General features: G+C 71.3%; 48 protein-coding genes, 1 tRNA gene and 1 pseudogene (1 of these 50 cut by a window edge). 22 read left to right on the top strand and 28 right to left on the bottom strand.

Annotated elements, in window-relative coordinates:
* Window positions 1–286, top strand: partial view of a glycoside hydrolase family 18 protein gene (locus tag ACWCP6_RS15165; RefSeq protein ID WP_450932877.1) — the 3' portion only. The gene continues 1199 nt to the left of window position 1, outside the view; the window shows 286 of its 1485 coding nt (coding positions 1200–1485); the start codon falls outside the window, past its left edge; it ends in the stop codon at window positions 284–286.
* On the opposite strand, the gene ACWCP6_RS15160 is transcribed toward ACWCP6_RS15165, so the two are convergent.
* Genes ACWCP6_RS15160 through ACWCP6_RS15145 form a run of 4 tightly spaced genes read right to left on the bottom strand, consistent with a single transcriptional unit; the run spans window position 277 to window position 5067 of the window.
* Window positions 277–1689, bottom strand: coding sequence for a GH1 family beta-glucosidase (locus ACWCP6_RS15160; protein WP_450932876.1), 1413 nt, complete (start codon window positions 1687–1689; stop codon window positions 277–279). The genes ACWCP6_RS15165 and ACWCP6_RS15160 overlap by 10 nt on opposite strands.
* Window positions 1690–1723: 34 nt before the next feature.
* Complete coding sequence (locus tag ACWCP6_RS15155) at window positions 1724–2629, bottom strand: carbohydrate ABC transporter permease (RefSeq protein ID WP_450932875.1); 906 nt, start codon at window positions 2627–2629, stop codon at window positions 1724–1726.
* A gap of 12 nt (window positions 2630–2641) precedes the next feature.
* Entirely contained in the window at window positions 2642–3646 is a 1005-nt protein-coding gene (locus ACWCP6_RS15150; protein ID WP_450933054.1) for a carbohydrate ABC transporter permease, read from the bottom strand.
* Between the two features lie 5 nt (window positions 3647–3651).
* Complete coding sequence (locus ACWCP6_RS15145) at window positions 3652–5067, bottom strand: ABC transporter substrate-binding protein (protein ID WP_450932874.1); 1416 nt, start codon at window positions 5065–5067, stop codon at window positions 3652–3654.
* A 256-nt stretch (window positions 5068–5323) separates the two neighbouring features.
* Here ACWCP6_RS15145 and ACWCP6_RS15140 point away from each other — a divergent pair, with 256 nt between their 5' ends.
* Complete coding sequence (locus tag ACWCP6_RS15140) at window positions 5324–6406, top strand: LacI family DNA-binding transcriptional regulator (RefSeq protein ID WP_450932873.1); 1083 nt, start codon at window positions 5324–5326, stop codon at window positions 6404–6406.
* 528 nt (window positions 6407–6934) lie between these two features.
* Here the strand turns inward: ACWCP6_RS15140 and ACWCP6_RS15135 are convergent.
* The gene (locus tag ACWCP6_RS15135) at window positions 6935–7372 is read right to left on the bottom strand and encodes a cytidine deaminase family protein (protein ID WP_450932872.1); all 438 of its coding nucleotides are present in this window, start codon (window positions 7370–7372) and stop codon (window positions 6935–6937) included.
* A gap of 405 nt (window positions 7373–7777) precedes the next feature.
* A pseudogene (locus tag ACWCP6_RS15130) lies at window positions 7778–8104 on the bottom strand (fibronectin type III domain-containing protein); the annotation flags it as partial.
* A gap of 199 nt (window positions 8105–8303) precedes the next feature.
* Here ACWCP6_RS15130 and ACWCP6_RS15125 point away from each other — a divergent pair.
* Window positions 8304–8561: a hypothetical protein gene (locus ACWCP6_RS15125; RefSeq protein ID WP_450932871.1), complete on the top strand. Its 258-nt coding sequence runs from the start codon at window positions 8304–8306 to the stop codon at window positions 8559–8561.
* 14 nt (window positions 8562–8575) lie between these two features.
* Window positions 8576–10393 (top strand): glutamine--fructose-6-phosphate transaminase (isomerizing), encoded by a 1818-nt coding sequence (glmS, locus tag ACWCP6_RS15120; protein ID WP_450932870.1) that lies wholly within the window; start codon window positions 8576–8578, stop codon window positions 10391–10393.
* 155 nt (window positions 10394–10548) lie between these two features.
* On the opposite strand, the gene ACWCP6_RS15115 is transcribed toward glmS, so the two are convergent.
* Window positions 10549–11118, bottom strand: a complete 570-nt coding sequence (locus tag ACWCP6_RS15115; protein ID WP_450932869.1) for a GPR1/FUN34/YaaH family transporter — start codon at window positions 11116–11118, stop codon at window positions 10549–10551.
* 207 nt (window positions 11119–11325) lie between these two features.
* Window positions 11326–11850: a universal stress protein gene (locus ACWCP6_RS15110; RefSeq protein ID WP_450932868.1), complete on the bottom strand. Its 525-nt coding sequence runs from the start codon at window positions 11848–11850 to the stop codon at window positions 11326–11328.
* Between the two features lie 366 nt (window positions 11851–12216).
* On the opposite strand from ACWCP6_RS15110, the gene ACWCP6_RS15105 reads away from it, so the two are divergent.
* From ACWCP6_RS15105 to ACWCP6_RS15085, 5 genes are all read left to right on the top strand, one after another.
* Window positions 12217–12534 (top strand): hypothetical protein, encoded by a 318-nt coding sequence (locus tag ACWCP6_RS15105; protein ID WP_450932867.1) that lies wholly within the window; start codon window positions 12217–12219, stop codon window positions 12532–12534.
* Between the two features lie 382 nt (window positions 12535–12916).
* Window positions 12917–14254: a helix-turn-helix domain-containing protein gene (locus ACWCP6_RS15100; protein ID WP_450932866.1), complete on the top strand. Its 1338-nt coding sequence runs from the start codon at window positions 12917–12919 to the stop codon at window positions 14252–14254.
* A 353-nt stretch (window positions 14255–14607) separates the two neighbouring features.
* A complete protein-coding gene (gene orn, locus ACWCP6_RS15095) occupies window positions 14608–15210 on the top strand; it encodes an oligoribonuclease (protein WP_450932865.1) in 603 nt (200 codons plus the stop codon).
* Between the two features lie 104 nt (window positions 15211–15314).
* Window positions 15315–15387, top strand: a tRNA-His gene (locus ACWCP6_RS15090).
* A 270-nt stretch (window positions 15388–15657) separates the two neighbouring features.
* Window positions 15658–16101, top strand: coding sequence for a hypothetical protein (locus ACWCP6_RS15085; RefSeq protein WP_450932864.1), 444 nt, complete (start codon window positions 15658–15660; stop codon window positions 16099–16101).
* A 128-nt stretch (window positions 16102–16229) separates the two neighbouring features.
* Here the strand turns inward: ACWCP6_RS15085 and ACWCP6_RS15080 are convergent, their stop codons facing one another.
* Window positions 16230–16385, bottom strand: coding sequence for a hypothetical protein (locus tag ACWCP6_RS15080; protein WP_450932863.1), 156 nt, complete (start codon window positions 16383–16385; stop codon window positions 16230–16232).
* 5 nt (window positions 16386–16390) lie between these two features.
* Window positions 16391–16630 (bottom strand): hypothetical protein, encoded by a 240-nt coding sequence (locus ACWCP6_RS15075; protein ID WP_450932862.1) that lies wholly within the window; start codon window positions 16628–16630, stop codon window positions 16391–16393.
* Between the two features lie 72 nt (window positions 16631–16702).
* Between ACWCP6_RS15075 and ACWCP6_RS15070 the strand changes: the two genes are divergently transcribed.
* Window positions 16703–17347, top strand: a complete 645-nt coding sequence (locus ACWCP6_RS15070; protein WP_450932861.1) for a TetR/AcrR family transcriptional regulator — start codon at window positions 16703–16705, stop codon at window positions 17345–17347.
* A 220-nt stretch (window positions 17348–17567) separates the two neighbouring features.
* On the opposite strand, the gene ACWCP6_RS15065 is transcribed toward ACWCP6_RS15070, so the two are convergent.
* Window positions 17568–18437, bottom strand: coding sequence for a DUF4429 domain-containing protein (locus ACWCP6_RS15065; RefSeq protein ID WP_450932860.1), 870 nt, complete (start codon window positions 18435–18437; stop codon window positions 17568–17570).
* A 140-nt stretch (window positions 18438–18577) separates the two neighbouring features.
* Here ACWCP6_RS15065 and ACWCP6_RS15060 point away from each other — a divergent pair, with 140 nt between their 5' ends.
* A complete protein-coding gene (locus tag ACWCP6_RS15060; protein WP_450932859.1) occupies window positions 18578–20194 on the top strand; it encodes a beta-N-acetylhexosaminidase in 1617 nt (538 codons plus the stop codon).
* A 55-nt stretch (window positions 20195–20249) separates the two neighbouring features.
* Here ACWCP6_RS15060 and ACWCP6_RS15055 read toward each other — a convergent pair whose 3' ends face one another.
* From ACWCP6_RS15055 to ACWCP6_RS15010, 10 genes are all read right to left on the bottom strand, one after another.
* Window positions 20250–22055, bottom strand: coding sequence for an IucA/IucC family protein (locus ACWCP6_RS15055; protein WP_450932858.1), 1806 nt, complete (start codon window positions 22053–22055; stop codon window positions 20250–20252).
* Window positions 22052–22597, bottom strand: coding sequence for a GNAT family N-acetyltransferase (locus ACWCP6_RS15050; protein WP_450932857.1), 546 nt, complete (start codon window positions 22595–22597; stop codon window positions 22052–22054). Before ACWCP6_RS15050 ends, ACWCP6_RS15055 begins: the two co-directional genes overlap by 4 nt.
* Complete coding sequence (locus ACWCP6_RS15045; protein ID WP_450932856.1) at window positions 22594–23859, bottom strand: lysine N(6)-hydroxylase/L-ornithine N(5)-oxygenase family protein; 1266 nt, start codon at window positions 23857–23859, stop codon at window positions 22594–22596. The genes ACWCP6_RS15050 and ACWCP6_RS15045 overlap by 4 nt, the downstream gene beginning before the upstream one ends.
* Entirely contained in the window at window positions 23843–25285 is a 1443-nt protein-coding gene (locus ACWCP6_RS15040; RefSeq protein ID WP_450932855.1) for a pyridoxal phosphate-dependent decarboxylase family protein, read from the bottom strand. The genes ACWCP6_RS15045 and ACWCP6_RS15040 overlap by 17 nt, the downstream gene beginning before the upstream one ends.
* A gap of 231 nt (window positions 25286–25516) precedes the next feature.
* Window positions 25517–26371 carry a siderophore-interacting protein gene (locus tag ACWCP6_RS15035; RefSeq protein ID WP_450932854.1) on the bottom strand — a complete coding sequence of 285 codons (855 nt, stop codon included), beginning with the start codon at window positions 26369–26371 and terminating at the stop codon, window positions 25517–25519.
* An 83-nt stretch (window positions 26372–26454) separates the two neighbouring features.
* Window positions 26455–27501, bottom strand: coding sequence for an ABC transporter substrate-binding protein (locus tag ACWCP6_RS15030; RefSeq protein ID WP_450932853.1), 1047 nt, complete (start codon window positions 27499–27501; stop codon window positions 26455–26457).
* A 235-nt stretch (window positions 27502–27736) separates the two neighbouring features.
* Window positions 27737–28897, bottom strand: a complete 1161-nt coding sequence (locus ACWCP6_RS15025; RefSeq protein ID WP_450933053.1) for an acyl-CoA dehydrogenase family protein — start codon at window positions 28895–28897, stop codon at window positions 27737–27739.
* Window positions 28898–28899: 2 nt separating this feature from the next.
* Complete coding sequence (locus tag ACWCP6_RS15020; RefSeq protein WP_450932852.1) at window positions 28900–29871, bottom strand: hydroxymethylglutaryl-CoA lyase; 972 nt, start codon at window positions 29869–29871, stop codon at window positions 28900–28902.
* A complete protein-coding gene (locus ACWCP6_RS15015) occupies window positions 29868–31817 on the bottom strand; it encodes an acetyl/propionyl/methylcrotonyl-CoA carboxylase subunit alpha (RefSeq protein ID WP_450932851.1) in 1950 nt (649 codons plus the stop codon). The genes ACWCP6_RS15020 and ACWCP6_RS15015 overlap by 4 nt, the downstream gene beginning before the upstream one ends.
* Window positions 31818–31834: 17 nt before the next feature.
* Complete coding sequence (locus ACWCP6_RS15010) at window positions 31835–33451, bottom strand: carboxyl transferase domain-containing protein (protein WP_450932850.1); 1617 nt, start codon at window positions 33449–33451, stop codon at window positions 31835–31837.
* Window positions 33452–33551: 100 nt separating this feature from the next.
* On the opposite strand from ACWCP6_RS15010, the gene ACWCP6_RS15005 reads away from it, so the two are divergent.
* From ACWCP6_RS15005 to ACWCP6_RS14990, 4 genes are all read left to right on the top strand, one after another.
* Window positions 33552–34190 (top strand): SACE_7040 family transcriptional regulator, encoded by a 639-nt coding sequence (locus ACWCP6_RS15005; RefSeq protein ID WP_450932849.1) that lies wholly within the window; start codon window positions 33552–33554, stop codon window positions 34188–34190.
* A 63-nt stretch (window positions 34191–34253) separates the two neighbouring features.
* On the top strand, window positions 34254–35411 hold the full coding sequence (locus ACWCP6_RS15000; protein ID WP_450932848.1) for an acyl-CoA dehydrogenase family protein: 1158 nt from the start codon (window positions 34254–34256) through the stop codon (window positions 35409–35411).
* A 53-nt stretch (window positions 35412–35464) separates the two neighbouring features.
* Entirely contained in the window at window positions 35465–36340 is an 876-nt protein-coding gene (gene tesB / locus ACWCP6_RS14995; RefSeq protein ID WP_450932847.1) for an acyl-CoA thioesterase II, read from the top strand.
* A gap of 19 nt (window positions 36341–36359) precedes the next feature.
* On the top strand, window positions 36360–37340 hold the full coding sequence (locus tag ACWCP6_RS14990) for a cation diffusion facilitator family transporter (protein ID WP_450932846.1): 981 nt from the start codon (window positions 36360–36362) through the stop codon (window positions 37338–37340).
* A 75-nt stretch (window positions 37341–37415) separates the two neighbouring features.
* Here ACWCP6_RS14990 and ACWCP6_RS14985 read toward each other — a convergent pair whose 3' ends face one another.
* The 4 genes from ACWCP6_RS14985 to ACWCP6_RS14970 all read right to left on the bottom strand — a co-directional run bounded on the left by ACWCP6_RS14985 (window position 37416) and on the right by ACWCP6_RS14970 (window position 42578).
* On the bottom strand, window positions 37416–38210 hold the full coding sequence (locus tag ACWCP6_RS14985) for a phosphatase (protein WP_450932845.1): 795 nt from the start codon (window positions 38208–38210) through the stop codon (window positions 37416–37418).
* Between the two features lie 159 nt (window positions 38211–38369).
* Window positions 38370–40052 (bottom strand): thiamine pyrophosphate-binding protein, encoded by a 1683-nt coding sequence (locus ACWCP6_RS14980; protein WP_450932844.1) that lies wholly within the window; start codon window positions 40050–40052, stop codon window positions 38370–38372.
* Between the two features lie 5 nt (window positions 40053–40057).
* Window positions 40058–41029, bottom strand: a complete 972-nt coding sequence (speB, locus tag ACWCP6_RS14975; RefSeq protein WP_450932843.1) for an agmatinase — start codon at window positions 41027–41029, stop codon at window positions 40058–40060.
* A gap of 55 nt (window positions 41030–41084) precedes the next feature.
* Window positions 41085–42578 (bottom strand): sodium:solute symporter, encoded by a 1494-nt coding sequence (locus ACWCP6_RS14970; RefSeq protein WP_450932842.1) that lies wholly within the window; start codon window positions 42576–42578, stop codon window positions 41085–41087.
* 178 nt (window positions 42579–42756) lie between these two features.
* Here ACWCP6_RS14970 and ACWCP6_RS14965 point away from each other — a divergent pair, with 178 nt between their 5' ends.
* Window positions 42757–44358, top strand: a complete 1602-nt coding sequence (locus ACWCP6_RS14965) for a PucR family transcriptional regulator ligand-binding domain-containing protein (RefSeq protein ID WP_450932841.1) — start codon at window positions 42757–42759, stop codon at window positions 44356–44358.
* A 32-nt stretch (window positions 44359–44390) separates the two neighbouring features.
* Here ACWCP6_RS14965 and ACWCP6_RS14960 read toward each other — a convergent pair whose 3' ends face one another.
* Both ACWCP6_RS14960 and ACWCP6_RS14955 read right to left on the bottom strand, forming a co-directional pair.
* Window positions 44391–44621, bottom strand: a complete 231-nt coding sequence (locus tag ACWCP6_RS14960) for a DUF397 domain-containing protein (RefSeq protein WP_450932840.1) — start codon at window positions 44619–44621, stop codon at window positions 44391–44393.
* Window positions 44614–45408 carry a helix-turn-helix domain-containing protein gene (locus tag ACWCP6_RS14955; RefSeq protein WP_450932839.1) on the bottom strand — a complete coding sequence of 265 codons (795 nt, stop codon included), beginning with the start codon at window positions 45406–45408 and terminating at the stop codon, window positions 44614–44616. The genes ACWCP6_RS14960 and ACWCP6_RS14955 overlap by 8 nt, the downstream gene beginning before the upstream one ends.
* Before the next feature lie 474 nt (window positions 45409–45882).
* On the opposite strand from ACWCP6_RS14955, the gene ACWCP6_RS14950 reads away from it, so the two are divergent.
* From ACWCP6_RS14950 to ACWCP6_RS14935, 4 genes are all read left to right on the top strand, one after another.
* Window positions 45883–46182 (top strand): hypothetical protein, encoded by a 300-nt coding sequence (locus ACWCP6_RS14950; protein ID WP_450932838.1) that lies wholly within the window; start codon window positions 45883–45885, stop codon window positions 46180–46182.
* 381 nt (window positions 46183–46563) lie between these two features.
* The gene (locus ACWCP6_RS14945; RefSeq protein WP_450932837.1) at window positions 46564–49032 is read left to right on the top strand and encodes an AAA family ATPase; all 2469 of its coding nucleotides are present in this window, start codon (window positions 46564–46566) and stop codon (window positions 49030–49032) included.
* Between the two features lie 273 nt (window positions 49033–49305).
* Entirely contained in the window at window positions 49306–50235 is a 930-nt protein-coding gene (locus ACWCP6_RS14940; protein ID WP_450932836.1) for a serine hydrolase, read from the top strand.
* 99 nt (window positions 50236–50334) lie between these two features.
* On the top strand, window positions 50335–54057 hold the full coding sequence (locus ACWCP6_RS14935) for an ABC transporter ATP-binding protein (RefSeq protein ID WP_450932835.1): 3723 nt from the start codon (window positions 50335–50337) through the stop codon (window positions 54055–54057).
* A 28-nt stretch (window positions 54058–54085) separates the two neighbouring features.
* On the opposite strand, the gene ACWCP6_RS14930 is transcribed toward ACWCP6_RS14935, so the two are convergent.
* Window positions 54086–54583 carry a hypothetical protein gene (locus ACWCP6_RS14930; RefSeq protein WP_450932834.1) on the bottom strand — a complete coding sequence of 166 codons (498 nt, stop codon included), beginning with the start codon at window positions 54581–54583 and terminating at the stop codon, window positions 54086–54088.
* Window positions 54584–54811: 228 nt separating this feature from the next.
* On the opposite strand from ACWCP6_RS14930, the gene ACWCP6_RS14925 reads away from it, so the two are divergent.
* Together ACWCP6_RS14925 and ACWCP6_RS14920 are read left to right on the top strand one after the other, a co-directional pair.
* A complete protein-coding gene (locus tag ACWCP6_RS14925) occupies window positions 54812–55174 on the top strand; it encodes a hypothetical protein (protein ID WP_450933052.1) in 363 nt (120 codons plus the stop codon).
* An 82-nt stretch (window positions 55175–55256) separates the two neighbouring features.
* Entirely contained in the window at window positions 55257–56648 is a 1392-nt protein-coding gene (locus ACWCP6_RS14920) for a S28 family serine protease (RefSeq protein WP_450932833.1), read from the top strand.
* Window positions 56649–56704: the final 56 nt, after the last annotated feature.

Below are 56704 nucleotides of genomic sequence, written 5' to 3'. Positions count from 1 at the left end.
GCAGATCAAGAGCGTCCTCGGACTCTCCGACAGCGAGGCCTGGAAGACGGTCGCCGTCACGCCGATGATCGGCGTGAACGACGTCAACGTCGAGGTCTTCAAGGTCGACGACGCCGGCCAGCTGGTGGACTTCGCCCGGCAGAAGGGCCTCGGCGGGCTGTCCATGTGGTCCGCCGCCCGCGACAAGGCCTGCGACGGCGGCCCCTCCAACTCCGCCCAGCCGACCTGCTCCTCGATCTCCCAGGACCCGCTGGCCTTCACCAAGGCCTTCGGCGCCTACAAGTAGTCGTCGACGCCGGGCAGCGATCCGGACCGCGCCGCCCGCCCGTACCACCGAGCACTCGACTTGGGGGTACGGGACTGGGTGGCGTAGTCCACGTACACGGCGCCGAAGCGCTTGCCGTAGCCGTACGCCCACTCGAAGTTGTCCAGCAGGGACCACAGGAAGTAGCCCCGTACGTCCGCGCCGTCCCGGACGGCGCGGTGCACCGCGGAGAGATGGCCGTGCACATAGGCGATCCGCTGCGGGTCGTGCACCCGGCCCTCCGCGTCCGGCTTGTCGTCGTAGGCGGCGCCGTTCTCGGTGACGTACAGCGGCAGGCCCGGCGCCTCGCGGCTGTAGCGCAGCAGCAGGTCGTGAAGACCCGACGGATCGACGGGCCAGCCCATCGCCGTCGGCTCGCCGGGCGACCGGTGGAAGGCGATGTCGTCGGTGCCGGGCCAGGGCGAGTGCGCGCTCGCGCCGTGCCCGTCCGCCCGCGGCCCGGCCGCGGTGTCGGCGGCCGCCGACACCAGCAACGGCGCGTAGTAGTTGAGGCCGAGCGCGTCCAGCGGCTGGTTGACGGCCCGCAGGTCGCCGTCGCGCACGAAGGACCAGTCGGTGAGCCGGGCCGTGTCGGCGAACAGATGCTCGGGATAGGCGCCGTGCAGCATCGGGCCGTGGAAGATCCCGTTCGCCAGGTCGTCGATCCGGCGCCCGGCCGACCGGTCCTCGGGGGAGTCCGAAACCGCCCGGACCGCCGCCGAGTTGAGGCTCACCGCGACGGCGTTGCGGGACGGCATCGCACCGCGCAGCGCCGTCGTGCCCAGACCGTGCGCGAGGTTGAGGTGGTGCGCGGCACGCAACGCGGCCACCGGATCGGTGCGCCCCGGTGCGTGCACCCCCGAGGCGTAGCCGAGGAAGGCGCTGCACCAGGGCTCGTTGAGGGTGATCCAGAGCTCGACGCGGTCCCCCAGTGCCTCGCCGACCAGTGCCGCGTACTCGGCGAACCGGTACGCCGTATCCCGCTCCGGCCAGCCGCCCGCGTCCTCCAGCTCCTGGGGCAGATCCCAGTGGTAGAGGGTCGCGGCCGGGCGGATGCCGTGCGCGAGCAGCTCGTCGACGAGCCGGCGGTAGAAGTCGAGCCCGCGCTGCACGGCCGGGCCGCGTCCGGTCGGCTGCACCCGCGGCCAGGCCACCGAGAAGCGGTACGCGCTCAGCCCGAGCTCCGCCATCAGCGCGACGTCCTCGCGGTAGCGGTGGTAGTGGTCGACGGCGACGTCGCCCGTCTCACCGCGGGCCACCTTCCCCGGCGTACGGCTGAAGGTGTCCCAGATGGAGGGGGTGCGGCCGTCCTCCCCCACCGCCCCCTCGATCTGGTACGCGGACGTCGCGGCACCCCACAGAAAACCGGGCGGGAACGTGGACATGGAGCTCCCAACGTGAGAGAAGGTGGAAGGGCGGTCAGCCCTTGACGGCACCCTGCATGATGCCGCCGACGATCTGCCTGCCGAAGAGCGCGAAGACGAGCAGCAGCGGCAGTGTGCCGAGCAGCGCGCCCGCCATGATCAGGGCCTGGTCGGGGGTGTAGCCCCGGCCGAGGCCCGCGACCGCGACCTGCACGGTCGGGTTGCCGGTCTGGGTCAGCACCAGGAACGGCCACAGGAAGTCGTTCCAGGTCTGCACGAACATCAGCATGCCCAGCACCGCCATGGCGGGACGGGCGGCCGGGAAGACCACGTGCCACATCACGCGCCAGCTGCTCGCGCCGTCCATCCGGGCCGCCTCGATCAGCTCGTCGGGCAGCGCCTGGACCAGGTACTGGCGCATGAAGAACACCCCGAACGCGCTCACCAGCGACGGCAGGATCACCGCCTGGAGCCGGTCCGTCCAGTCCAGCCGGGCGACCATCATGTACAGCGGGATCACGCTGAGCTGCGGCGGCACCATCATCGTGCCGATGACGATCAGCATCAGCGCGCCCCGGCCCCGGAACCGCAGCTTGGCGAAGGCGAACCCGGCGATCGTGGACAGGAACACGATCGTGGCCGCCGAGACACCGGCCACGAAGGTCGTGTTGAAGAACGCCTCACCGAGATTGGCGTCCGTCCAGGCGACCTTCAGGTTGTGGACGAGGTTCGAGCCGAACCAGAACGGCGGCGGGGTCTGCGCCAGCCGGTTGGTGTCGCGCGAGGCGGCGATCGCCGTCCACACCAGCGGGAACAGCGAGCCGATGGTGAACAGCGCGAGGACGCCGTAGGCGAGCGGGCCCGCGTGCAGCTGCCCGCCGGCCTGCGCCGCCTTGGGCCGCCGTACCCGCCGCGGCTCGCGCACCGCCGTCCCGGCGGGCTCGGTCAGGGTCGTCGTCACGGCCGCTTCTCCTTAACCACTCGCGCGCAGCCGGCGCGAGATGACGTAGTTGACGACGCCGATCGCGATCAGGATCAGGAACATCGTCCAGGCGATCGCGGAGGCTCTGCCCAGGTGCTGGTTGACCCAGCCCTGTTCGTACAGGTAGAGCCCGAGGGTCTGGAACTGGTGCTCGGCGCCCCCGGACGCCCCCTTGTTCTGGTCGAAAAGCAGCGGCTCACCGAAGACCTGGCTCGCACCGATCGTGGACACGACGCAGGTGAAGAGGATCGTCGGGCGCAGCGACGGCAGCGTCACATGGAAGAACTGCTGCCAGCGCGAGGCGCCGTCCAGCGCCGCCGATTCGTACAGGTCCTGCGGGATGGCCTGCATCGCGGCCAGGTAGATCAGCGCGTTGTAGCCCGTCCAGCGCCAGATGATGATCGTGGACACGGCGATCTGCGAGGGCCACTTGTCGTTCTGCCAGTCGATGTGCCCGGCCCCGACGGAGTGCAGCGCCCAGTTGATCATGCCGTAGTCGCGGCCGAAGAGCAGGACGAAGACCAGGGAGGCCGCGGCGATCGACGTCGCGTACGGTGCGAGCATCACGACCCGGTAGAAGGTCGAGGCGCGCAGCCGGTAGTTGAGGATGTGCGCCAGGCCCATCGCCATCAGCAGCTGCGGAACCGTCGAGATGATCCCGATGGTCAGGGTGTTGCGCGCCGCGTTCCAGAAGAAGTCGTCGTCGAAGATACGGGTGTAGTTGCGCAGCCCCACCCAGCTCATGTCGGTGGGCGCGGTCAGCTCCACCGTGTGCAGAGAGGCCCAGCCGGTGTAGAGCAGCGGGAAGAGGCCGAACGCGACGAACAGCAGGAAGAACGGGGAGACGAACGCGTACGGGCTCCAGCGCACGTCCCGCTGCCAGCGCCGCGAGAGCCGGGCCCGGCGGCCGTGCTCCGCCGCGTCGGGCGGGCCGGCGGCCGGGGCCGCGCCCCCCTCCTGGGCGGGGAGCGCGGCGGTGCCGTGCCGGGCGGTCATACCGGTCACTTCTCGAGGTTGTTGTCGATGGTCTTCGTCGCGGTCCTCCAGGCATCGGCGGGCGAGGTGCCCTTCGTCGCGAGGAAGACGCCGTTGTCCGTCAGGCCCTGCTGGATGATCTGGTCCTTCGGGCCGATCACCTGCACCGGGCTGTCCTTGGCCGCCTCGGCGAAGATCGTGCCGATCGGGGCGTCACCGAAGAAGTCGTTCTTGGCGCCGGTCACTTCGGGCAGCCCGTACGCGGCCTGGGCGCTCGGGAAGCTGCCCCGCTTGGCGAACAGCGTTGCCTGCTGCGCGGGCGCGGTCAGCCAGGCGGCGAGCTTCGCGGCCTCGGAGACGTGCTTGCCGGCCCTGGGCACCGCGAGGAACGAACCGCCCCAGTTGCCGCCCTTCGGCGCCTTGGCGACGTCCCACTGGCCCTTGGTGTCCTTGTTCGCCTTGGACGCGATGTAGCCGAGCATCCAGGGCGGGCAGGACACCGCCGCGAACCGGCCGTTGGCGAAGGCCTGGTCCCAGGTCGGCTGGAACTGGGTGAGCTTGCCGGTCAGACCGTCCTGGGCGGCCTTCGCGGTGAGGTCGAAGGCGGACTTCACGGCCGGGTTGTCCTTGTAGACGACCTTGCCGTCGGCGTCGTAGAACTTCTCGGTCTCACTGCCGAGGACCGCGTTCAGCAGGCCGCCGGGGGAGTCGAGGAAGGTGGTGCCCTTCGGGGCCTTCCTCCGGTACTCCTTGCCGACGTCGACGAACTTGCTCCAGTCGCCGGCCCACTTCTGCGCGAGCTGTTCGCGGTCGGTGGGCAGCCCGGCCTTCCGGAACATGTCCTTGCGGTAGCAGATGGCCATGGGGCCGATGTCGGTGCCGAGCCCGACCGTCTGTCCGTCCCTGGTCGTGGCCTGCTTCCACTTCCAGCCGAGGTAGTCGCCCTCCTTCACGCCCGAAACCTTCGACAGGTCCACGAGCTTGGCCGACTGGGTGTTCACGACCTCGGCGATGTTGCCGACTTCGACGCCCTGGATGTCGGCGAGACCGCTGCCGGTGGTGAGGTGGTTCACGAGGGCCGGGTAGTAGTTCTCGTTCCGCTCGGTGACGTTCTCCTGGATCTTGATGTTCGGGTGCAGCTTCTCGTACGCGGCGTAGAGGCCCGCCTCCTTGAAGCCGAAGGTCCCGAACAGTCCGAGGGTGATCGTGGTCGTGCCCTTGCCGCCGCCCGACGACGTGCCCGTGTCGTCCTTGCCGTCGTCGGCGCAACCGGTCAGCAGGCCCGCGCCCAGGGCGGCGACGGCCGCGAGGGCCACTGCCCTGCGGGCGGAGGGGGCAGACCGGCGCAGCCGGGTTCCACCCTGCGCGGGGTTGTCCCCCGCCCGGGCGGATCCGGGAGCTCGGGGGAGAAGCCGAGCGTGGGGGAGGGTACGTGCTCGCATTGCGTCCTCCAGTTGCCCTGACGTGCCGGCCCCCCGGCCAACTGCATTGCTGGGCCCGTTGGTTCTCGCTGCGGCTCGGGCGGGGAACGTGCGGGATGTGTAGGGGAGAGGTACTGTGGGAGCGCTCCCACTCGTGATGAGTTGAAGAGTCGCGGTTCGGCCCCGGGGTGTCAAGGGACCGGACGGGGCCAGTTGGCGCACCGATGGCCGGCCGGCCCCAGCTGTTACATTCCGCCTGAGATCCGGGGAGGCAGTCATGGCAGCTCACGAGGCCCAGCAAGCCGGTGGCGCCGGTGGCCCCCGCGGCAGGGGCGGCGGCCGGCCCACACTGGAGGAGGTCGCCGCGCGGGCGGGCGTGGGCCGCGGCACGGTGTCCCGGGTGATCAACGGCTCGCCCCGGGTCAGTGAGCACACCCGGGCGGCGGTGGAGGCCGCCGTCGCCGAACTGGGCTACGTACCGAACACGGCGGCGCGCGCGCTCGCCGCCAACCGCACCGACGCCATCGCCGTCGTCGTGCCCGAGCCCGAGACGCGCTTCTTCGCCGAGCCGTACTTCTCCGACATCATCCGCGGGGTGGGCGCCGCGCTCTCCGAGACGGAGATGCAACTGCTGCTCACCTTCGCGGGCGGCGACCGCGAGCGGCGCCGTCTCGCCCAGTACCTGGCCGCGCACCGTGTGGACGGTGTCCTGCTGGTCTCCGTCCACGCCGACGACCCGCTGCCCGACCTTCTCGCACAGCTGGAGATCCCCGCGGTGATCAGCGGACGCAGGTCCGCCGACGAGCCGCTGCCCTCCGTCGACTCGGACAACTTCGACGGTGCCCGGCAGGCGGTGACCCATCTGCTGGCCCGGGGCCGCCGCACCATCGCCACCATCACCGGGCGCCTGGACGTGTACGGCGCGGAGCGTCGCCTCGACGGCTACCGCGACGCGCTCGCCGAGGCGGGTCTCCCGGCCGCCGGCGACCTGATCGCCCCCGGCGACTTCACCGAGGAGAGCGGCCGCACGGCCATGTCCGGCCTGCTGTCCCGCCGCCCCGACCTCGACGCCGTCTTCGTCGGCTCCGACCTGATGGCCGCGGGCGCCCGACAGGTGCTGCGCGACGCCGGGCGGCGCATCCCCGACGACGTCGCCCTGGTCGGCTTCGACGACTCCGCGATCGCCCGCCACATGGACCCGCCGCTCACGAGCGTGCGGCAGCCGATAGCCGAGATGGGGCGGGCGATGACGGAACTGCTCCTCGCGGAGATCGCGGACGCCCGCCCGGCGGCATCACGACGGCTGGACCGGGCGCAGGTGGTACTGCCCACGGAACTGGTGGTGCGGGAGTCGTCGTGAACTCCCGGCGGTGTGCCGTGCCGACCGGGCGTCGAACCCGGCGGGGCCGGGGGAGTCGGGGGAGTCGGGGCGGGTGCCCGGGTGCGGAGCGGGTGCGTACGGGGCGCGGGTCAAGCGGGGCACGACAGTTGGGCTGGGGCTGGGGCTGGGGCTGGGGCTGGGGCTGGGGCTGGGGCTGGGGCTGGGGCTGCGGCGGGCGCGGGAGTCGGGCCGGGCCGGCGGTGGGCTGGGCTGTGTGCGGGGGCGGGCTCCTACGAGGTCCCGTGCCGCCGTGGGGCCGGTTCGGGTGTGGCTGCGTGGAGCCGGTGCGTGCGGGGCGCGGGGCGGGCCGGGGTCGCGCCGGATCGGCAAGCACGGCGGGTGGGCCGGGCCGGGCTGCGGCGGGCCGGGCGGGATCCCTTGTCCGGTCCTGCTCCGTAAGGGAGTTGGGCCGGCCCGGTGCCAGGCCGTGTGGGACCGGGCGCGGGCTTGGTCCGCGGGCGGAACGTGGGAAGCGGGACGCGGGAGGCGGGCCGTGGGGGTGAGCCGTCAGTTCTGGGGGTGCTGCTCGGGAGGTTCCGTGGCGGACTGGTGGTCCGACCAGACGTAGCTCTCGGGCAGCAGGCCGGTGACGGGGACCGAGCGGAGGCCGTCGCCCGGGCCGACGATGACCTCGATCGCGGGGAAGTAGTCCAGCAGGACCTGGCGGCAGCGCCCGCACGGAGGGATCACCCCGCGGCCCCGGTCACCCACGGCGACGATCGCCTCGAGGTCGTAGGCGCCCTGGCCGGCCGCCGCGCCGATGACGACGAGCTCGGCGCAGGGGCCTCCGGTGAAGTGGTAGGCGTTCACCCCGGTGATGATCCGGCCGTCCCCGGCGCGGGCCGCGGCGGCCACGGTGTGACTGTCGCCCCGGCAGTGGGTCCGGGCGACCTCGGTCGCGGCCTGGACGAGTTCATGGTCGACGGGGGTGGCCGGTGCGCTCATCTTCACTGCCTTCACGGGTCAGGGGTCACGGATCACGGGCGTCGGAGGGCGCCGTCCGTGCGGTTGCACGCCCCTCCATCCTCCGTCACCCCCGCCGCCCGCGAACGCCGGTCGCCGCCGGATCCCGTACCGGTGCGGACCCGTGCCGTACAGGTGATCCCCCGTGGCCGGGGACCCCGCACCGGGCGGTGCAGGGTCCCCGGGGCGAGCGGCGCGGGGTCCCCGGTCCGTGCCGGACGGTCTCCGTGCCGGACGGTCTCCGTGCCGGACGGTGTCCGAGCACCGGCCGGACCGGGGATCAGCGCTTGCGCGTCCTGCGTGCCAGCGTGAAGCGGTCGATCTCCTCGCCCGTCTCCGCGAGGCCCCGCACCTCCAGGGTCGCGGTGCGGCCGGGGGCGGCCGGGGTGACGCCGACGCGGATGACCGGTTTGCGCACGGCGACCGGCACCTGCCAGGAGACCGTCATCTCGGTGCGCGGGTCGGCGCCGAAGGCGAGGTGCCGGCCGAAGGGGGAGACGAGCGCACCGTCGACTTCTCGGTGGCGGGAGCGGCCTGCGGGGCCGCGGCCGGGGCGGCGGCGCTCGCCTGCCCCGGTACGAAGACGCCGCCCGCGACCGTGCCTAGGGTGACGGCGCCGCCGCGCATCAGGGTGCGGCGGGAGAATCTGCTCCGCAGATACTCGTGCTGCTCGGCCAGACTCATCCGCCCGGCCAGCTTCTCGGGTACGCCCATGCGTGGAATGTCCATGACCGATCAAGCTGATCGGATCAGGCGCCCCTGTGTCATCCGCCACATGAACGAACGCCGAACAGGCGCTCACGGGACCTTCACCCGGGCTTCCTGGGCCAGTTCGGATGTGGTTGCGCTGCGCACCTGCCCGATATCGGGCAGGATTCTTGCGAATCGCCGAGGCGTACTCCAGGATCAACGGGTGCACGACGAACTTGTTGATCATCTGACGCGCAGTACACCGCTGAACCGCGGCGAGGCGCTGCGGGTGATCCAGGACGTGCTCGCCTACTTCGACGAGACGACGGAGGACTACGTCCGTCGCCGCCACCGCGAGCTCCAGGGCCAGGGCCTGGTGAACTCGGCGATCTTCGAACGGATCGAGGCGGATCTGAAATACCGCGCGGTCGCGCCGCCGGAGCTCACGCTCAGGCAGCTGCGCCGCATGATCTACGGCTAGGGGAACCAGACTTTATGTGTGGAATTGTCGGATACATCGGTAAGCGGGATGTGGCTCCCCTCCTTCTGGAGGGCCTGCAGCGTCTGGAGTACCGGGGCTACGACTCGGCCGGCGTCGTCATCACCGGCCCCAAGGCCACCGGCCTGCGCATGGTCAAGGCCAAGGGCCGCGTCCGGGACCTGGAGGCCAAGGTTCCGGCCCGCTTCAAGGGCACCACGGGCATCGCCCACACCCGCTGGGCCACCCACGGCGCCCCGTCCGACGAGAACGCGCACCCGCACATGGACGCCGAGGGCAAGGTCGCCGTCGTCCACAACGGCATCATCGACAACGCGGCCGACCTGCGCGCCAAACTGACCGCCGACGGCGTCGAGTTCCTCTCGGAGACCGACACCGAGGTCCTCACGCACCTCATCGCCCGCGCCGGGGCCGACAAGCTGGAGGACAAGGTCCGCGAGGCCCTGCGCGTGGTCGAGGGCACGTACGGAATCGCCGTGCTGCACGCCGACTTCGCCGACCGCATCGTCGTCGCCCGCAACGGCTCCCCGGTCGTCCTCGGCATCGGCGAGAAGGAGATGTTCGTAGCGTCGGACGTCGCCGCGCTGGTCACCCACACCCGCCAGATCGTCACCCTGGACGACGGCGAGATGGCCACGCTCAAGGCCGACGACTTCCGTACGTACACCACCGAGGGCACCCGCACCACCGCCTCGCCGACCACCGTGGAGTGGGAGGCCGAGTCGTACGACATGGGCGGCCACGACACGTACATGCACAAGGAGATCCACGAGCAGGTCGACGCCGTGGACCGGGTGCTGCGCGGTCGTATCGACGACCGGTTCTCCACGGTGCACCTGGGCGGTCTCAACCTGGACGCCCGTGAGGCGCGTGCCGTCCGGCGCGTGAAGATCCTCGGCTGCGGCACCTCGTACCACGCGGGCATGATCGGCGCCCAGATGATCGAGGAGCTGGCCCGCATCCCCGCCGACGCCGAGCCGGCCTCCGAGTTCCGCTACCGCAACCCGGTCGTCGACCCCGACACCCTCTACATCGCGGTGTCGCAGTCCGGTGAGACCTATGACGTGCTCGCCGCCGTGCAGGAGCTGAAGCGCAAGGGCGCGCGCGTGCTGGGCGTCGTGAACGTGGTGGGCTCCGCCATCGCCCGTGAGGCCGACGGCGGCGTGTACGTGCACGCGGGCCCCGAGGTCTGCGTGGTCTCCACGAAGTGCTTCACCAACACCACCGTCGCCTTCGCGCTGCTCGCGCTGCACCTGGGCCGCACCCGCGACCTGTCCGTGGCGGACGGCAAGCGGATCATCGAGGGCCTGCGCAAGCTGCCCGGCCAGATCGCCGAGATCCTCAAGCAGGAGGACGAGATCAAGCAGCTGGCCAAGGAGTACGCCGAGGCCCGCTCGATGATGTTCATCGGCCGGGTGCGCGGCTACCCCGTCGCCCGCGAGGCCTCGCTGAAGCTGAAGGAGGTCTCGTACATCCACGCCGAGGCCTACCCCGCGTCCGAGCTGAAGCACGGCCCGCTCGCGCTCATCGAGCCCGCGCTGCCGACCGTGGCGATCGTCCCCGACGACGACCTGCTGGAGAAGAACCGCGCCGCGCTGGAGGAGATCAAGGCCCGCAGCGGCCGTATCCTCGCCGTCGCGCACCAGGAGCAGGAGAAGGCCGACCGCACGGTCGTCGTGCCGAAGAACGAGGACGAGCTCGACCCGATCCTCATGGGCATCCCGCTCCAACTCCTCGCCTACCACACCGCGCTGGCCCTGGGCCGGGACATCGACAAGCCGCGGAACCTGGCCAAGTCGGTGACGGTGGAGTAGTCGTCCCCGTACCTCCACCCACGGGCTGTACGTCCGTGCGGACATGAGCGATCCCTGTGCGAGCCACCGGCGCACAGGGATCACTCTTTTCACGCGTCGGGGTCACCCTCCCCCGCGGGCGGGGGACCCCCGTCCCCGACTGCGTGCGTGCTGCCTCAGCCGGTGGCCGTCACACCCCGGCCGGCAGCGCGTCCGGGCAGGGCCGTCGGCCAGCTCGCCAGGGCCGCCGTCGCTCCGTACCAGGCCGCGAGGCCGGCGACCGCCGCCACCCAGCCGGCCACCTTGGCCAGGCCGGACGAGCCGCCGAACTGCGCTATGGCCAGCAGCAGCATGGAGACGAAGAGCAGCGCGTACATCCCTCGGGTGAGCGTCCCGGCTCCGGAGGCGCCGAGCGTCAGGCTGAGCGCGACGAGGGCGAACAGCAGCAGGAAGAGCCCCGATGCGTGGTCGGAGGCCTTCGCACCGGCCGAGACGCCCCAGGTGAACCAGAGCGCGCCCAGGGCGGCGAAGGAGGTACCCGTGAACCCGTCGCCGCCGCGCAGGGCGAGCAGGCCGGCGATGAACAGGGCGATGCCGCCGACGTAGGTGGCGAGCGAGACGGCGTCGGCCGCCGTCACCCCGCTGATCACCTGGGTGTTCCCGAGCCCGAAGGCCAACAGGGTGATTCCCAGGGCGAGATGACCGAGAGTCGAGGTGGTGCTTCCCGCAGAGGCGTCGTTGCTCACGGCGGGCTCCCTTCGTATGCAGTGGTGCCGCGTGGTGCCGGACCGTACCGGGATGATTGCGGTCGGTGACGCTTATGTACCCTTCACAAGGGCACAAACCACCTCTACGGGAAAGTAATTTAGCCGTGGACCACTATGGGGGGTCGCGCGTGGAATCCCCCATCCCACCTGGGAGAACGGTGAGTTGCGGGGCAAGGTCCGGGAAGGTTACGGAATGACGACGACCGGGCGCTGTGCGCGCCGCGCGAGGCGGCCGGCGACCGAGCCGAAGATCCGGCCGACGATCCCGTGCGTGGATCCGACGACGATCGCGTCCGCCTCGTACTCCCTGCCGACCTCTTCGAGTTCATGGCAGATGTCGCCGCCGCGCTCGACCAGGATCCAGGGGACTTCGGACAGATAGTCCGCGCAGGCGAGTTCCAGCCCGAGCACTTCGGTGCGGTGGTCCGGTACGTCGACGAAGACCGGTGGCTCGCAGCCGGCCCACACGGTGGTCGGCAGCCGGTTGGCCACATGGACGATGATCAGGCCCGAGCCGGAGCGGTGGGCCATGCCGATGGCGTACGCGAGGGCTCGCTCACTGGAGTCCGAGCCGTCGAAGCCGACGACGACGCCGTGCTTGAAGGCGGGATCGCAGGGGTGTCGTGTTTCCTCTGCCGCCAGGGGGTCGGCCGTGGGGTCGGCGACCTGCCGCTTGCGGTCCGCGGGTTCGAAGAATTCGTGACCGGCCATCGGTGTCTCGGCGAAGGGAGTCCTCTGAGGGGAACGGGGCGATTCGTGAGATCTGCGGATCTGGAAGACCTGGGGGATCCGTGAGGATCTGAGGATCTGGAGATCTGAAGGATCTGGACGGGTCGGCTGTCTGGGAATCATCTTCCCAACCCCATACCCCCAAGGGTACGGCGACACTCCTTTCCTGCCCAGAGCCAGCACAGGCCGCACGGCGTTCACCGGAGCATGCATGAACCGCGCCGGTATGGCAACGGTTGCTGCCCTGTACAGCCTGTTTGCGACCGGTTTCAACGAACGGCGGTACGCGGGGGTGACCACGCCGCCGGATGCGCGTTGAACCGGGGAAGCCACTCCCAGGGAGCGCATGTGCCCGGACCCTCCGCCGTCCCCTCGTCACCGTCCGTGTCCGGCGACGGCCGTCCGGCCGCGCCGCGCACGGGCCCGGCGGCGGCATCCGGAGTGCGCCCCCGCACCCCGGTGAGCGAGGTCGTGCGCTGGGGCGCCTTCGGCTGCGCCGTCGTCCCCGTGATCCTCATCTGCTCCGGTGCGTCGGCTGCGGGCGTGATCGGCGTGACCCTGGGGCTCGCCGCGGCGACGGCCGTCTGCCGGGTGCTGCTGCGTGAGTCGGAGCGCGCTCTGAATGTGTCGAAGCGGGCGTCGCGGGGCAGGAAGTACGCCGGTTGACTGACCGGTTTTTGCGCATGCACCCGACTCTTTTCAGCCAACTTCACCCAGGGGGGCATCCCTTGGCCGAACAGCCCCCCAACCGCCGTTCCACCTGCGCCGAAAGCCCTTCGGGAGGCGCTTGTACCCTACGTGGACCGGCCACTGAGTGGAGGCGGACTTCCCCCTGGGGTCCGTGAGTGCAACGCTTCGTGATCGAATGCTTCGCGCCAAGTTGCCATGTCGACAATCTGCCGGGTGGTGAAGTGGTCACCCCGGAAACACGGGACACAGTAGATTCGATCATGACTGTCTTATGTCGGGGGACACGTGCAGGACCAAGGGGAAACGTGCAGGAGCGACACAACCGAGGAGCCGCGACCACCGAGGGGGGCTTAGCACCATGAGCCACGACTCCATCGCCGCACCGGAAGCGACCATGCGGAAGCTGTCCGGGCGTCGCCGCAAGGAGATCGTCGCCGTGCTGCTGTTCAGCGGCGGCCCCATATTCGAGAGTTCCATCCCACTGTCCGTGTTCGGCATCGACCGCCAGGACGCCGGGGTCCCCCGCTATCGCCTGCTGGTCTGTGCCGGCGAAGAGGGACCGCTGCGCACCACCGGCGGACTCGAACTGACCGCGCCGCACGGACTGGAAGCGATCTCGCGGGCGGGAACCGTCGTCGTACCGGCCTGGCGCTCGATCACGGCGCCACCACCGGACGACGCGCTGGACGCGCTGCGCCGCGCGCATGAGGAGGGTGCCCGGATCGTGGGGCTGTGCACGGGAGCTTTCGTGCTGGCCGCCGCCGGGCTGCTGGACGGCCGACCGGCCACCACACACTGGATGTACGCACCGACGCTGGCCAAGCGCTATCCGTCCGTGCATGTCGATCCGCGTGAGCTGTTCGTCGACGACGGCGACGTGCTCACCTCGGCCGGCACCGCGGCCGGGATCGATCTGTGTCTGCACATCGTGCGGACCGACCACGGCAACGAAGCGGCGGGCGCCCTGGCGCGCCGGCTCGTCGTGCCACCCAGGCGCACCGGCGGCCAGGAGCGCTATCTCGATCGGTCTTTACCGGAGGAGATCGGCGCCGACCCGCTCGCCGAGGTCGTGTCGTGGGCGCTGGAGCACCTCCACGAGCAGTTCGACGTGGAGACGCTGGCGGCGCGCGCGTACATGAGCAGGCGGACGTTCGACCGCCGCTTCCGCTCCCTGACCGGGAGCGCCCCGTTGCAGTGGCTGATCACCCAGCGGGTGCTCCAGGCGCAGCGCCTGCTGGAGACGTCCGACTACTCGGTCGACGAGGTGGCGGGCCGCTGCGGCTTCCGGTCACCGGTGGCCCTGCGCGGCCACTTCCGGCGCCAGCTCGGCTCCTCGCCCGCCGCCTACCGGGCCGCGTACCGCGCCCGCAGGCCGCAGAGCGAGAAGCAGGCCGACACGGGAGGACCGCAGCCGGTGCAGGGCCCGGGTGTCGGGGTCGTCGCGGGCGTCGCGTCGGCCGCGGTCGGACACCCGGGCGGGCACGGCGCCGGGCACGGGAACGGGCACGCGATCGGCCATGCCGCGCACTCCGGCCACCCCGAGGTCCCGGCCCAGGCCCGGCGCACGGCAGCCGTCGCGGCCGCCGGGCCACTGGGTGCCTCGGCCTCGGTGACCGACCACGGGCGGCACATCGACGACGCGTATGCGTCCGGGGTCCCGGTCCGGGCAGGCCTGCCGGGCCAGCGCATGGGCTGACGAGCCGGTCCGGCCGGTCGTCCGGGGCCTTCCGGCCCGGTCGGCCGGCCGTTCCGTCCGGCTGCCCCGGCTCGGACCGGCCCGTTTCATCGGTCGTCCTGGCCGGTCGGGGCCGGGCGACCGGTCGTCCCGGCGCACGGGCCGGCTCCGCCCGTCGGACTTCTCGGTTCGGTGGGCCGGCTCCGCCCGCCGGTTCTCCCGCGTGGTGGGCCGCCCCACCGTCGGTTCCGGCTCGATTCCGGCCGACCCGTCACGGGTCGGCCGTCCGACATGTCCGGACGACGGGCCCCGCTCTCCCGGCCGTCCGCGCACAGCAGGCCGAAGAACGGCGAGCGCGCCGTAGGGTTAGACGCATGAACGATCGCATGGTGTGGATCGACTGCGAGATGACCGGGCTCTCGCTGGCGAACGACGCGCTCATCGAGGTGGCGGCTCTGGTCACCGACTCGGAGCTGAACGTGCTCGGCGAAGGGGTGGACATCGTGATCCGCCCGCCGGAGCATGCGCTGGAGACGATGCCCGAGGTGGTGCGGCAGATGCACACGTCCTCGGGCCTCCTCGACGAGCTCGCGGGCGGTACGACGCTCGCCGACGCCGAGGCGCAGGTCCTGGCGTATGTGAAGGAGCACGTCAAGGAACCGGGGAAGGCGCCGCTGTGCGGCAACTCCGTCGGCACGGACCGCGGCTTCCTGCTGCGGGACATGCCGGCCGTGGAGGAGTACCTCCACTACCGGATCGTCGACGTCTCCTCCGTGAAGGAGCTCGCCCGGCGCTGGTACCCCCGGGCCTACTTCAACAGTCCGCCGAAGAACGGCAACCACCGGGCCCTCGCCGACATCCGCGAATCCATCGCCGAGCTGCGCTACTACCGCGAGGCGATCTTCGTGCCGCAGCCCGGCCCCGACTCGGAGACCGCGAAGACCATCGCGGGACGGCACACCCTGCCCGCGGAGTAGGCCCGCGCACGCCCTGCCGAAAAGGTGTGCGCGAGCACCCTTCAGAACCCTGTACACTTTTTCTCGGCCGGTCGGGGAATCCACTCGGAGAACCGCCGGTCATGGTGGGTGTAGCTCAGCTGGTAGAGCACCTGGTTGTGGTCCAGGATGCCGCGGGTTCGAGTCCCGTCACTCACCCTGAAGGGATCGCCCCCTGATCTGTGGCAACAGGTCAGGGGGCGATCTTGTTGTTCCCGTGGTCGAACTGTGGTCCACGGCACGGCTCCTCACACGCTCCTGCAGCCCGGTCACGGCGACGACGCCGTTCGCGGGGCCTTCCGGTTCGTCGCGCGGCGGGAACTGCGCAACCTCCGCGGCATTGTGTGCAACCCGAGTATCGCGTTGACGAAACCTTCACAGGCAGGCAAAGATCACCCGACTGATCCAACCGCCCAGGGGAGGCTGACCATGAGGTCGCGAGGCAAGAACCGGCTCATCACGTTCCTGACGACAAGTGCCCTGCTGGCCGGCGCATCCCTCACCTTCGGGGCGAACAACGCGGCGGCGGCCGACTTCACCTTCGAGAAGGGCAAGCTGTGGGACGACGGCTCCTTCACCGTCGTCGCCTACAACAACGGTAAGTACGCGGGCCTCGCGGAGTGGAACGCCGACCCGGGCGTGGACGCTCCCGGCGACGCGTTGCGGGCCGTCGACCCCCTGGCGGACGGCTGGGGTGTGGAGGCCCACCTCCTGGACCCGTCCCGTGTCGCGTCGACCCGTGGGCACGACGCCCGCTACATCAGCCCCTGGAAGTCCGGCGACATCCCCGAGGGCACCAAGGTCTGGGTGAGGCTCTGCATGGTCAAGGGAGACCTCGAGGACTGCACCATCTTCTACTCGGGTCACGCGTAACGGCTGGGGGTGACCCCGGGCCCTCGTGGTTCGGGCTCGGCAATCCCCACACGAAAAGCCCTCGCCGGGCGCTCCGGGCGAGGGCTTTTGCGTTGCCGGGCGTGCCGGGTGGCCCCGAAGCGGGCCGCTCAGCGCCCCCGCTCCCTGGGCGGCCGCGGGCGCCCTGTCCTGCGCCAGATCAGTCGCATCCCGAGTGCCAGGACGACCAGTGCCACCAGGACGACGGCGGCCTTGAGCGCGCGGTCCAGCAGCAGGTGCTGCAGGAGATCGGACGACGCCGCCACGGCGGTCACCGTCCTTCGCCCCGTCGGCGCGCCCGCTGGTACGCCCCGCTCTGCCGGCCCTCCAGTCGGCGGGCCGCGGCGCGCAGCCCGGCCCGCACCGCGGGGTCCGCATACCGCCGCACCTGGTCGAGCCTGCCCCTGCGCCTCAGGGCCAGGGCCACGGTGAAGAGCACCAGGGCCAGTACGACGAGACCGCCCACGACCAGGCCGAACCTGATGAGCATGAGGTTGAGGTACGTCTCCATGAAGAGCCTCCCGTCGGTTGTATCACGCTTGTGATATATCCTGTTGTATCACAGGCGTGATAGAAAGGCTCCATGCCCAAGTACGTGGACCCGGAGGCCCGCCGCCGTGACGTCGTCGACGCACTGTTCCGGGTCGTCGTCCGGGACGGTCTGCAGCGCGCCTCCCTGCGCGCCGTCGCCGACGAGGCGGCGCTCAACATCGGCTCCCTGCGTCACTACTTCGCCGGCCAGCAGGAGTTGATGACCTTCGCCATGCAGTCGATGCTCGACCGGGTCGGCGGTCGGCTGGTCCGGCGCGTCGAGGAGATCGGCGATCTGGGCAGCCATCCCGGGCCGGACCGGCTCCGGCTCGCGGCCGGCCTCCTGGCCGAGCTGCTGCCTCTGGACGACGACCGCCGCGCCGAGGTCACCGTCTTCCTCGACTTCAACACGGCCGCCCGCACCAACCCGGCCCTCCAGGAGCTGTCGCGCCAGGCCGCCGAAGGCGCGCGAGGACTGGTGCGCCGCCTGCTCACCCGTCTCGACGAAAGCGGCACCCTCGGCCCCGGCCGGGACCTCGGCATCGAGACCGAGCGCCTGACCGCACTGCTGGACGGGCTCGGTCTCGGCGCCGTGCTGCACCCGGAGGTCGTGAGCGCGCAGACGTGCCTGTCCGCGCTGCGCGCGCACCTGGCCGATCTGACCTCGCCCGCAGCGGCGTTGGACGCCGCAGGCTGACCCTCGGCGGCCCTGCACGCCCTGCGCCCACGCCGGGGGTCGCCGAGGCTGCATGGCGAATCCCTGCGGCGAACGTCACGCGCCGAGCCCGGCGGTCCCGGACGCCCCACCGGCCCCGGACGCCCCGCGCTGCCCCGCCGGGCCCGTACGCCCCGCGCCGCCAGCGCACGTCGCAGTCGCGCGCCGCACACCGAGCGCCGACCCGCGTCGGCCCCCGGCGTCACATCCGCTTGAGTACCGCCTGCTTCGCCGACGCGAACTCGTCGTCCGTCAGGACGCCCGAGCGGTGGAGCTCCCCGAGATCGCGCAGTCGGCGGAGCAGTGTGTCGTGGTCGTCGGCCGGCGCCGTGGCCCCGGCGGCGGGTGCGGCGGCCGGCTGCGGGGTGCCACCGGACGGATGCGGCAGACGGGCCTGGACGGCGGCGGCGATCAGCGCCATCAGCGGGTCCTTCTTGAAGCCCCAGAGTTCGACCGCGTTCGGGTCGTACTTCGGCGGGGACTTCGTGGGCGAGTTCTTCGCGGTGAAGCGGAGGCAGCCGTTCTCCAGGCCGGCCGCCGGCTGCCACTCCACGGCCAGGATGTCCTCCAGCGGGAGGGAACGCCCGCCCCCGGCCGCCTTCGCCTCCTCCGTCTTCCAGTTCCACTCCAGCCGGACCGTCTCGCCGTCGAAGCTCGCCGTGCCGTCGCCGGCGGAGACCGAGAGCGGGACCGACGGGCCCGGCAGCACATACGAGTCGACCGCGGACGACGGCACCTGCTCCAGCAGGAGGGTGTCCCGTACCTCGTCCACGAAGTACTCGGCGACGCCGTAGCGGTCCGGGTCGACGGTCAGCTGGTAGGGGTCGGCGGCGTCCTTCAGCCTGCCGCCCGTCACCTGGAGCAGCGGGTCCGCCCCGTCCCGCAGACGGATCCTCAGCCGTCCCGACTTGCGGCCCTGTTCGAAGGAGATACCGGCCAATGCCTGCCGCGGGACGGCCAGTTCACCCAGCGTGCTGCGCAGCAGACTCACGGACTTGTCACGGCCGGGCACCAGCCGCAGCGTGTCGCCGTCGAACGTCCACGTACCGTCGCGCTGGATGATTTCCGCCATACGGAGATTCTGTCACCCCCGCCCGCCGGGAAGTGGTCTACACCTTGACCCCCGCTGGGGCGGACGGTACCCATGGTGGGCGACCGGTTGCTCAGCACCACAGATGCGAACCCCTGCGAAGCTCGTGGAAGGGACCGTTTGTGAGACAGCACCAGCACCACAAGGCCACCCGGGCGTTCGGCTCGCTGCTGCTCGTCGCGGCCGCCGGGCTCTTCGGCCTGGGAGCCGCCCCGCCCGGGGCCACCGGCGCATCCGCGAAGGCCACCCCGCTCGGCGGCGTCGTTCCCGCCCCCGCCTCCGTGCACCCCGGGGGACCCGCGTACGAGATCACCGCGAAGACCCGTATCCGCGTCGCCCCCGGATCGGGCGAGGCGTGGCGTATCGGCTCCTATCTCGCCGGGGTGCTGCGGCCCTCCACCGGCTACCGGCTGCCCGTCACCGCAGCCGACGGCCGCGACGGCATCCGTCTCGAACTGAGCGAGCGGGAGGGCGCGCTGGGCGACGAGGGCTACCGGCTCTCCTCCGGCGGGGACGCCGTCACCGTCACCGCCCGCAGACCGGCCGGACTCTTCCACGGAGTGCAGACGCTGCGTCAGCTGCTACCCGCGGCCGTCGAGAAGGACGTGCGGCAGCCGGGCCCCTGGCCGGTCGCGGGCGGCACCGTCCAGGACACCCCGCGCTATGCGTACCGCGGCGCGATGCTCGACGTGTCACGGCACTTCTTCACCGTCGAGCAGGTCGAGCGGTACATCGACGAGCTGGCGATGTACAAGGTCAACACGCTCCATCTGCATCTGAGCGACGACCAGGGCTGGCGCATCGCGATCGACTCCTGGCCGCGGCTCGCGACGTACGGCGGGTCCACCCAGGTCGGCGGGGGGCCGGGCGGCTTCTACACCAAGGAGCAGTACCGGGACATCGTCCGCTACGCCGCCTCGCGTTATCTGGAGGTGGTCCCGGAGATCGACATGCCGGGGCACACGAACGCCGCCCTCGCCTCCTACCCGGAGTTGAACTGCAACGGCACCGCCCCGCCCCTCTACACGGGCACCGACGTCGGCTTCAGCTCGCTGTGCGTGCCCAAGCCGGTGACGTACGACTTCGTGGACGACGTGATCCGCGAGCTGGCCGCGATCACCCCGGGCCGTTATCTGCACATCGGCGGTGACGAGGCGCACTCCACCAGCCACGAGGACTACGTGGCCTTCATGGACAAGGTGCAGCCCGTCGTCGCCAAGTACGGCAGGACGGTCATCGGCTGGCACCAGCTCACCGGTGCGCACCCGGCGCCGGGCGCGGTCGCCCAGTACTGGGGCTACGACGACACCGGCGCGGCCGAGCGCGCACAGGTCGCGGCCGCCGCGCAGCACGGCACCCGGCTCGTCCTGTCCCCGGCGGACCGCGCCTACCTCGACATGAAGTACAACCCGCAGACCGAGCTCGGGCTTGCCTGGGCGGGCTATGTGGAGGTGCAGCGCTCCTACGACTGGGATCCGGGAACGTATCTCGCGGGTGCGCCCGCCGACGCGGTCCTGGGCGTGGAAGCACCGCTGTGGTCCGAGACCCTCACCAAGTCCGCGGACATCGAGTACATGGCGTTCCCGCGGCTGCCCGGCATCGCGGAACTGGGCTGGTCCCCGGCGGGCACCCACGACTGGGACGCGTACAGGGTGCGGCTCGCCGCCCAGGGGCCCCGGTGGGACGCCCTCGGCATCGCCTACTACCGGTCGCCGCAGGTGCCCTGGCCCACGGACTGAGCACAAGGGGGAGGGCGCCCCCGGAGGGACCGTGGTCCGGGGGCGCCCTCCCGTCTCAGGACCCGGCGAGCGGGTTGTCCAGCGTGCCGACCAGCTGGAGGGCCCCCGACGGGTCGGAGAGGTCCACCATCTGCCGGTTGTTGCGCAGCTGGAGCCGGTTCAGGCAGGACAGCGCGAACTCGGGCGCGAACAGGTCGTACTGCGCGAACTTCTCCGCGAGCTGCGGGGCGGACGCCTGGTACTCCCGTACGCAGGACGCGACGGCCCCCCAGAAGGTGTCCTCGTCGAGCAGGCCGTCCGTGACGAGCTGCGCCGCGAGGAAGCGGAAGAAGCAGTCGAAGACGTCGGTGAAGATCGACAGCAGCTTCTGGTCGTCGGGCACCTCGACCCGGATCCGCTCCACCGCGGGCGGCAGCACCGCGTGCGGGTCCATGACGGCGATCTCCTCGGCGATGTCCTTGAAGACCGCCCGCCGGACCGTGCCGTCCTCGCCGAGCACGAGGATGACGTTCTCGCCGTGCGGCATGAACACCAGGTCGTACGCGTAGAAGCTGTGCAGCAGGGGCGTCAGATAGGCCCGCAGATAGCCGCGCAGCCAGTCGGCGGCGTCCAGCCCTGACTCCGTGACGAGCGCGCCCACGAAGGAGCCGCCGTCGCGGTCGGTGTGCAGCAGCGACGCCATCGTGGCGAGCCGCTCGCCCGGCGCGAGCGAGGGCACGGGGCTCTCCCGCCACAGCGCCGCGAGCATCTTGCGGTACGGCGAGTAGCGGTCGGTCGCCGCCTCGTACTCCAGGTGCCGGTAGCCGACCGAGGCCCGCTCGCGGATGACGGACAGGCCCGTCGACTTCAGCACCGGGTCGGAGTCGACGAGGGCGGCCAGCCAGTCGTTGATCGCCGGGGTGGCCTCCATGTATGCCGCCGACAGGCCCCGCATGAACCCCATGTTGAGGACCGACAGGGCGGTCTTCACATAGTGCTTGGCCGGGTCGCTCGTGTTGAAGAACGTACGGATCGACTGCTGGGCCAGATAGTCGTCCTCGCCCTCGCCGAGCACGACGATCCGCCGCGTGGCCACCTCCGCCGCGAAGGTCACCGCGAGCTTGTTCCACCACTGCCAGGGGTGGACGGGCAGCAGGAGGTAGTCGTCGGGTTCGAGCCCGAGGCCGGTCAGCGTGGCGGCGAACCGCGCGAGGGTCTGCTCGCCGAGTTCGGCCCGCATCAGGGACTCGTAGTCCAGGCCGGCGCCGGCCGAGAAGGCGGCACGGTCGCGGTGCGCGGCGAGCCAGACCAGCCGGACCGGGCGCGCGGCCTCGGGGGCGTACGACAGGTATTCGTGGATGCCGAAGCCGAGCCTGCCGTTGTTGGCGACGAAGCAGGGGTGGCCCTCGGTCATGCCGGTCTCGATCGCCTGGAAGCCCGCGTGGGTGAGCTCGCCGGAGGACAGCGCCGGTTCGGCGAGCTTGTAGCAGGTGCCCGAGAGCGTGGAGGAGATCTCCTCCAGGTAGACCGGGAGGATGTCGTCCGCGATGCCCAGCGTCTTCTTCAGCTCGACGAAGAAGTCCAGGGCCTCCAGCGGGAGTTCGGCACCGTCGCGGTGCCGGGTGATCGACTCGGGCAGCACCTGCCAGTGGTCGAGCCGGAAGAGCCGGGCGGCGAAGCGGTAACGGGTCTGGCCGTCGTCGCTGCGGACCTCGTACCGGCCGTCGTCGGTGGCCTCCGGGCGCAGCAGCCGCTCATGGGCGAATTCGGCGAGTGCCTTGCGGATCAGCAGCCGGTTGGCGAGCGCCCAGCGCCCGGGGGAGAGATGGGCGACGGCGTCGGACGCCGGGGCGGTGGCGGACGCGGTGGGCGACAGGGTCATATGGCGGCTCCCAGGGCGGCCTCGAACCGGTCACGGGTGCAGAAGCTGAGCAGTGCCCGCTTCTCCGGCTTCTGGATCTCCCGCTCGGGGACGAAGCCGACGGCCTCGTTCAGCCGGTGCACCGCCGTGTTGCCCACGTCGGGCTCGACGACGACCCGCCGGGTCCCGGGGTCGGCGAACAGATGCGTCATCACCGCGGTGATGACCGCCCGCGTGAAGCCGTGCACGGGTGTGTCGGACGGCGCCACGAGGAAGTGCATGCCGACGTCCCCGGGCTCGGGGTCGTAGAGCCCGACGAGCTCGACGTGCGCGGGGTCGTACCGCTCCATGAGGAAGGCGGGCTCCCCGTCGTGCAGGCCGATGAACGCGTCGTGGTGCTCGGCCGCGGCGATCGCCATGTACTCCCGCTCCACGTCCTGGAGCCGGGCGTCCTGCATCAGCCAGAAGGCGGCCTTGGGGTGCGTGACCCAGCCGTGCACGAGCTCGGAGTCGGCGAGGGGTTCGAGGGGACGGATGCCGAAGGTCCCGATGCCGGTGGTCATACGGAGAACTCCTGGAACGCGATGGTCTTCTCGACGGGGTAGGGCTCGCTGCCGAGCAGCTCGCGGATGATGTACGCGTTGCGGTACGGGCCCATGCCGAGGTCGGGGCTGGTGATGCTGTGGGTGTGGACGGAGGCGTTCTGGACGAAGATGCCGCGGCCCGTGGTGTCGACGGAGTAGTTCCGGGCGACGTCGAAGCGTCCGCGGGAGTCCCAGCGGATGCGGTCGCGCACGGGGTCCAGGAAGGCGGGCGGCGCATAGCTGTAGCCCGTGGCCAGGATCAGGCCCTCGGTGCGCAGGGCGAAGTCCTTGCCCTGCTCCTGCTGGCGCAGGCCGAGGGTGTAGGCGCCGTCGTCGTACGAGGCGCTCTCCAGGGCCGTGTTGGTGAGCAGGCGCGTGGGGACGGGTCCGGCGATGCTCTTCTGGTAGAGCAGGTCGAAGATCGCGTCGATGAGTTCGCCGTCGATGCCCTTGAAGAGACCTTTCTGCTGGGTTTCGAGGCGGTAGCGGGTCTCCTCGGGCAGCGCGTGGAAGTAGTCGATGTACTCGGGTGAGGTCATCTCCAGCGTGAGCTTGGTGTACTCGAGCGGGAAGAAGCGCGGGGAGCGCGTGACCCAGTTCAGCCGATAGCCGTGGACGTCGATCTCGCTCAGCAGGTCGTAGTAGATCTCGGCGGCGGACTGGCCGCTGCCGATCAGCGTGATCGACTCCTTGCGCTGGAGCTCCGCCTTGTGCTGGAGGTAGCGGGAGTTGTGGATGAAGTCGCCGCCGAGGTCCGCGCAGGCCTCGGGGATGTGGGGCGGGGTGCCGGTGCCGAGGACGAGGTGCCGGGCGCGGTAGGTCTCGCCCGCGGTGGTGCGGACGTGGTAGACGCCGTCCTCGTGCGTCACCTCCGTCACCGTCGTGCCGAAGCGGATGCTGGAGAGCTTCCCGGCGGCCCAGCGGCAGTAGTCGTTGTACTCGGTGCGCAGCGGATAGAAGTTCTCGCGGATGTAGAAGGAGTACAGCCGGCCGGACTCCTTCAGGTAGTTGAGGAAGGAGTACGGGGACGTCGGGTCCGCGAGGGTCACCAGGTCCGACATGAACGGGGTCTGGAGGTGGGCGCCCTCCAGGAACATTCCGGAGTGCCAGTCGAAGTCGGGCTTGGTCTCCAGGAAGACGCCGTTCAGCGCGTCGAGGGGTTCGGTCAGGCAGGCCAGGCCGAGGTTGAAGGGGCCCAGCCCGATCCCCACGAAGTCGTACGTTTCAGCTGGCGCGGTCAAGGTTCTCTCCCAGGTACTGCTCGGCGTGGCCGGCGATCAGGTCGAGGACGGCCGCGATGTCCGCGGGCGTCGTCTCGGGGTTGAGCAGGGTGAACTTCAAGTAGTGGCGGCCGCCGACCTTGGTGCCCGCGACGACGGCGTCGCCGGAGGTGAACAGGGCCTTGCGGGCGTACAGGTTGGCGCGGTCGATGTCGGCCGGGTCGGTGATGTCGGCCGGGACGTAGCGGAAGACGATGGTGGACAGCCTGGGTTCGACGACGACGTCGTAGCGGGGGTCGGCGGCGAGCATCCGCCAGCCCTCGCCCGCCAGGTCGCAGACCTCGTCGAACAGCCCGCCGATGCCGTCGGCGCCCATGACGCGCAGGGTCATCCATAGCTTGAGGGCGTCGAAGCGGCGGGTGGTCTGCAGGGACTTGTCCACCTGGTTGGGGATGCGCTCCTGCACGGCGCGCCGCGGGTTGAGGTAGTCCGCGTGGTAGGTGGCGTGCTGCAGCGTGGCGGCGTCACGGACCAGCAGCGCGCTGGAACTCACCGGCTGGAAGAAGGACTTGTGGTAGTCCACGGTGACCGAGTCGGCGCGCTCGATCCCGTCGAGCAGATGCCGCCGGGTGCGGGAGGCGAGCAGGCCGCAGCCGTAGGCGGCGTCGACGTGCATCCAGGTGCTGTGCTCGGCGCACAGGTCGGCGATCTCCGGGAGCGGGTCGATGGAGCCGAAGTCGGTGGTGCCCGCGGTGGCGACGACGGCCATCGGAACGAGGCCCTCGCGCTCGCAGCGGCTCAGCTCGCGGGCGAGCGCGAGGGTCTGCATGCGCTTGTCCTGGTCGCAGGGCAGGGACACGACGGCGTCCGGGCCGAGGCCCAGCAGCTTCGCGGACTTCTTGACGCTGAAGTGGCTCACCTCGGAGGTGAGGATGCGCAGTTTCGACAGGTCGTCGGTCTTGGCCTCCTCGCGGGCGAGGAGCAGTGCCTGGAGGTTGGACTGGCTGCCGCCGCTGGTGAACACGCCGTCCGCGGCCGGTCCGAGGCCGGCCCGCCCGGTGGTCCAGTCGATGAGCCTGCGCTCGATGAGGGTGCCGCCCGCGGACTGGTCCCAGGTGTCCAGCGAGGAGTTCACGGCGGACAGGACGGCCTCGCCGAGCACGGCCGGGATGACGACCGGGCAGTTCAGGTGGGCGAGGTAGCGCGGGTGGTGGAAGTAGACGGCGTCGCGGAGGTAGACCTCCTCGAGCTCGTCGAGGGCGGCGGTGGTGTCGTGGAGGGGCTGGTCCAGGTCGATCGCGTCGATGCGGGGGGTGAGCTCGTCCACGGACACTCCGGTGAACGGCCGCTCGGTGGTGGCGAGTCTGGCCGCCACCCGCTCGATTCCCTCGGTCACACTGCGGCGGTACTGATCCGCGGTCGTGTCATTGAGCAGGTGGGAGCGCATGAAGGGTCCTCCGGGGCGGGGCGCGAAGAGGTGACGGGCCGCTACGGGAAGGGGCGGGGCCGCAAGGTCAAACTTAGGTTAGCCTAACCTAAGTCAACCCGGGACCCCGTCCCAAGGGCGGCTTTGCGTCGACTTGTCGCCACGGCCGACTGATCCAACCGTACGCGTACACCTCTCCGGTCGCACACCAATTCGGCCCCAACGGCCGCGTGTCCACCAGGAGTTGACGTGCTACTCCGCCGCGCGCAGCTGCTCCTCCGTCAGCCCTCGGCGCCAGTAGCCGACGAACGTGACGCTCTTGCGGTCGATCCCGCGCTCCCGTACGAGGTGCCGCCGCAGCTCCTTGACGGACCCCGACTCACCGGCGATCCAGGCGTACGGGGTCCGGGTGTAGGGGAGTCGGGCCGCGCGCACGGCGTCGGCGCCCGAGGGCGCGCCCTCGTCGCGTACGAGCCAGGTGATGTGCGCGTCGGCCGCGGTGCTCAACGGCAGCCGGTCCGCCGTGTGCTGGACCTCCAGGAACACCTGGGTGCGCAGGCCCGGCGGCAGCCACTCCAGGATGGCCGAGGCGGCGGGCAGGGCGGTCTCGTCCGCCCACAGCACGACCAGGTCGGTGTCCGCGGGCGGGCGGAAGCGGATCGCGGTGTTGTCCTCGATCGCGGGCCCGAGCAGCAGGACGCGGTCGCCGGCCGCTGCCCGGGACGCCCAGCGGGACGCGGGGCCCGCCGGGGCGCCGCCTCCCGGTCCGACGCCGTGCAGCGCGAAGTCGATGTCGATCTCGACCGTGCTGCCGAGAGCGTCCCGGCGCAGCGCCCGCAGTGTGTACGAGCGCATCACGGCCCGTACGTCGTCGGGAAGTTCACGCCAGGCCTGCCACCAGGCGTCGCCCTCGTCCAGCGGTACGACGGGCTCGGGCTGGCCCGGGTGCGGCAGGAAGAGCGACAGGCTCTGGTCGCGGCCCGCGGAGGCGAAGGCGTGCAGATCGGGCCCCTGGAAGGTGACACGGACCAGGGACGGACCGAGCCGCCTCGTCCGTGCGACCTGGAGGGAGAAGAAACGGAACGGGGCGGCTACGGCCGTCGTCATGAGTGCTCCTGAAACACGTCAGGGGGCGGGATGCGGGGGTGTCGGCCGGCCCGGGTGCGGTGACCGGCCGGGCGGCGGCTCGGTCAGCCGACCTTCTTGGCCTTCTCGATGGCCTCGGCGAGGTCCTCGAGGATCGGGGCGCACTTGTCGTACGAGAAGATGGGCTCGGTGACGCGCGGGACGACCTGACCGGCCTTGACGGCGGGGAGCTTCTTCCAGGTGCCCTTGGTGATGTCGGCGGGCTGGATCGCCGAGGTGCGGTTGTCCATCATGATGATGTCCGCCGGGTACTTGTCGACGTTCTCCCAGCTGAGGTTCTCGAACCAGCCGCCGCTGGCCTTCAGGGCCTTCGCGGGCGGCTCGACGATGTTCACGCCGAGGGCCTTGAAGTACTCCAGGTCCGCGGAGAGGTTGGAGCCGGAGACGTAGAACAGGTCCTGGCTCGCGGAGCCGACGAGGACCCTGATGTGCGGGTTGGCCTTGGCCGCCTTGCGCAGCCGGGCCGACGCGTCCTCGAAGCGCTTCTTCGCCGCGGTGACCTTCGCGGACTTCACATCGGCGCCGAGCGAGGCGGCGAGGTCGAGGAGGCGCTGCAGGGGCGCGGTCATCTGGCGGTCGTAGACGGAGATGCCGACGGTCGGCGCGCCGACCTGGAGGATCTTGTCCTTGGACTCGTCGGGGACGTACCAGAGGGTGCCCTTGTCGTCGAACATCGTGGAGACCAGGACGTCGGGCGCGAGGCCCGCGTACTTCTCGATGTTGAACTGGCCCCACTCGTTTCCGAGGACCGTGAGCTTGCTGATGTCCATGTCGCCGGCCTGGACGTCCGGCTTGCCGTCCTTGGTCCTCGTCGGGCCGAACACGCCCTTGACCTCGACGCCGTAGTCGTACAGCGCGGCGGCCACGCCGGTGAAGGCGACGATGTTCGCCGGGACCTTGTCGGCCCCCACGGTGGTGCCGCGGTCGTCCTTGAAGCTCCACTTCCCTGACTGTGCGGCGCCGCCCTTGGCCTTGTCCGAAGTCGTGGAGTCGCCGCCTCCGCAGGCGGTCAGCAGGGCGCCGAGTCCGAGGGCGCCGCCCGCGGCGAGAACGCTGCGACGGGCGGGACGGGCAAGTCGGGCATGGGGCATGGCGGGGCTGCTTTCGGACGTGCCGACCGAGCGGCGGGATCACGGAACGGAAGATAGGTTAGCCTAACCTCAGTTCCTGTCCAGGGGGCGGCCCGGGCCCTTCGCCCTCCCCGCGGGGACCCGGCGGCGCACACGGCCGTCGGCGTCCGGGCCGGCCCGTACAGCGGTATGCCCCCCGTGCGTCGACGCACGGGGGGCATACCGCTCTACGGGTGTCACATGACGGGGTGCCGGTTCAGGACGTCAGCCCCAACTCCCGGGCGATCAGCATGCGCTGGACCTCGCTCGTGCCCTCGCCGATCTCCAGGATCTTGGAGTCGCGCCACATACGGGCCACCGGGTACTCGTTCATGAAGCCGTAGCCGCCGTGGATCTGGGTGGCCTCGCGGGCGTTGTCCACGGCGACCGTCGAGGAGTAGAGCTTGGCGAGTGCCGCCTCCTTCTTGAACGGCTCGCCGCTGACCAGCCGGGACGCCGCGTCGCGCCAGGCGAGGCGGGCTGTGTGGGCCTTCATCTCCATGTCGGCGATCTTGAACTGGATGGCCTGGTTCGCGCCGATCGGACGGCCGAACGCATGGCGCTCCTTGGCGTACTTCACCGACTCGTCCACGCAGCCCTGCGCCAGGCCCGTGCCGAGTGCCGCGATCGCGATACGGCCCTCGTCGAGGATGCGGAGGAACTGCGCGTAGCCGCGGCCCTCGGTGCCGAGGAGGTTCTCGGCGGGCACGCGCACATCGGCGAAGGACAGCTCACGCGTGTCGGAGGCGTTCCAGCCGACCTTCGAGTACGGCGCCGCGACGGTGAAACCGGGGGTGCCGGAGGGGACGATGATCGAGGAGATCTGCGGCTTGCCGTCGGGCTTGCGGCCCGTGACCGCCGTCACCGTCACCAGGCCCGTGATGTCCGTGCCCGAGTTGGTGATGAAGCACTTCGAACCGTTGATGACCCATTCGTTCGTCGCCTCGTCGAGGCGGGCCGTCGTGCGCGTGGCGCCCGCGTCGGAGCCGCCGTCCGGCTCGGTCAGCCCGAACGCGCCCAGGATCTCGCCGGAGCACAGCCGCGGCAGCCACTCGCGCTTCTGCTCGTCGGTGCCGAAGAGGTGGATCGGCATGGCGCCGAGCGACACCCCCGCCTCCAGCGTGATGGCCACGGACGAGTCGACGCGGGCGAGCTCCTCCAGGGCCAGGCCCAGCGCCAGGTAGTCGCCGCCCATCCCGCCGTACTCCTCGGGGAACGGCAGCCCGAACAGCCCCATGCGGCCCATCTCGCGCACGATCTCGTACGGGAACTCGTGGCGCTCGTAGAAGTCGCCGATCTTCGGCGCGACGACGTCGTGGGCGAACTCCTCGACGGTGCGGCGCAGTTCCTCGTGCTCCGGGGAGAGCCGGTGGTCGATCGTCATGACGGGGACTCCTTGGGGGACGGGTCCGTGGATGCCCCGGTCAGGGCACGGACGGTGCGGGACGGGCTGGGCCGGCCCAGCTGCTCGGCCATCCACGCGCTCGTGGCGGTCAGACGGCCCAGATCGACCCCGGTCTCGATGCCGAGGCCGTCGAGCATCCACACCAGGTCCTCGGTGGCGAGGTTCCCGGTGGCGCTCTTCGCGTACGGGCAGCCGCCGAGGCCGCCGGCGGAGGCGTCTACCGTGGTGACGCCGTGCTGCAGCGCCGCCAGGGTGTTGGCGAGCGCCTGGCCGTACGTGTCGTGGAAGTGCACGCCGATGGCGCTGGTCGGCACGCCCTCCTCGTTCAGTTCGGCGAGCAGCGTCAGCACATGGCCGGGCGTGGCCACGCCGATGGTGTCGCCGAGGCTCAGCTCGTCGCAGCCGAGGTCCATCAGCTGCTTGGCGACCCGGACCACCTGGTGGATGGGGACCGCACCCTCCCAGGGGTCGCCGAAGCACATCGAGAGATAGCCGCGGACATGCATCCTCGCGTCCTTGGCGCGGGCGACCACCGGCTCGAACATGGCCAGCGACTCGTCGATGGTGCGGTTCAGATTGCGCGACGCGAAGGTCTCGGTCGCCGACCCGAAGACGGCGATACGGCGGACGCCGAGTTCGACGGCCCGGTCGAGCCCGCGCTCGTTCGGCACGAGGACGGGCAGCGCGACCCCCTCGACGTCCCGCACCATCGGGAACAGGGTTGCCGCGTCGGCCAGTTGGGGCACCCACTTCGGATGCACGAAGCTGGTCGCCTCGACGGTCGTCAGTCCGGCCCCGGCGAGACGGCGGATGAACTCCGCCTTGACCTCGGTCGGTACGACCGTCTTCTCGTTCTGGAGCCCGTCCCGCGCTCCGACCTCGTGGATCCTCACCCGGGCGGGCAGGTCCTGGGTCGGCACGGTCATGGGCAGTCCGGCGGCGCTCATTGCGCGGCCCCCTCCCCGTCCTGCTCCACGGGAGCGATCACGGCCAGCACCTGGTCCATGGCGACCGTGGCGCCCGGGGTGACGTCCAGCTCGGTGACCGTGCCGGCGTGCGGGGCGGAGATGACGTGCTCCATCTTCATCGCCTCGACCACCAGCAGGCTCTGGCCCGCGGCCACCTCGTCGCCGACGGCCACCTTCACGACGGTGACCGTGCCCGGCATCGGAGCGGTCAGCGAGTCCCCGCCCGCCCGTGCGGCCCCGGCCAGCGCCTCGGCCACCGGGTCGTGGTCGCGCACCTGCCAGGCGTCGCCGTCGCGCCCCAGCCACTCCCCGGCGCGCCGGAAGGTGTGGCGCACCCCGTCGAGGGTGACCGCGACCTCGTCGGGCGTGACGGTGCCGGCGCCGCGCGGGCGGTGCGTGACGGGTTCGAGTCCCGGCACCCGGAGGGGGAAGCCGACGGGTGCGGGGGTGCCGCCCAGCCGCCAGCCGCTCGGCACGGAGAAGGGATCCGTCCAGCCCTCGCCCCGGGGCCCCAGGGCGTCGAGGCGCACGGCGGCCGCCGCCTCGTACACCTCCTCCGGCACGGCGCCGTCGATCAGCCCCTCGACCTCCCGCTCGACCAGCCCGGTGTCCAGGTCGCCGCTCACCACGGCCGGATGGGCCAGCAGCCGGCGCAGGAACCCGGCGTTGGTGTGCACGCCCAGGGTGACCGTCTCGGCGAGGGCGGCGCGCAGCCGGCGCAGCGCGGTGGGGCGGTCGGGGCCGTAGGCGATGACCTTCGACAGCATCGGGTCGTAGAGGCTGCCGACCTCCGTGCCCTCGCTCAGCCCCGAGTCGGTGCGCACCCCGTCGCCCTGGGGCTCGCGCAGCGCGAGCACCGTGCCGCCGGACGGCAGGAACCCGCGCGCGGGGTCCTCGGCGCAGATCCGGGCCTCGACGGCGTGCCCGGTGAGGGTGATGTCCTTCTGCTCGTACGGCAGGTGCTCGCCCGCGGCGACGCGGATCTGCCACTCGACCAGGTCGAGACCGGTGACGAACTCCGTGACCGGGTGCTCCACCTGCAGCCGGGTGTTCATCTCCATGAAGTAGTACGAGGAGGGGTCGCCGCCCGGGACGATGAACTCGACCGTGCCGGCGCCTCGGTAGCCGCAGGAGCGCGCCGCCTGGACGGCGGCCTCGCCCATCGCGGCACGGGTCCCCTCGTCGAGCAGGACGCTCGGCGCCTCCTCGATGATCTTCTGGTGGCGGCGCTGCAGGGAGCACTCGCGCTCGCCGAGGTGGACGACGTTGCCGTGGCCGTCGGCGAGTACCTGGATCTCGATGTGCCGGGGTCGGTCGACCCAGCGCTCCACGAGCAGGGTGTCGTCGCCGAAGGAGGCGCGGGCCTCGCGCCGGGCCGCGGCGATCTCGTCGGCGAGCAGCGCCTCGTCGCGCACCAGCCGCATGCCCTTGCCGCCGCCGCCCGCGGACGGCTTCAGCAGCACCGGCATGCCGATCTCGCCTGCCGCATCGGCCAGTTCGGCGTCGGTCAGGCCGCTGCCGCTCGAGCCCGGCACCACCGGCACCCCGGCCGTCCGCACCGTCTCCTTGGCGCGGATCTTGTCGCCCATGAGGGAGATCGCCTCGGCGGGCGGTCCGATGAAGACCAGCCCGGCGTCGGCGCAGGCGCGTGCGAAGTCCGCGTTCTCGGCGAGGAAGCCGTACCCGGGGTGCACCGCCTGGGCGCGGGTGCGGCGGGCCGCCTCCAGCAGCCGCTCGACCGACAGATAGCTCTCGGCGGCCGGTGCCGGTCCGATCCGTACGGCCGTGTCGGCCTCACGCACGTGCCGGGCGTCCGCGTCGGCGTCGCTGAACACGGCGACCGAACGGATGCCGAGCGCCCGCAGCGTACGGATGACGCGGACCGCGATCTCGCCGCGGTTGGCCACAAGGACTGTGTCGAACATGGTGGTCATCCGTCCCCTCACATCCGGAAGACGCCGAAGCCGGGGTCACCCAGCGGGGCGTTGGCGCAGGCCGTCAGTGCCAGGCCCAGCACCTGCCGGGTCTCCAGCGGGTCGATCACGCCGTCGTCCCAGAGGCGGGCGGTCGCGTAGTAGGCGTTGCCCTGCTCCTCGTACTGGGCGCGGACCGGAGCCTTGAAGGCCTCCTCGTCCTCGGCGGGCCACTGCTCGCCGCGTGCCTCCATCTGGTCCCGCTTGACGGTCGCGAGGACCGATGCGGCCTGCTCGCCGCCCATCACGGAGATCTTGGCGTTGGGCCACATCCACAGGAAGCGCGGGGAGTACGCCCGGCCGCACATCGAGTAGTTGCCGGCGCCGTACGAACCGCCGATCACCACGGTCAGCTTCGGCACGCGTGTGCACGCCACGGCGGTGACCATCTTGGCGCCGTGCTTGGCGATGCCGCCCGCCTCGTAGTCCCGGCCGACCATGAAGCCGGAGATGTTCTGCAGGAAGACGAGCGGGATGCCGCGCTGGTCGCACAGCTCGATGAAGTGGGCGCCCTTCTGGGCCGACTCGGAGAACAGGATGCCGTTGTTGGCGACGATCCCGACCGGGTGGCCCTGGATGCGGGCGAAGCCGGTGACGAGCGTCTGGCCGAACTCCGCCTTGAACTCGGCGAAGCGGGAGCCGTCGACCACGCGCGCGATGACCTCGCGGACGTCGTACGGGGTGCGCGAGTCCACCGGCACCGCGCCGTACAGCCCGTACGGGTCGACCTTCGGCTCCTCGGCCGTCTCGACCTGCCACGGCAGCGGACCGCGCCGCGGGAGGGTCGCGGCGATGTTCCGCACGATGCGCAGCGCGTGCGCGTCGTCCTCGGCGAGGTGGTCCGTCACACCGGAGACCCGGGAGTGGACCTCGCCGCCGCCGAGCTCCTCGGCGGTCACGACCTCGCCGGTCGCGGCCTTCACCAAGGGCGGCCCGCCCAGGAAGATCGTGCCCTGGCCGCGCACGATGACGGCCTCGTCGCTCATCGCCGGGACGTACGCCCCGCCGGCCGTGCAGGAGCCGAGGACGGCCGCGATCTGGGGGATACCGGCCCCCGACATCCGGGCCTGGTTGTAGAAGATCCGCCCGAAGTGCTCCCGGTCGGGGAACACCTCGTCCTGCATCGGCAGGAAGGCGCCGCCGGAGTCCACGAGGTAGACGCAGGGGAGACGGTTCTCCAGCGCCACCTCCTGGGCGCGCAGGTGCTTCTTCACCGTCATCGGGTAGTACGTGCCGCCCTTGACCGTGGCGTCGTTGGCGACGACCACGCACTCGCGGCCCGCGACCCGGCCGATCCCGGCGATCACACCCGCGGCGGGTGCGTCCCCGCCGTACATGCCCTCGGCGGCCAGCGGCGCCAGCTCCAGGAAGGGCGAGCCCGGGTCGAGGAGCGTGTCCACCCGGTCCCTCGGGAGCAGCTTGCCGCGCGCGGTGTGCCGCGAGCGGGCCCGCTCACCACCGCCGAGCGCCACCCGCCCGAGGCGGGCGCGCAGATCGTCGACGAGGGCGCGGTGCGCATCCTCGTTGGCCCGCCAGGCCTCGGAGGCGGGATCAGCCGCCGTCCCCAGCACCGGTGCCTCTTGCATCGTGTCGAGCCCCCTTATCAGAGCCGCGCACTTGTTAATGACCGTTAACGCGTTTCCTTCAGGTTAACGACCGCTAACCTCCCTGTCTAGAATTGATTTCATGGCGACCAGAACCGACGCACCCACCCGCCGTGAGCAGATCCTCAAGGAGGCCGCGCGGCTCTTCGCCGAGCGGGGCTTCCACGGGGTCGGCGTGGACGAGATAGGAGCCGCGGTCGGCATCAGCGGCCCGGGCCTCTACCGCCACTTCGCCGGCAAGGACGCGATGCTCGCCGAGCTGCTCGTCGGCATCAGCGAGCAGCTGCTGACCGGTGGCAAGCGGCGGGTCGCCGAGACCGACGGCGATCCTGAGGCGGTCCTCGACTCGCTCATCGAGGGGCACATCGACTTCGCGCTCGACGACCGCCCGCTGATCACCCTGCACGACCGGGAGCTGGACCGCCTGCGGGACAGCGACCGCAAGCTGGTGCGCCAGCTCCAGCGGCAGTACGTCGAGCTGTGGGTCGAGGCCGTCGGCAAGGTCTATCCCGGGTTCGTCGAAACGGGTGCCCGGGCGGCCGTGCACGCCGTCTTCGGGCTGCTCAACTCCACGCCGCATCTGAGTCGCCCGGCCTCCCTGCCGGGTCGTACGACGACGGCGGAGCTGCTGCACCGGATGGCGCGTGGGGCGTTCGAGTCGGCCGCCTCGGGCGACCTCCCGGCAAGTGGAGGAGTGACCTCCGTCTCTGGACAGGCGTAGTGACCGGCCGGTAGCTTGCGCATGAGCAAGCGCTTAGACAGGTACCGGTGGAGGAGCGAGACAGTGCGCCGTACGGTTTTCAACGAGGATCACGAGGCGTTCCGGGAGACTCTGCGCGCCTTCATCGAGGCCGAGGTCGTCCCGGTCCACGACGAGTGGTTCGCCGCGGGCCAGGTCCCGCGCGAGTTCTACTACAAGCTCGCCGAGCTGGGCATCTTCGGCATCAACGTCCCCGAGGAGTTCGGCGGCGCCGGCCTGGAGACGCATAAGTTCGAGGCCGTCCAGTACGAGGAGACCGCCCGCGCGGGCGTCACCTTCGGTGGCTCCGGCGTGCACGTGCTGCTCGCCCTGCCGTACATCAAGATGCTCGCCTCCGACGAGCAGAAGAAGCGCTACCTGCCGAAGTTCGTCAGCGCCGAGGAGATGTGGGCCCTCGCGATGACCGAGCCGGGCACCGGCTCCGACCTCGCGGGCATGAAGACCACCGCGAAGCTGTCCGAGGACGGCACGCACTACGTCCTCAACGGCTCCAAGACCTTCATCACCGGCGGCGTGCACGCCGACCGCGTGATCGTGTGCGCCCGCACCTCCGCCCCGCGCGAGGACGACCGCCGCTTCGGCATATCCCTGTTCGCCGTGGACACCAAGTCCGAGGGCTACTCCATCGGCCGCAAGCTCGACAAGCTCGGCCTGAAGACCTCCGACACCGCCGAGCTGGCCTTCGTCGACGTGAAGGTGCCGGTCGAGGACCTCCTCGGAGAGGAGAACAAGGGGTTCCACTACCTCGGCGCCAACCTGCCCTCCGAGCGCTGGGGCATCGCCTACGGCGCGTACGCGCAGGCCAAGGCCGCCGTGCGGTTCGCCCAGCAGTACGTGCAGGAGCGCACCGTCTTCGGCAAGACCGTCGCCTCCTTCCAGAACACCAAGTTCGAACTCGCCGCCTGCCAGGCCGAGGTGGACGCGGCCGAGGCCGTCGCCGACCGCGCACTCGAGGCCCTCGACGCCGGTGAGCTGAGCGCGGCCGAGGCCGCCAGCGCCAAGCTGTTCAACACCGAGGTCGCGCACCGGGTCATCGACCGCTGCCTCCAGCTGCACGGCGGCTACGGCTTCATGAACGAGTACCCGATCGCCCGCCTGTACGCCGACAACCGCGTCAACCGCATCTACGGCGGCACCAGCGAGGTCATGAAGATGATCATCGCCAAGAACATGGGCCTGTAGGGGCTCCGGGACGACAGGGAAACCCGAGAAGGCTGCACGGTACAACTGACACCATGAGTCAGGCACTCCAGTCCCTGCTCGATCTGCTCGACCTGGAGCGGATCGAGCAGGACATCTTCCGCGGACAGTCACGCTCCGCCGTCGTCCCCCGCGTCTTCGGCGGCCAGGTCGCCGCACAGGCCCTGGTCGCCGCCGGACGCACGGTCCCCGAGGACCGCCTCGCCCACTCGCTGCACGCGTACTTCCTGCGCCCGGGCGATCCGGGCGCGCCGATCGTGTACACGGTGGACCGCATCCGCGACGGGCGCTCCTTCACCACGCGGCGGGTCGTCGCGGTCCAGCACGGCCACCCGATCTTCCACCTCTCCGCGTCCTTCCAGACGCACGAGGAGGGGATGGAGCACCAGGCGGACATGCCGTACGCGCCGGACCCCGAGACGCTGCCGACGGCCGCCGAGATGCTGCCGCAGTACGCCGACGTCTTCCACGACCCGGACATGGTCCAGCGGCTCATCGAGGCGCGCGAGGCGGTGGACCTCCGCTACGCCGACGCGCCCCCGTTCGGCAGCGTGGGCGAGCCGCGGGAGCCGCGCTCCCAGGTCTGGTTCCGCACCAACGGCAAACTCGCGGACGACCCGTTGCTCCATGTCTGTCTGGCGACCTACGTCTCCGACATGACCCTGCTCGACTCGGTGCTCCTCGCCCACGGGCGGGGCGGCTGGGCGATCGGGGACGTGGTCGGGGCGTCGCTGGACCACGCGATGTGGTTCCACCGGCCGTTCCGCGCGGACGAATGGCTCCTGTACGACCAGGAGTCCCCTTCGGCGTCCGGTGGGCGCGGACTCGGACAGGCCCGCATCTACACGCAGGACGGGCGGCTGGCGATCTCCGTGATCCAGGAGGGCGTGGTCCGCGTGCCCCGCCCGTAGCCGGGCATACGTCCCCGGTATGGGCGCAGAAGGTGAGTTCGTCGAGACCGAGGCCGGCAGCGAGAGCGCATTCACCGTGGTGGTCGCGGCTTTGGCCAATCTCGGAGTGGCGCTGGCCAAGGCCGTCGCGGGGGTGATCAGCGGGTCCAGCGCGATGCTGTCGGAGGCGGCGCACTCGTGTGCCGACACCGTCACGGAGGTGCTGCTGCTCGCCTCGGTCAAGCGCGGGGGGCGACCGGCCGACGAGGACCACCCGCTGGGCTACGGCCCCGAGCGGTACATCTGGGCGCTCCTCGCCGCCGTCGCCACCTTCGTCGGCGGCGCCGTCTTCTCGGTCTACGACGGGGTGCACGCGCTGACGGCGGGCGAGGAGCTCGGCGACCCCGTCGCCTCCTACATCGTGCTCGGGGTCGCCTTCGTGCTGGAGGGCATCTCCCTGCGCACCGGCATCCGCCAGGCACGGGGGCAGGCGAACCGTTTCGACGCGTCCGTGGGCCGCTACCTCCGGCACACGCCCGACACCGCCGTGAAGGCGGTCGTCATGGAGGACACCGCGGCGCTCGTCGGCCTGGTGCTGGCCGCGGGCGGGCTGCTGGGCGGCCAGCTGACCGGCTCGTCGGTCTGGGACGGCGTCGCCTCGCTCTGCATCGGCGTGCTGCTGCTGTACGTCGCCTGGGTGCTGGGCAGGTCCAACGCGCAACTGCTGATCGGGCAGCCGCTGCCCCGTGAGATGCGCCGCGAGGTGCGCGACCGCATCCTGGAGGACCCGCATGTCGTCGACGTCCTGGAACTGGTCACCCTGGTGCAGGGTCCCCAGGAGGTGATGATCGCGGCGAAGGTCGGCTTCCGGGACGTGTCCACCGCCGCGGAGATCGAGTGGGCCTGCGAGAACACCGAGAAGCGGCTGCGGGAGCGCTTCCCGGCGATCCGCCGGGTGTATCTCGACCCCACACCGGGGCCCGGCGAGCGCGACCGGGTGCGTTCCGCCGGCGTCGAATGATCCGGCGGCCCTGACGGCCCCTACACCTCCGACGGCCCCGGCGGGACCGGGGCCCGGACGGTACGGGTGCTCCGGTCAGGCGGCGTCCAGTCCGGCCGCCGCCAGCAGGTACGCCGTCATCGGGTCGTAGTACCGCGGGCTCGTGACGTGGTCGTCGAGCGGGACCGTCACCTGGAGGGTGCCCTCGGCCTCGCCGATGAACAGGGCCGGGTCGTTGCAGTCGGCGTACCCGACGGAGTCGATGCCCCGCTGTCCCGCGCAGCCCGCCCAGCCGTGGTCCGCGACGACCAGGTCCGGCTGGGGGCGGCCCTCGCGCTCGAGGCCGTCGAGGATCGCGGCCATCGGCTCCGGCGCGTGGGTGTGCCACAGGGTCGCGCCCCGCTCCAGCACGGCGACGTCCGCGAACTGGAAGACCATGGCCTCGTCGGTGTGCAGGCCCTCGGGGATGACGACGATCTCGCATCCGGCGGCGCGCAGTGCGGCGGCCGTGGCGCGGTGCACGTCGAGCAGGCCGCCGGGGTGGCCGGTGGCGAAGAGCACGCTCTGCCGTCCGGCGGCAGCCTTGCGCAGCCGGGCCGCCATCCGCTCCAGGGCGTCCACCGTCAGCTCGGGGTCGATGGTGTCCTGCCCGAACCGGTGCTCCGGGTCGTCGTTGACACCGCATCTCTCGGCCATCACAGCGAGCACGTCCTGCTCGTCGCTCCAGCGGTCGCCGAGCTCCAGCCCCAGCCAGTAGTGGCGGTCGCCGTTCGCGAGCTTGCGGTAGTGGGAGAGGTTGTTCTCGCGAGGGGTGGCCACGGGTCCCGCGATGCGGGTGCGGACGAGATGGTCGACGAGGGCGGCGCGGGTGGGTGTCCCGGATATCGGCATGGGTCCCATTGTGCCGGGGCGTCCCCCATGCGGGGGGCGGTGTCCCGAGCCATGGGACGCGGGTCACTCGGTTCTGCCCCCGGCCCGGGTGCCCGTCCCTTGCGGAAGCGCTCCTGTTCCCCCGCTCCGCGGGTGCGGACTCCGCCCCCGCCGTGGCCGTCAGAGGTGGGTCGGCTCGAACATGCGCAGGAGGGCCGGGAGGACCACCACGGAGGGGCCGGGGGTGGCCAGGGACTTGGCCAGGTCCTCGCCCAGTGCCTCCGGTGTCGTGCGGACCGCCGGGACGCCGAAGGACCCGGCGAGGGCGACGAAGTCGGGGCGGGACAGTTCCGTGGCCGTGGCCTGCCCGAAGGCGTCCGTCATGTACTCGCGGAGGATGCCGTATCCACCGTCGTCGACGATGAGCCAGGTGACCGGCAGGTCGTACTGGCGTGCCGTCGCCAGTTCGGCGATGGAGTACATGGCGCCGCCGTCGCCGGAGACCGCGAGGACCGGGCGGGTGGGGTCCGCAACCGCGGCGCCCAGCGCGGCCGGGAAGCCGTAGCCCAGGCCGCCCGCGCCCTGCGCGGAGTGCATGGTGTTGGGCCGGCGCGCGTCGAAGGCCGACCACGCCCAGTACGCCAGGATCGTCATGTCCCAGAAGGACGGGCAGGAGTCGGGGAGCGCTTCGCGGACGGTGGCGACGAGCTGCTGCTCCAGGGTCAGGTCCTGGGCCGCGATACGGTCCCGGACCCGGGTCAGCACGTCGCGTACCCGCTCGGGGGCCGACGGGTCGCGACGCTCCCGCACGGTCTCGAGCAGCGCCGACAGGGCGAGGCGCGCGTCCGCGTGGATGCCGAGGGCCGGGTGGTTGGACTCCAGCTTGCCGGCGTCGGCCTCGATCTGGACGACACGGCCGCGCGGGGCGAACGTGTGGTAGTTCGAGGAGAGTTCGCCGAGGCCCGAGCCGACGACCAGGAGGACGTCGGCGTCCTCCAGGAAGTCGGTGGTGTGCCGGTCCTCCATCCACGACTGGAGGGAGAGCGGGTGCTCCCAGGGGAAGGCGCCCTTGCCGCCGAAGGTCGTGACCACCGGGGCCTGGATCCTCTCGGCGAGCGCGAGGAGCTTGCCCGTGGCGTCGGAGCGTACGACACCGCCGCCGGCGATGATCGCCGGGCGGGCCGCGGTCGACAGCAACTCGGCCGCCACGGCGGTCAGTTCCGGGCGCGGCACGATCTCGTGCGGTGTCGCGTCGAGAGCGGTGACCACCGGCAGCGTCGTCCCGGCGAGGAGCACGTCCTGCGGGATCTCGACCCAGACCGGGCCGTGCGGCGCGGTGAGCGCCGACTCCCAGGCCGCCGCGATCGCGGACGGGATCTGGGACTGGGTGCGCACCGTGTGCACCGACTTCACGATGTCCCGGACGGAGGCCTGCTGGTCGCGGAGTTCGTGCAGATAGCCGTGGCGGCCGCCGCCGAGACCGGCCACCGGGATCTGGGAGGAGATCGCGAGGACGGGGGCCGAGGCGGCCGCCGCCTCCTGGAGCGCGGCGAGGGAGGTGAGGGCTCCCGGGCCGGTGGACAGCAGCAGCGGCGCCGCCTCGCCGGTGACCCGGCCGTACGCGTCGGCGGCGAAGCCCGCGTTGTTCTCGACGCGCAGACCGACGTACGTCAGGTCCGAGCGGCGCAGCGCGTCGAACATGCCGAGCGCGTGCTGGCCCGGCAGTCCGAACACGGTGGTGGCGCCCAGACCCTGGAGGGTCTCCACGACCAGGTCCCCGCCGTTGCGCCCGGCCGGGGGGTTGAGGGCCGCTTCGGTCTGGGCGGCGGTCGGCCGCAGGACCAGGTCGTGGTCGTGGGTCACGTCGGTCAGCCCTCCTGGCGCGCCGCGGCGATCTGGCGGGACATGATCGTGGTCAGCTCGTACGCCGTGTGGGACGCGGCGACGGCCGTGATCTCGGCGTGGTCGTAGGCGGGGGCCACCTCGACGACGTCGGCGGAGACGAGGTTGCAGGAGGACAGGCCGCGCAGGATCTCCAGGAGCTCGCGCGAGGTCATGCCGCCGGCCTCGGGGGTGCCGGTGCCGGGGGCGTGCGCCGGGTCGAGGCAGTCGATGTCGATGGAGATGTACAGCGGGCGGTCGCCGATGCGCTGGCGCAGCTGGTCGGCCACCTCGTCGGCGCCGCGGCGGTAGATGTCCGCCGAGGTGACGATGCCGAAGCCCATCTTCTCGTCGTCGGTCAGGTCCTGCTTGCCGTACAGCGGGCCGCGGGTGCCGACGTGGGACAGCGCGGAAGTGTCGAGGATGCCCTCCTCGACGGCGCGGCGGAACGGCGTGCCGTGCGTGTACTCGGCGCCGAAGTAGGTGTCCCAGGTGTCGAGGTGCGCGTCGAAGTGGAGCAGGGCCACCGGGCCGTGCTTCTTGGCGACCGAGCGCAGCAGCGGCAGCGCGATGGTGTGGTCGCCGCCCAGGGTCATCATGCGGGCGCCGGTGCCGAGGATGTCGTCCGCGGCGGCCTCGATGGTCTCCACGGCCTCGTTGATGTTGAACGGGTTGGCCGCGATGTCACCGGCGTCCGCGACCTGCGCGAGGGCGAACGGCGAGGCGTCCTGCGCCGGGTTGTAGGGGCGCAGCAGCCGGGACGCCTCGCGGATGGCGTTGCCGCCGAAGCGGGCGCCCGGCCGGTACGAGACGCCCGAGTCGAACGGCACGCCCACGACGGCGACGTCGGCGGTGCCGACCTCGTCGATGCGGGGCAGCCGGGCGAACGTGGCCGGACCGGCGTACCGCGGGATGCGGGAGGAGTCGACGGGGCCGCGCGGCGTCTCGTTGCTGCTCATGATCTGGTGCCTTCTTTCCTGCGATTCGTCGCGTTCGTGACGGACGATGGTGACTTTACTGAGGTGCCGGTACGGCCTCAGGGCTGGGGGCGGGCTCAGGCGTGCGTCCCGCGAGACGCTCGCGCCAGACGGCGAGGACCGCCGCGTCGGTGGGCCTGGTCGCGAGCGAGACGACGACGTAGGCCACGAGCGAGGCGAGCAGGCCGTAGTAGACGGGCTCATTGGCAAGGATGCCGTAGCCCCACATCAGACCGATGACGGAGAGGGCGCCGACGACCACCGCGGCGAGCGCACCGGCGGCGGTGCCGCGCTTCCACACCAGACCGCCGAGGATCGGCACCAGCAGTCCGCCGACGAGCAGGTCGTACGCGACGGTCAACGCCTCGACGACGTTGTTCAGCGCGATGGCGATGCAGACGACGGCCGCACCCATGATCAGGATGAAGAGGCGGTTGCCCTTGACCTCGTCGTGGGCCTCTTCGCGGGCGCCGTCGCGGGCCCCGTCGTGGTCGCGCTTGACGACGCCGCGCAGCCGGGACCAGATGTCGTTGTTGGCGACGGTCGCGCAGGCGATCAGTGCACCGGACGAGGTCGACATGACCGCGGCGAGCGCGGCGGCGAGGACCAGGCCGCGGACACCGATGGGCAGGGCGTCCTTGACGATGGTCGCGAAGGCGTCGTCTGCCCTGCCGAGCTTCGGGTAGAGCACCTTGGCCGCGGTGCCGATGACGGCGCCGGCGAGGGCGTAGGCCAGGCAGTACGTACCGGCGACCGTGCCGCCGTAGCGGGCGACCCTGTCGCTGCGGGCGGTGAAGACGCGCTGCCAGATGTCCTGCCCGATGAGCATGCCGAAGGTGTAGATCAGCACGTAGGTGAAGATCGTCTCGCCGCCGATGCCCAGCGGGTCGAAGTAGCCGGTGGGCAGCTTCGCCTTCATCTCGCTGAAGCCGCCGGCCTTGACCACGGCGATCGGGAGCAGGAGCAGCAGCACGCCGATGGTCTTCACGACGAACTGCACCATGTCGGTCAGCGTGATCGACCACATGCCGCCGAGCGTGGAGTAGGCGACGACGATCGAACCGCCGAGGATGATCGCCACGGTGCGGTTCATGTCGAAGAGGACGTCGAAGATCGTGGCGTACGCGATCGTCGAGGTGACCGCCAGCATCAGCGTGTACGCCCACATGACGACACCGGAGATGACGCCGGTCCTGCCGCCGTAGCGCAGGTCGAGCATCTCGGAGACCGTGTAGACCTTGAGCCGCGCGATCCGGGCGGAGAAGAAGACGGAGAGGGCGAGCAGGCCCAGGCCGATGGTGAAGACCATCCAGGCCCCGGAGAGCCCGTACTTGTAGCCGAGGCCGACGCCGCCGATGGTGGACGCGCCGCCGAGGACGATCGCCGCCATCGTGCCCGAGTACATGGCGGGTCCCAGGCGGCGGCCGGCCACCAGGAAATCGCTCTTGGACTTGGCGCGGCGCATGCCCCACCAGCCCATGGCCAGCATCCCGGCCAGATAGACGACGATCACTGTGTAGTCGACGGCCATGGGCCCTCCTTCGCGCACCTCGGTGGCGTGTCGTGCAGATGGTGGGTTCCGGCGTCAGACCGCGGGGACATCCGCCCGTACCCGCGTCACCGGTAAGACGAATGTAAGTGGCCGGAAAGCGACCCTGAAGTGTACGTTTCATCCACTTCAGCGGAACCGAATGGAGGGAACGTCCACCATGCCGGATCCCGCGGCCCCACCCACCCCACCCGTCCCGCTGGCCGCCCTGCTGGCCCGCGAGGACCTCGGCCTGCGCCAGATCGCGGGCCCACGGGACGCGGGCACCGTGATCCTCTGGGCCCACACCTCCGAGATGGCCGACCCGTACCCGTATCTGCTGGGCGGTGAGCTGCTGCTCACGGCGGGTGTGCACGCCACGCAGGCGGCCGGCGCGGTCGCGCACTTCGACGCGTACGTCGCCCGGGTCGTCGAGGCCGGCGGCGCCGCCCTCGGCTTCGGTCTCGCGCCGGTCCACGACTCGGTGCCGCGGGCGCTGGTGGAGGCCTGCGACAAGTACGGGCTGCCGCTCCTGGAGGTGCCGCCGCGCACCACCTTCAGCGCGGTCGCCCGTGCGGTGTGGGCCCTGATGGCGCAGGTGCGGCTCGCGGAGCTGCGCCGTGTCACGGAGGCGCAGCAGGGACTGGCCCGGGCGGCGGCCCGCCCCGACCCCGTCCCCGCGGTCCTGCGTCAGCTGGCGAACCGGCTCGGCGGCTGGACGGTCCTCGCCGCCCCGGACGGCACACGGGTGCTGGCCGCGGGGGCGGAGCCGGACGCGCAGGTACGGCAGGAGCTGGCCGACCTGGGCCGGGTGGTACGGCCTTCGCCGGCCGGGCGGACGGGCCCGGGCGGCCGTGCCGGGGCCGCGGCGGGCGGTGGGCGTGCCGGGGGCGCCACGACGGCCGGCACCCGCGCCCCGGGCGAGGCCCCCGCCTCCCCGACGCCCCCCGCGTCCCCGTCCTCCACCGGCCCGCGCCCCACCTCCGCCACCAACACCGTCGGCACCACGCACCTCGCCGTCTATCTCCTCGGCGGCGGCAAGGGCTTCACGCTCGGCGTCGCGTCCGACCACCGGGAGCCCGGAGACCACACGATCACCGGTGTCGCCGTCGTCCTGCTGTCGCTGCTCACCGGCGAACACCAGGGCGCCGCCGAGGCGGCACGGTCGGCGGCACTCGTACGGCTGCTGCTGGGCGCGCCACCGGCCGACGTCGCCGGACTGCTCGGCGTCGGCCGGTGGCAGGTCGTGCAGGCGCACCGCGGGGAGCCGGTCGACCCGCTGGCCGCCACCGCGCTGGGCGCCGCGCTGGGCTCACCGCTCGTCGACGTGGGCGAAGGCGTCGTACGCGTCCTGGTCGCCGCCGACCGGGAGCCCCTGCCGCAGCCCGGCTGGACGCTCGGGGTCAGCGAGCCCGCCGCGGTGCCAGACCTGGCGACCGCCGACGCCCAGGCGGGCCGCGCCCTCGCGCACGCCGAGGCGACCCGTGCACCGCTCGTCCGGCACCGCACCGCCGACCACGGCCTCGCCGCCCTCGTGCCCGCCGCGGACGCGGAGGCCCACGCGCGCGTCCTGCTCGCCCCGATCGCGGGCACACCCGCGCTCACCGAGACCCTGCGCACCTGGCTCTCGCTCCACGGCAGCTGGGACCGCACGGCCGTGGCGCTCGGCGTTCACCGCAACACCGTCCGCCAGCGCATCGCCCGCTGCGGCACGCTCCTCGACGCCGACCTCGACGACCCGGACGTACGGATGGAGCTCTGGTTCGCCCTGCGGAACGCCTGAGGAGCCCGCCGGCAGGGAGGTTTGACGGACCCTCAGCCCGAGGCGGGGCCGAGGGTGCCGGTCCGGACGGCCGCGACGAAGGACGACCACCCGTCCGCGGAGAAGACCAGCGCCGGGCCCTGGGGGGCCTTGGAGTCGCGGACGGGGATGCCGGTGGGGTGGGTGTCGAGGACTTCGAGGCAGCTGCCGGATTCGTTTCCGCTGTAGGACGACTTACGCCAGCCGCTCAGCGCGGAAGCGTTCGGGATGGTGTGCTCAGTCATGGTGTCCGTAGTCCTTCGCCGTTGCCTTCAGGAAGGCAAGTGACTCGCTCAGAGGCAGTGCGTCGCTCAGTGCGAGATCGTAGGCGCCCTGCAGCCGTTGGACCACGGCCGGGGAATCATGCACCTTGCCGATGGCCAGGCCTTCGCTGTAGGCAGCCGGGGGCTGGTCCTCGAACCACATCAGCGTGAGCATGCTCTGCATCAGCGGGTGAGCGCCCAGGCCGAGCGGCAGGATGTGGACGCGAATGCGCCTCGCCTCGGTCAGGGCGACGATGTGCATGATCTGTTCCGCCATGACATCCGCCCCGCCCATCGGGCGCCGGAGCATCGCTTCGTCCAGCAGGGCCCACACCACGGGTGTCAGCGGATCGCCGAGGACCTTCGCGCGCTCCAGTCGTGTGGCCACATGCCTTTCACGTTCCTCGTCGCTGCGCGGCGGAAAGGTCGTTCCCAGCACCGCACGTGCATACCTCTCGGTCTGAAGGATGCCCGGAACGAAGCTGAGTGCGAACTCGCGGATCATCGTCGCCTGTTGCTCCAGATGCCGCGCAGCTTCGAAGTAGTCGGCGATCGTGTCGCCGTCGTGCGGCAGGAAACTGCTCAGCACATCCCCCGTGTTCAGCGCCCCGTCCAGCCGCCGCGCGTCCTCCCGGGACGGAATGCGGCGCCCCGCCTCGATGTGCGCGATGTGCGACCGCGTCATGATCGCCGCGTCGGCGAGCTGCTGCTGCGTCAGCCCCGCCGCCTCACGCCGGGCCCTGAGCCACTCGCCATAGGTGTTCCGCATCGCCAACTCCGTTACGACGAAGGCATCGTGACCTGAGATCCTCGGGCGAGACTACTGCGCGCCGTCTCACTCCGTGATCGGTTTGCTACGGAACGACGTCATCGAGGCCGGGTCGGATGACCGGGGCCCGGCCGGTGCCGTGTCCGTCGGCGGCGTGCGCAGGTCGGTGGGAGCCGTGCCGGTTCCCACAGGGGGAAGCGAAGGGATGAACATGCATTTCGTCTGCTGTCCGCGCAACAAGGGGACGAGCTGATGGCGCTCACCGGTGCGTCGGTCCGCAGGGCCGTCTGTGCCCTTGCCGCCCTGCTCGTGGCGGCCGGCTGCAGCTCGCACGAGAGCGCCGGCCCCACTCGCGGTCGATCGAGCCCTGCCGTAGGCGCATCGCCCACCGCGGCGGCGCCCGGCCCCACCCGTGACCCTCGTGCGCCCTCGGTCGAAAGGGCCCCGGATCTCGCGTCGGAAGGTATGAGGGCCGTGACCAGGGGCACCGCCGTCACGGGAACCGCCGTCTATCCGATTCCCGGTGGAATCAGGGCGGGCAAGACCCTGGCCATCGCGGTCAATTGCCAGGGCCCGGGCCGGCTCACGGTGCATGTGCAGCCGACGGACGTGTCCTTTTCTCTCGTGTGCGAAAAGGGAAAAGTGCTGCCCGCCATGAACGAGATGGACATGAACAAGGGCCGCTCCACCGGCTCCCTGCGGTTCACCGCGGAGTCGAAGGTCAGGTGGTCGTTCGCGGCCGGCTGGGATCCGAACCCGCCTGAGCGGCAGTAAGCGGGAACCACACAGATCCTCGGGGTCGCTGACGTACCCCGGGGTGAGGTCCGTCATGGCCGTCGCGGCTTCCGCAGATGAAGCGGCGGTCCTCGCACGGTGGCTGCCGCGTCAGCCCCGCCGCCTCACGCCGGGCCCTGCTGCCGAGATCCTGCTGCGGCACCGTCTCCCGGCGTGAGCGATCGGCTCCGCAAGGACACGAGCGTGGCCGTCCTGGTGCGCATGGAGCCGATCTGTGCGCCCCCTTCTGTGCGACAGTGCGCCCTCCTGGGAGTCGAACCCGGTATGGAGTTCTCTGCGTCGACTGAAGTGCTCTGGGATGGATGCGGCTTTCGAGGGGCGACGCCGCACGACAGTCCCTTCACCACGGTCGGGAGCGGCATGGACGGCATCCGGGGTTCGAACGAGAGGCGCAGTGTCCTTGGTGTGGTGGGCCGGGTGCTGGGGCTCCTGGTCTGTTTGTCCGTCGCCGCAGTGCTGATCTGGTCGCAGGTGGAGAAGCCTGCGGACACCACGAGCGCCGTGGCGACCGTGGTCGCTGCGCTGGTCAGTCTGGGGCCCGCCGTCGTCTTCCTGCTCAGGAAGCACGACGTGCCGGGTCCCTCGACGGACGAGGAACTGGAGGCTGCTGCACAGGCATTGGCTTCGGCTCTGTGGGAGCAGTGGCCTCTCGAAGCGGAGAAGCGGGGCATCGTCGAAGCCAGTGCTGCCGAGGTCCCCTGGAATTTCACCGGTCCGTTGTCGGTCGGGGTTCTCGCGCGCGGGGCCACGGAGTCGACCGTCGGCAGTCCGTACGAGCAGCGGGTGGTGCGCAACTTCACCGCGGCCCCGTCCCGGCGCCTGGTCGTCACCGGGGAGCCCGGGTCCGGGAAGTCCGTGCACCTGCTCCTGCTGACCCTCGGTCTGCTCCGGCGCCGTGAGGAAGGGGACGGTTCCGAGCCCGTTCCGGTTCTTGTGTCCGTGGCCCGGTGGGACTCCCGCAAGCGCTTCGCGAACTGGGCGGAGGAACGTCTCAGGGCCGGATACGGCTTCCTCGACAACGCGCGCTTCGGTGGGACGGCCATTCACGGGCTCCTGCAGACGCGCCGCGTGGTGCTCGTGCTGGACGGTCTGGACGAGCTGGAGGAGTCGCTGCGGGAGGAGGTGGTGGAGCAGTTGACGTCCTCTCCCGTGCAGAGCTGGCCGCTGGTCATCGCCTGCACCTCGGACGCGATGGATGCGCTGCGTTCCCGGCCGCAGCTGGATTTCTCCGCGATGCGCATCACCACGCTCAAGCGGCTCTCGGTGTCCAAAGTGGTCACGTTCCTGCGCGGAGGACGGACCCTGCAGAGCACCGATGCGTGGTGGCGGCCGGTGAGGCACGCCCTCTCCAGCGGCACGCCCGGCGCGCTGGCCGACGCCTTGTCCATTCCGCTGTACGCGAGCCTGGCGCGGTCCGTGTACGGCCCGAACCGCCGGGCCCCCGACTCGCTGGTCGACGTGGCGCGGACCGGCGATGTGCGCACCCACCTGCTGAGGCGCTTTCTGGAGGATGCCTTCACTTCTCCGGCGCCGACCCGCGCCGAGGGCCGGGGCGTCTTCCCCCTGCGGGACTGGGACGGGCGCCGGGCCCGCAGCTGGCTGAGGTCGCTGGCCCGCTATCTGGACGGGCACCACTCCAAGCACCTGTCCTGGTGGTGCTGGCACGACATGCTCGGGCGCCGCGCCGCGGCCTGCGTCGCCGGCGTTCTGGCGGCCCTCGTCTACTTGCTGTCCAGCGGGTTCCCGGAGGGGCTGGCCCGGGGCACGCCGGTCGGCATGGCGCTCGGACTGATCGTGGGCGTGCTGCGCGACCGGGCCGACGGCGCCCGGCTGGGAGCGCTGGTGGGGACCGCGTGCACGGTGGCGATCGGCGCCGCGGCACTGACCCGGTACGGGCTCGCTCAGGCGGTGCACGACGGTGTCGAGCTCGGTGTGCCGCTGGGTGTCGGCGTCTTTCTGATCGGCTGGATGCAGAGGTCGGTGTGGCGCATAGCCGTCGGCAGTGCTGGCGCCGGCCTGGCAGCCGGATGCTGGGCGGGCGCCTGGGACGGGCTGGTCCAAGGCCCGTCCGCCGGTGTGCACCGGCTGCTGACGACCAGCCTGGGCATGGCCATCTCGGTGGCGTTCACCAACGTTCTCGTCCGCGCCACCGGTTCCTGGAGCACGCCGTCCCAGCCCACGGGCGTCAATGCCGCACTGCGCGGCCGCTGGCGCGATCTTCTGGCCCACCTCGCCGTGGGCGCCACCGCGGGCGTGGCGATCGGCGTCGGCGGCGGCACCGTCATCGTGCTGCGTGCGACGCTCGCGCACCACGGGCAGGAGGGAGTTCACCGTGCCGCTGCCGTCGCCCTCACGTACGGCGTCACCGCGGTGCTGGCGTTCGGGGTGACGGGTGCGTTCATGCGGTGGCTCGGTCAGCCCCAGAGCCGGGAGCGTGCAGCGTCCCCGCACACCACCCTGGCGGCCGCGAGGACGATGTCCCTCGCCTATGTGGTGTCGGCGACCGGCCTGGGCGCGGTGGTCATGTCCACGGCTCACGCGCTGACGTCACGGGCGCCGCTCGGTCTGCGCGCCGACATGGCCGGGATGGCCGACTACCGGCAGGGAGCGGCGCTGGGCCTGTGCATCGGCATGGTGCTCGCCGCCTCCTTCACCCCCTGGCCGACGTTCGCCGTGGTGCGCCTGGTCTCCTGGGCCACGCGCCGCCTGCCGCTGCGCCTGATGAGCTTCCTGGAGGATGCCCACCGGGCCGAGGTGCTGCGGGGCGAGGGCGCCCACTACATGTTCCGGCACACGGAGATCCGCACGTGTCTGCTGAACAACCCCTGACGCGGCGCGCCCTTCGCGACGCTCCTCGGGGGAGGCCGGACGGCCCAATGACACCGACCCCGTCCGCATGACGCACCGTCAAGCCGGTACCACGGGTGGCGAGCGGGCCGGCCGCTGGGCTTTTGTGGTCCGGTGGTCCACCCTTCCCGTTCCGCCGTGAGGTCGGTCGTACATCTTTTCGCAAAGGACACAACCATCCACCCCCTCCTGGGAGTCAAGGGGGGCGAGTGCGCCCCGGTGCACTCGTTCACATCAAGGGGATGGGGAACCTCCATGACTCACCGGATATCCCGGCGTGCCCGTGTGCTCTCGGCGGGGCTGGCCGTCGGGGTGGTCGTGCCGCTCGTGGCCGCCGCGGTGCCTGCCGCGGCCGCGCCGGCGCAGGTCAGCTGTACGTCCGGCACGGCGGGCCTGGCCGCCAAGCTGCAGAAGGACATCACGGCGGCCCTGGCGAACCGCAGAGGCACCGTCGCGGTCGGCCTCTACGACCGCTCCACCAGCACCCGCTGCACGCTGCGCTCGACGTCGGCGTACGACTCGGCCAGCGTCGTGAAGGTGACCGTGCTGGCGACGCTGCTGTGGGACGCCAAGAAGCACAACCGCTATCTGACCGACCGCGAGACGAACCTCGCCACGGCCATGATCACCCAGTCCGACAACGACGCCACCAGCGCGCTGTGGCGGCAGCTCGGGACGACCAAGGTCAAGGGCTTCCTGGCCGCGGCCGGGATGACGCAGACGGTCCCGGGGACGGGCGGCTACTGGGGGCTCACCCAGATCACCGTCCGTGACGAGCAGAAGCTCCTCGAGCTCGTCACCGGGAAGAACACCGTGCTGAGCGACAACGCACGCGCCTACATCCTCAAGCTCATGGGCAAGGTCGTCTCCTCGCAGCGCTGGGGTACGCCCGCGGGCGCGCCGTCGACCGTGGCCGTGCACGTCAAGAACGGCTGGCTGCAGCGGGCCACGCACGGCTGGCGCGTGCACAGCCTCGGCACCTTCAACGGCGCCGGACACGACTACATGATCTCGGTGCTCACCCAGGACAACAGCACCATGGACTACGGGGTCGACACGATCCAGGCCGTCTCCCGGGCCATCCACAAGGATCTTGTGCCGACCACGCCCACCGGTGCCGCGGTCCGCCGCTACGTGCCGACCGCCACCCCGCGCGAGGCCTTCCCCGCGGTGCCCCGCGACTGACCTGCCGGTCGGTTTGTTGCGGAGGGATGAAATCCGCTCCGTCCCGCGTTGGTGTCTTCCGGGTGGACCAGCAGTTCGGATTCGACGGAAGGCACCGGCGTGGCGGCGGAACAGGGGCGGGGGACCCAGGGCTGGGCACGGAGGCTCGCCGGGTACGCATGGCGCTATCCGAAGGACGTCGTCCTGGCGCTCGGCTCGTCCCTCGGGGGCATGGCCGTGATGGCCCTGGTCCCGCTGATCACCAAGGTGATCATCGACGACGTGGTCGGGGCGCACACCCGTTCCATGACGGTGTGGGCCGGCGCACTCGTGGGTGCCGCCGTGGTCGTCTACGTGCTCACCTACATACGCCGCTACTACGGCGGCCGGCTCGCCCTCGACGTCCAGCACGACCTGCGTACCGAGATGTACGCGACGATCACCCGGCTCGACGGCAGACGCCAGGACGAGCTCTCCACCGGGCAGGTCGTGGGGCGCGCGACCAGTGATCTCCAGCTGATCCAGGGCCTGCTGTTCATGCTCCCGATGACCATCGGGAACATCATGCTGTTCCTGATCTCACTCGTGATCATGGCCTGGCTGTCGCTGCCGCTCACCCTGGTCGCCCTGGCCGTCGCGCCCGCCCTCTGGTTCATCGCCCGGCGCAGCCGCACCCGGCTGCACCCGGCCACCTGGTACGCGCAGGCGCAGGCCGCCGCCGTCGCCGGGGTCGTCGACGGCGCCGTGACCGGTGTGCGCGTCGTGAAGGGGTTCGGGCAGGAGGAGCAGGAGACCGGGAAGCTGCGCGAGGTCGGACGGCGGCTGTTCGCGGGGCGGCTGCGGACCATCCGGCTGAACGCCACGTACACCCCGGCCCTCCAGGCGGTGCCCGCACTCGGACAGGTCGCGATGCTGGCGCTCGGCGGCTGGCTGGCGGTCCAGGGGCACATCACGCTCGGCACGTTCGTCGCCTTCTCCAGCTATCTCGCCCAGCTCGTCGGCCCGGTGCGGATGCTCGCCGTGGTGCTCACCGTGGGCCAGCAGGCCCGCGCCGGCGTCGAACGCGTCCTGGAGCTGATCGACACCGAGCCCGCCATCGTCGACGGCACCCTCGACCTGCCCGCGGACGCCCCGGCGACCGTCGAGTTCGACGACGTGACCTTCGCGTACGACGAGGGCCGCCCGGTCCTGGACGGGCTGTCGTTCGGGATACGCCCCGGGGAGACCCTCGCCGTCGTGGGCTCGTCCGGTTCCGGCAAGTCCACCGTGTCGCTGCTGCTGCCCCGCTTCTACGACGTCAGCCACGGCGCCGTCCTCGTCGGCGGCCACGACGTGCGCGAGCTGACGCTCCCGTCCCTGCGCGCCGCGATCGGCCTCGTCCCCGAGGACAGCTTCCTGTTCTCCGACACCGTCCGCGCCAACATCGCCTACGGCCACCCCGAGGCCACCCAGGAGCAGATCGAGGCCGCGGCGCGCGCCGCCCAGGCCGACCGGTTCATCGCCGAGCTGCCCGACGGCTACGACACCAAGGTGGGCGAACAGGGCCTCACCCTCTCCGGCGGCCAGCGCCAGCGCGTCGCCCTGGCCCGCGCCATCCTCACCGACCCGCGCCTGCTCGTCCTCGACGACGCCACCTCCGCGGTCGACGCGCGCGTCGAGCACGAGATCCACGAGGCGCTCAAGCAGGTCATGGCCGGGCGGACCACCCTCCTCATCGCCCACCGGCGCTCCACCCTGAACCTCGCCGACCGCATCGCCGTCCTCGACGACGGCCGGCTCGCCGACATCGGAACCCACGAGGAACTGCAGGAACGGTCCGGCCTGTACCGGCGCCTGCTCACCGATCCCGACGAACTGGGCGGGGTGTCGCCCGGGCACGCCCAGCCCGTCGAACAGGCGCAGGACACGAGCGTGCGGGAGGAACTGGACGCCGAGTTCGACGCCGAACGCGGGGTCACTCCGCACCTGTGGAGCGGCGACCGCGAACCCAAGGACGCCGCGCTCTCCGGCACCCCCGCGACGCCCGAACTCCTCGCACAGGTGGACGCCCTGCCGCCGGCCACCGACCTGCCGGCTGTCGACGAGGCCAGGGCCGTCACACCCGAGGAGTCGTACGGGCTGCGGCGGCTGCTGCGCGGCTTCGGCGGGCCCCTCGCGATCAGCCTCGCGCTCGTCGCCGTCGACGCGGCCATGGGCCTGGCGCTGCCGGTGCTGATCCGGCACGGCATCGACCAGGGCGTCACCCGGCTCGCGCTCGGCGCGGTCTGGGCGGCGGCCGCGATCGCGCTGCTGGCCGTCGTCGCCCAGTGGGCGGCGCAGATCGGCGAGACGCGTATGACGGGGCGTACCGGCGAACGGGTGCTGTACGCCCTGCGGCTGAAGATCTTCGCGCAGCTCCAGCGGCTCGGACTCGACTACTACGAGCGCGAGTTGACCGGTCGCATCATGACCCGGATGACGACGGACGTGGACGCCCTGTCCACGTTCCTGCAGACCGGTCTGGTGACCGCCTTCGTCTCCGTCGTCACCTTCTTCGGCATCATGGTGGCGCTGGTCGTGATCGACGTCGAACTGGCCCTGGTCGTCTTCGCGACGCTGCCGCCGCTGGTCGTCGGCACGTACGTCTTCCGCAAGCAGAGCGTCAAGGCCTACGAACTGGCCCGTGAGCGGGTGTCCGTGGTCAACGCCGACCTCCAGGAGACGGTCGCGGGACTGCGGATCGTGCAGGCGTTCCGGCGCGAGCGCGCGGGCGAGGGACGGTTCACCGAGCGCAGCGCGAGCTACCGGGCCGCCCGGATCCGCGGCCAGTGGCTGATCTCCGTGTACTTCCCCTTCGTGCAACTGCTGTCGTCGGTCGCCGCGGCCGCGGTGCTGATCGTGGGCGCGGACCGGGTGACGGCGGGCACCCTCACCACCGGTGCGCTGGTCGCGTACCTCCTCTACATCGACCTGTTCTTCGCGCCCGTGCAGCAGCTGTCGCAGGTCTTCGACGGCTACCAGCAGGCCAGCGTCTCGCTGGGCCGCATCCAGGAGCTGCTGCGCGAGCCGACCTCGACGAAGGCCCCGGCCGAGCCCCTGGAGGTGATCTCGCTGCGCGGCGAGATCGCCTTCGAGGGCGTGCGGTTCGCCTACGGCGAGGCGGAGGAGGCGCTCAGCGAGGTGGACCTGCGCATACCCGCCGGGCAGACCGTCGCGTTCGTCGGCGAGACCGGCGCCGGCAAGTCGACCCTGGTCAAGCTCGTCGCCCGGTTCTACGACCCGACGGACGGCCGGGTCACCGTCGACGGCTCCGACCTGCGCGACCTCGACCTCACCTCCTACCGGCACCGCCTCGGCGTCGTCCCGCAGGAGGCCTACCTCTTCGCGGGCACCGTGCGCGACGCCATCGCCTACGGCCGCCCCGGTGCCACCGACGCCGAGGTCGAGGCCGCGGCCCGCGCCGTCGGCGCGCACGACATGATCGCCACCCTCGACGGCGGCTATCTGCACGAGGTGACCGAGCGCGGCCGCAACCTGTCCGCGGGGCAGCGGCAGCTGATCGCGCTGGCCAGGGCCGAGCTGGTCGACCCGGACGTCCTGCTCCTCGACGAGGCCACCGCAGCCCTCGACCTGGCCACCGAGGCCCAGGTGAACCTGGCCACGGACCGCCTCACGGGCAAGCGCACCACGCTCGTCGTCGCCCACCGCCTCACGACCGCGGCCCGCGCCGACCGGGTCGTCGTGATGGACCACGGCCGGGTCGCGGAGGACGGCACGCACGAGGAACTGCTCGCCCTGGGCGGACGGTACGCCCGGCTGTGGGCGACGTTCGTGGGGGAGCCGGTGGGGGCGACGGCGGCCTGACACCGGCGGCCGCCGCGCCCCGCGGGGACTACCGCGGCTTGATGTCGGAGATCTTCTTCGTCGCCAGGTCCGACTGCACGACCAGATAGGTGTACGTCGGATGGGCGGCCGAGCCCCAGGTCAGCCGGACGTTCGTCCAGGTGTGCCCCATCCCGCTGTCGCCCGCCGTCACCCGCCAGGCGCGCGGCACGTCCTGGGCGCGCAGTACGCCGTCCGCGTGGTTGCGGTTCTCCCAGGTCGCCAGGCGTGAGCGCAGCCCGGGCGTGAGGTAGAAGGAGCGCAGCTCCTTGGCCGCCGTGTTCCGCCCGGCGTCGGTGGTGACGTCGATATAGGCGCCGTAGAAGTGCGCCACCCGGTCGTAGACCGCTTCCGAACCGCCGCTGCGCGTCGGCGCCGACGGGGGAGCGGAGGAGGTGTGGACGGCCGGCGCGGCCGCCGCGGACGGGACCGCCACGGCGGCGGTCAGCAGTGCGGTGGCCAGCAGGACACGGCCACGGATGCGGCCGGTGGTACGCGTCTGAGTCATCGTCGACCCGCCTTTCGCGTTTGCTCTGTTGGACGACGGGTGTCACCGGGAGGTTGTCCCAAAACGCGGCAAAACGTGAACGAACGAAAAATCGACACTCGAAATTCTGTGCAACCGGAGGGCGCGTGCGAGGCGTCCCTGTACGAACAGTACGCTGATGCTGAAGTGGTGGGAGGGGCAACTGTGGGCAGTGCAGGCGGCATACGCCGACGACTCGCGCGACGCTTCATGTCCGGACTGGCCGTGCTCGCGGTCACCGCGCTGGTGACGGTGGCGGGACCCGGAGCCCTCAGAGCGCAGGCCGTGGACGCCTGCTCCGGTCACAAGGTGCGCGCCCTGTCCTTCTCGGCGGGCTCCGTGAACGTCTACAAGCGCTCGGGCTTCGTGTGCGCCGTGGCCGTCGCCAAGCAGCCGGGAGTGCGCCGGATGATGTCGGTCAGCGTCCAGGCCCGTGGCAGCCGGCCGGTGCTCGACCGTGGCCGGTTCACGCACCACGCGGGACCGGTGACGGTGTACGCGGGGCACCGCTGCGTGTGGGTGAAGGGCACGATCGGCTCCTCGTCGGTCAGCTCCGGCTGGATCATGTGCTGAGTGTGTTGCCTCAAGTTGCCCTGGTGAAAGGGGAGTTGCTCCGCTAGGTTCGCAAGGCTCCAGCGAACCCAGGGGAGGGTGCATGCGCAAGGCGCTCAGATGGCTGCTCGCGCTCGTGGTGCTCATAGGCACCGTCGGCACGGCGGGGGCGGCCACCGCCGCCTCCAGGCCGGAGGCCGTCGACATCAAGGACCGGCTGCTCGCGATCCCGGGCATGAGCCTGGTCGAGGAGAAGCCGTATTCCGGCTACCGCTACTTCGTCCTCGAGTACACCCAGCCGGTCGACCACCGGCACCCGTCCGAGGGCACGTTCAAGCAGCGCCTGACGGTGCTGCACAAGGACACCAACCGTCCGACGGTGTTCTACACGAGCGGCTACAACGTCTCGACGAATCCCAGCCGCTCCGAGCCCACCCGGATCGTCGACGGCAACCAGGTCTCTCTGGAGTACCGTTTCTTCACGCCGTCGCGTCCGCAGCCGGCCGACTGGTCCAAGCTCGACATCTGGCAGGCGGCCAGCGACCAGCACCGCGTCTTCGAGGCCCTCAAGCCGATCTACGGCAAGAACTGGCTGGCCACCGGCGGCTCCAAGGGCGGCATGACGGCCACCTACTACGAGCGGTTCTACCCGCGCGACATGGACGGTGTCGTCGCCTACGTCGCGCCGAACGACGTGGTGAACAAGGAGGACTCCGCGTACGACAGGTTCCTGTCGGGCGTCGGCCCGAAGGACTGCCGCGAGGCGCTGCAGGCCGTGCAGCGCGAGACGCTGGTACGCCGTGACGCGCTGGAGAAGAAGTACGCCGACTACCTGACCGCGAACCACTACACCGTCGACACGGTCGGCTCGCTCGACAAGGCGTACGAGGCAACGGTCCTCGACCTGGTGTGGGGCTTCTGGCAGTACCAGCCGGAGTCCGCCTGCGCGGACGTCCCCGACGCCCGGACCGTCAGCGACCAGGCGCTCTTCGACTACGTCGACCAGGTCGGCGGCTGGTCCTCCTACGCCGACCAGGGCCTGGAGCAGTACACCCCGTACTACTACCAGGCGGGTACGCAGCTCGGCTCGCCCACCATCCGGCAGCCCTGGCTGGGCAAGCTGTCCCGCTACGGCTACCAGCCGCCGCGGAACTTCGTGCCGCGCTCCATCCCGATGACGTTCCACCCCTCGGCGATGCGGGACGTCGACAGCTGGGTGCGCCACCACGCCACCCGGATGCTCTACGTCTACGGCCAGGACGACCCGTGGGGCGCCGAGCGCTTCCGCCTCGGCAGGGGGGTGCGGGACTCCCATGTGTTCACCGCGCCGCACGCCAACCACGGGGCCAACGTCGCCGCACTCGTCCCCGCGGAGCGGGACTTCGCGACGAGCCGCATCCAGGAGTGGGCGGGCGTGACCCCGACCGCGGCGCCCCTGGCGCGATACGACCGCACGCTGGACCACCCGAAGCATGAGCTGACGCTCCGCCGGTAGCCGTCCGACGGGTGCGGGGAGCCGCGAGGGGCCGAGGCCCCTCGCGGCGCCCCGCC

It is taken from the genome of Streptomyces sp. NPDC002004, assembly GCF_053593975.1.
This window is presented reverse-complemented; position numbering and strand designations above follow the sequence as displayed.

Coding starts and splice junctions, on each gene's coding strand:
- ACWCP6_RS14940 (WP_450932836.1), top strand. CDS start 49,306: ATGACTCACCGGATATCCCGGCGTGCCCGTGTGCTCTCGGCGGGGCTG.
- ACWCP6_RS14955 (WP_450932839.1), bottom strand. CDS start 45,408: ATGCGGAACACCTATGGCGAGTGGCTCAGGGCCCGGCGTGAGGCGGCG.
- ACWCP6_RS15100 (WP_450932866.1), top strand. CDS start 12,917: ATGAGCCACGACTCCATCGCCGCACCGGAAGCGACCATGCGGAAGCTG.
- ACWCP6_RS15015 (WP_450932851.1), bottom strand. CDS start 31,817: ATGTTCGACACAGTCCTTGTGGCCAACCGCGGCGAGATCGCGGTCCGC.
- ACWCP6_RS15010 (WP_450932850.1), bottom strand. CDS start 33,451: ATGCAAGAGGCACCGGTGCTGGGGACGGCGGCTGATCCCGCCTCCGAG.
- ACWCP6_RS14920 (WP_450932833.1), top strand. CDS start 55,257: ATGCGCAAGGCGCTCAGATGGCTGCTCGCGCTCGTGGTGCTCATAGGC.
- orn (WP_450932865.1), top strand. CDS start 14,608: ATGAACGATCGCATGGTGTGGATCGACTGCGAGATGACCGGGCTCTCG.
- ACWCP6_RS14925 (WP_450933052.1), top strand. CDS start 54,812: ATGTCCGGACTGGCCGTGCTCGCGGTCACCGCGCTGGTGACGGTGGCG.
- ACWCP6_RS15040 (WP_450932855.1), bottom strand. CDS start 25,285: ATGCGCTCCCACCTGCTCAATGACACGACCGCGGATCAGTACCGCCGC.
- ACWCP6_RS15055 (WP_450932858.1), bottom strand. CDS start 22,055: ATGACCCTGTCGCCCACCGCGTCCGCCACCGCCCCGGCGTCCGACGCC.
- ACWCP6_RS14965 (WP_450932841.1), top strand. CDS start 42,757: ATGCCGGATCCCGCGGCCCCACCCACCCCACCCGTCCCGCTGGCCGCC.
- ACWCP6_RS15145 (WP_450932874.1), bottom strand. CDS start 5,067: ATGCGAGCACGTACCCTCCCCCACGCTCGGCTTCTCCCCCGAGCTCCC.
- ACWCP6_RS15150 (WP_450933054.1), bottom strand. CDS start 3,646: ATGACCGCCCGGCACGGCACCGCCGCGCTCCCCGCCCAGGAGGGGGGC.
- ACWCP6_RS15110 (WP_450932868.1), bottom strand. CDS start 11,850: ATGGCCGGTCACGAATTCTTCGAACCCGCGGACCGCAAGCGGCAGGTC.
- ACWCP6_RS15065 (WP_450932860.1), bottom strand. CDS start 18,437: ATGGCGGAAATCATCCAGCGCGACGGTACGTGGACGTTCGACGGCGAC.
- ACWCP6_RS15070 (WP_450932861.1), top strand. CDS start 16,703: ATGCCCAAGTACGTGGACCCGGAGGCCCGCCGCCGTGACGTCGTCGAC.
- ACWCP6_RS15085 (WP_450932864.1), top strand. CDS start 15,658: ATGAGGTCGCGAGGCAAGAACCGGCTCATCACGTTCCTGACGACAAGT.
- ACWCP6_RS14960 (WP_450932840.1), bottom strand. CDS start 44,621: ATGACTGAGCACACCATCCCGAACGCTTCCGCGCTGAGCGGCTGGCGT.
- glmS (WP_450932870.1), top strand. CDS start 8,576: ATGTGTGGAATTGTCGGATACATCGGTAAGCGGGATGTGGCTCCCCTC.
- ACWCP6_RS15005 (WP_450932849.1), top strand. CDS start 33,552: ATGGCGACCAGAACCGACGCACCCACCCGCCGTGAGCAGATCCTCAAG.
- ACWCP6_RS15075 (WP_450932862.1), bottom strand. CDS start 16,630: ATGGAGACGTACCTCAACCTCATGCTCATCAGGTTCGGCCTGGTCGTG.
- ACWCP6_RS14970 (WP_450932842.1), bottom strand. CDS start 42,578: ATGGCCGTCGACTACACAGTGATCGTCGTCTATCTGGCCGGGATGCTG.
- ACWCP6_RS15030 (WP_450932853.1), bottom strand. CDS start 27,501: ATGCCCCATGCCCGACTTGCCCGTCCCGCCCGTCGCAGCGTTCTCGCC.
- ACWCP6_RS14990 (WP_450932846.1), top strand. CDS start 36,360: ATGGGCGCAGAAGGTGAGTTCGTCGAGACCGAGGCCGGCAGCGAGAGC.
- tesB (WP_450932847.1), top strand. CDS start 35,465: ATGAGTCAGGCACTCCAGTCCCTGCTCGATCTGCTCGACCTGGAGCGG.
- ACWCP6_RS14985 (WP_450932845.1), bottom strand. CDS start 38,210: ATGCCGATATCCGGGACACCCACCCGCGCCGCCCTCGTCGACCATCTC.
- speB (WP_450932843.1), bottom strand. CDS start 41,029: ATGAGCAGCAACGAGACGCCGCGCGGCCCCGTCGACTCCTCCCGCATC.
- ACWCP6_RS15135 (WP_450932872.1), bottom strand. CDS start 7,372: ATGAGCGCACCGGCCACCCCCGTCGACCATGAACTCGTCCAGGCCGCG.
- ACWCP6_RS14930 (WP_450932834.1), bottom strand. CDS start 54,583: ATGACTCAGACGCGTACCACCGGCCGCATCCGTGGCCGTGTCCTGCTG.
- ACWCP6_RS14945 (WP_450932837.1), top strand. CDS start 46,564: ATGGACGGCATCCGGGGTTCGAACGAGAGGCGCAGTGTCCTTGGTGTG.
- ACWCP6_RS15140 (WP_450932873.1), top strand. CDS start 5,324: ATGGCAGCTCACGAGGCCCAGCAAGCCGGTGGCGCCGGTGGCCCCCGC.
- ACWCP6_RS15020 (WP_450932852.1), bottom strand. CDS start 29,871: ATGAGCGCCGCCGGACTGCCCATGACCGTGCCGACCCAGGACCTGCCC.
- ACWCP6_RS15160 (WP_450932876.1), bottom strand. CDS start 1,689: ATGTCCACGTTCCCGCCCGGTTTTCTGTGGGGTGCCGCGACGTCCGCG.
- ACWCP6_RS15050 (WP_450932857.1), bottom strand. CDS start 22,597: ATGACCACCGGCATCGGGACCTTCGGCATCCGTCCCCTCGAACCCCTC.
- ACWCP6_RS15035 (WP_450932854.1), bottom strand. CDS start 26,371: ATGACGACGGCCGTAGCCGCCCCGTTCCGTTTCTTCTCCCTCCAGGTC.